The sequence below is a fragment of the Chloroflexota bacterium genome (genome assembly GCA_020850535.1).
Lineage (GTDB): Bacteria > Chloroflexota > UBA6077 > UBA6077 > JACCZL01 > JADZEM01.
Map to the genome: position 1 here is coordinate 1 of JADZEM010000136.1, position 57,671 is coordinate 57,671.

The window sequence follows — 57,671 nt, forward strand, 5'->3', positions numbered from 1 at the left end:
AGGTCGCTGCCTGGGAGGCCGCCCGCAACGAACAGCGCGCCACCATCCGCTGGCAGTTCACCGTCGATGACGCGCGGCGCAAGCTGCATCGGCTCTACCCCTCGTAATCAGCGTGGCGAAGTACTAGGTGGCGTGCAATTGGGGATCTCGGAGTCCGATGTACGTGAACTGTTAGGGGAACCGGACCACAAGTTCGACAGTCCTGTTGACCCGGCTTCGGACTGGATCTATGGCTCAGCTGAAGTGGCGTTCCAAGATGGGTCGGTCATCGCCATCCGGCTTCGTCTGGGCGACTTGCAGGATTTGCCAGAGAAGCTATGCCTGACAGGATATCTGCCAAAGTTGGGAACACGAATAGAAGAATTCCTTGCGTATGTGCGTGCAGAGAAGCTCTCCGTAGCTGAGGATACCCTGTATTCCAACCTGGAGGCATTCGATGACGACGACAAGGAAGTTGTCCTCGTCGTCGGGGGTGGGGTCGACGTGTGGTTCGTCGGAACGCCTCCCAGATTGAACCGATTTCTCGTCGCCACTGGCCGAGTACCGTTGGAGCGGCTGCGCCCCCTGCCCTAGCCACCCGAGTACGACGGTTCACAGGATTGAACCCTGCCATAGCTGTCACGGGAAGCTGACCCCTTCTCAGTTTCCACCTACGATCAAGGGGAAGCCTGGTGGTCCTTGGGACAGATTGCGAGACTCGATCCGGTGAATGGGTAGCGCCCCACGGAACCGTGGTCACGCGGCAGTCTTGAGAGGCGGGTGTTTCGGCGGTCGGCCGCGTCGTTTGGGTGGGATCCAGCGAGGTAAGGGGATCTGGAGCCGGAGCAGTTCGCGGATGGTCCAGGGGTGATCGGCAAGGCCGGCGGCATGGCCGGTGTACGCTGGTGCCACTTGCGGGGGGCGCCGGGCGGGGCGAGCGGGCGGCGGCTGTCATGCGGCCAGCAGAAGTTGTAGGCGGTACCGACCAGCCACACGCCGGCGGTGAGGGTCGCCTCGGTGTGAGCGATGGCACGTCCGCGACGAGTGAGCGGCGCGAGGTGGGCGCGGACGGTGGCGTTGAGGCGCTCGATGTCGGCGGTGTTGATCACGGTGCCGACTGATCACGCCGCCCAGCCACAGCCGCGAGGGCGCCGCCAGCGCGAGCGCCATCCAGACCTTGCCGCCGACCTGCTTCACCCACAGCTCGTCCGCCTGCACGTGCTGGAGATCGACCTGCCCCCGCTCCACCAAGTGCTCATGCACCCGCTGGCAGTGCTGCCCGGCACCCGCGAGCCAGCGCGCCACCGTGCGCTCGTCGGGCCCAAACGCCGCCACAATCGCTTGCGTTGGGCAGCCATGACTCAGCAGCGTCAGCACCAGCACCGCCAGCTCAGCCGGCGTCTGCAGCCGATAGAACGGCGTCCCGACCGTCTCAGCGAAAGGTCCGCTTGCACCGCCGACACTGGTACCGCCGGTCCGCCTGACTGTGGATCCGGATGTTGCTTCCACCGACAATGCCACGCTCAGGGCAGTCCGAGTTGTGGCAGAATTGCCGCTGTGGGTCCATCGGTGCCTCCAGATGATGGGATGTAGGAGTTGCATCACCTGCAATGCCTGATGGACCCGCTTTTTGTCAGGCCCGCCCCTCGTTCCGCTTACTCTGCACAGTTGAGTGGGGTGCTACCAAGCTGCCACCTTCGTGACTGATTTCGGTGAGCAGTTGCCTGACAGGCAATATCCCGATAGAGGGTGAATCGTCGATGCTGTGAGGTTGGCGTCGACGCGTCTTACGTGATAGCGTGTCGCAGGTCAGGATGCCTGTCGGACGTTAGGGACTGTCAAGTAAAAACTGTCTCAAAGGGACGTGAGCGTGGACGGGGCTGGGGCTCGCGATCGAGTTGCTGGCCGGCGCGCTCGTCGGGTCGGCGACCGGGCGGGACGTGCGCGGTACCCTCGACTCGCAGCACCCGGCCTCCAAGGGCGACCTGTTCATCGCCATCGACCCCGGCTCGCTCGCCGGCTCCGGTGACCTGGCGGAGCGGGCCGGAGCGTACCTGGACGAGGTCCGCTCGTCCAGGCCCATTGGCCCGGCCGCACCACCCCGCATCCCCGGCGACCGGGCACGAGCCTGCCGGGCCGGACGGCTGACCGACGGCATCGTGCTCTCCCGCGAAGCCTGGGAAGCGGCGATCGCGCTCCGAGAGCCGCGCGTCGCGGTCGGCGCGACCGGCTGAGACCACGGCGCCCCGCCGCTCGCGCCCCGCGTTCCAGCGCGGGGGCCAGACCGGCGAGGCGCGATCTCTCGCGGTCGCTTACCGGCGGACCGGGCGACGGTCGGCCGGCCAGGCCATCCGGAAGGCCGGGCCCCCGATCAGCGCCAGATCCAATCGCCCCGCCTCGGCGATGGACTCCAGCTGCTCGCGCGTCAGCGTCGAGCCGAACGCCGCCACGTTCTGTCGAATCTCCTGGGGCGAGATCATGCCCGGCACCGTCTGGTCCACCAGCGGCTCGGTGTACGAGTAGGCCAGCGCCGCCTCGCGAATCGAGACGCCGAGCTCGGCGCAGCGACGCTCCATCATACTCACCGCGTCCGCCACCTCGGGCAGGGCCGGGAAGTACGTGTAGAGGCCCCCTTCGGCACCGGTGGCCAGGATGCTGCCCCCAAACGGTGCCGCTGCGATGGTCGCCACGCCCTTCGCTCGGGCCGCTTCCAGCAGGCCACTCGTCCTGGCGGTCGGGTTGAGTAGGGTGTAGAGACGCGGGAACTGGATCGCGTCGAACTCGCCGCACTCCACCGCGAGCTGCAACGGCTTGAGCGTCCCCGTCGCCACGCCAACGGTGCCCAACAGTCCCTCGGACTGGAGCTTGCGCATCGCCTCCAACGCGCCGCCCGGCCCGAGGATCGTCTGCATGTCGTGCTCGTCGCGCGGGTCGTGCACGAACATCAGCGGGATCTTTTCGATCCGCAGCTCCTTCAGGCTGCGCTCGGCGCTGGCCCGGACCTGATCCGCGCTGAACCCCTTGCCGTGCCCGAACTTCGTGAAGATCAGCAGGTCGTCCGGTGCCCCCGCCGCCGGCAGCAGTCGCCCGAGGAGCGCCTCATTCTCGTACGCCTCGGCGGTGTGGATGCAGCGGATGCCCGCCGCGAAGGCGGCCCGCAGGGTGGCGACGATCGCCTCGTCACCTTCCAGGCGAGTCTGCTCCGGCCCCTGGCCGCCCCACCCGTAGGCACCGATGGCGAGCCCAGTGGTACGGAGGCCGGTCCGGCCCAGGGTGACCCATGGGACCGCGGGCAGCGATGTTGGTGCACTCATACTCTGTATATCCTCTGAGGCTCTGGAATTGGTCCTGCAGGCCGGCCCCTCCCGACTGCGTTGGAGAGAGGACGGCGAGAGGTTTGTCTACTGGCGGCGCCGGTCCCACACCGTCGGGTTGATGAGGCCATCTGGGCGCTCGCCGCGCAGCACTCGGACGACGTTCTCGGCGGCCGCATGCATCGAGGCCATCGCCGCGGTTTCGGTGCTGCCGGCCGCGTGCGGCGCCAACACCACGTTGTCGAGGTTACGGAACAGGCTGTCGTGGTTCGGCTCGACGACCCGCACGTCGAGCGCGGCGCCGGCGATCCGCTGCTCCGAGAGCGCCCGGTACAGCGCCTGCTCGTCCACCAGCGGGCCGCGCGCGGCGTTGACGAGATACGCCGTCGGCTTCATCAGCCCGAGGGTACGGTCGTTGACCGTGTTCTCGGTCTCGGCCGACGACGGCAGGTGCAGTGTCACGAAGTCGCTCTCGGCGAAGACGCGCTCCAGCGGCGCCAGCTCGATGCCGTGCTCCCGAGCGAAGTCCTGCTGGGGATAGGGCTCGTAGGCCAGAATCTTCATGTCGAAGCCGCGCGCCCGCCGCGCCACGCCCCGCCCGATATTGCCCAGCCCGACGATCCCAAGCGTCTTCTGCCAGACGTCCCCGCCGATCCGCGTCTGCCAGATGCCGCCCTTGACCTCGCGGTCGAACAGCGGGATCCAACGGGCCACGCCGAGCAACAGCCCCATCGTGAAGTCCGCCACGGCGTTGGCGTTGGCACCGGGCGTGTTGCTGACGACGACGCCCCGTTCCGTCGCCGCTGGGATGTCCACCGCGTCGTAGCCGATGCCGATTCGCGAGACGTGGCGCAGGGTGGGCGCGCCATCGAACACCTCGGCGGTGTACGGCTCGATGATCGCGACGACCGCGTCGCAGCCGTCGAGCGCTCGGATCAACTCGGCGGCCGGCGTCTGCGGGTTGGCCGGAACGTAGCGCACCTCGTGGCCGGCCGCGTACAGCGGCGCCAGCGGGCCGTCCGGACTCAAGTTTGCGTAGCGGCGCGTCACCAGGACCGTCGCCATCGAGCTATCTCCTTCTGGTGGCGCCCGACGACGGCCCACGCCCGGCGCACGTCAGAGAAGGGCCCCTTCCCTGCACGTCGGGCATCGGCCGGCCTGGGCGCGTCCTCGTCAGGCGGGCCGGATCAGCTTCCGAACCGCGTCGATGCCGCGAGTCAGGCCCTCCGCGAACAGGCGGTGGTCCGCACCGTAGGCGATGGCGCGATACCCCGTCGCCATCCACTCTTTGGCCATCTCCAGGCTGCCGGCGGCCACCCCGCACGGCTTGCCGTTCCGGTCCGCCACATCGGCCACCCGCTTCATGGCGTCCTGGAACGCCGCCGACTTGAACTGGCCGGGGATGCCCATCTGGATCGAGAGGTCGTTGTGGCCGATCCAGAGACAGTCGATCCCATCCGTGGCGCCGATCGCCTCCAGATTCTCCAGCCCGGACGGCGACTCGATCTGGGCGATGATGAACGTCCGCTCGTCAATCGCCGCGATCTTGTCAGTCAGGCTTGCCTGCTCATAGTCGTCCTGGGCCATCCCGAAGCCGGCCCCTCGCCGACCACGCGGCGGGTAGCGGGTGGCGTCCACGATCCGCCGCGCCTGCTCTCCAGACTCGACCATCGGAATCATCAGCCCCAGCATCCCAACGTCCAGGGCGCGAGCCATGAAGCTGTATTCGGTGGCCGGCACGCGGCACATCGGCACCGGCGAAGGGCCCCGCGAGGACGCCGCCAGCATGCGCAGCGTCTCGAAGGACATACCGGTGTGCTCCATGTCGTAGATGGCGAACTCCGCGCCGGTGTGGCCCATCAAGCGCGGGATGCCGGGCACGAAGAGCTCGAACAGCATCGTGCCGATGGCGGTTCCGCCACGCTGGAGCTTCGATTTCACCGGGTTGTCGCGCACGGGGAGCCTCCCTCACATTGCTCCGTCGGTAGACGGGACGGTCCCGATCGTGGCCTGACAGTCGCGCGGCCGGGCGGCGTGCCGGCACATGCCGGACCTGCCGCGCCCCGCGGTGTCCGTCCTGCATCCATCAGATCAGGGCCGGACTGCGAAGACGCTGGCCCTTGAGCGCCGCGATCTCCGCCGCGACACGCTCCTCGATCGGGATGCGCTCGATGGCCGATTCCCCGAAGAAGCCGTGGACGTCCGTGTGGGCGTACAGCGCCTCGGTGTCGTCCGGCCGGGCAAACGGGCCACCGTGGGCCAGGCAGAAGACGCTCGGGTTGACGCGCTGCGCCGCCGTGACGATGGCCTGGACGTGCGCCAGCGACTCCTTCAGCGGAAGCCGCGGCTCCTTCGGGCCGACCATCCCGCCCACGGTCAGGCCGCAGCGCGCGACGATCACGTCCGCGCCGGCCTGCGTGAGCCCGCGCGCGTGCTCTTCCGAGAAGGCGAACCCGATCGTGAACAGGTCGCGGGCGTGCGCCAGCGACAGCAGCTCGTACTCGCGCTCGATGCCCTGGCCGACGTCCGAGCGCGCCAGCCCCCAACTCGGGATCGCCCCGACGGACGGGAAGTTGCCGACGCCGTCAAACCGAAGCTGCTGGAGCTCGTCCAGCACGCGCGGCAGGCGGCGGCGGGTGGGGTCGGTCGCCTCGACGCCGGCAATGATCGAGGTCCGCTCGACCACGTTGTCGATCTGCGGGTACAGCGACAGCATCATCGCGGTGGCGTTGCCGAGCGTGACGGTGGTGGGAAGCCCCTGCATCCGCGACACGCCGGTGCAGAGGACGACGATCAGGTCCGCACCGGCGACCTCGGCGCACTTGGCGACGATGCCGGAGCCGGCCCCGACCGCGATGATCGGCTCGCCGCGCGCGAGGGTCTGCTTGAGCCGTTCGAGTATGGTGGCACGGGTGAAGGCGCGCTCTGGGGTGACCATGCTGCTACCTCGTTCCGGGCGTGCCGGCCGCCGCGAGAACGCGCGGGTGCTTCGACTTGAAGGCCTTGATCGCGTCGATGACCGCCGCCTCGACGGGGATCCGCTCGACGCTGGACGCCCCGAGGAAACCCTGGGCGTCGGTGTGGTCGTACAGGTACCGGGTATCCGTCGGGCCGGAGATCGGGCCGCCGTGGGAGAGGCAGATGATCTCCGGGTTCTCGCGGCGGGCCAGGTCGATCAGCTTCTGGACGTGCTCGGCGGCCGCCTCCAACGACATCGCCGAGGCACCGGCACCGGCCAGGCCACCGGTGGTCCAGCCGGCGTGCGGCACGATCACGTCAGCGCCGGCCGCCGCCAGTCCCTGCGTCTGCTCCTCGGTGTAGCCGTAGCAGCAGGTGAAGTACTCCAGCCTGCGGGCGATCCGGACCATCTCGAAGTCCCGCTCGACGCCCAGTCCGACGCTGCGGCGGTCGCGGTTGCGGGCGGTGCTCGGGCCGGTGGTCGGGAAGTTGATCAGGCCATCGAAGCCGGTCGCGCGGAAGTCGTCGACGAGGCGCTCCAGGTCGAAGTAGGTCGGGTCCTGGGCCTCGGCCCCGCCGATGATCGGCGTCTGGGTCACCACATTGGCGATCTCGGGATACATTGCCAGCGTGGACGGGTTGGCGTGGTTCATCGTGTGGGTGGTGGGCAGTCCCATCAGGCGAGAGGTGCCGGTGTTGTAGACGATGATGAGATCGGCGCCGCCGGCCTCGGCCGACTTCGCGATCAGCCCGGAGCTGCTGCCCGCGCCGATGATCGGCTTGCGCTCGGCGATACTCTGCCGGAGGCGGGCCAGAATCTTGGCGCGGGTGAACGGTCGTCGATCCGCCACGAGGTGCTCCTTGGTACGGAGAGCGCATCCGGCTCGCGCCGCGCACGGCGTCGCCGGATGCCCGTCGAACGGCACCGGTGTCGCCGGCGCGCGTTCAGGTCGCGATCAGATCGGCGACTCCATCGCCCAGTCCGGCACCTCGCGGTTCTTGACCGGGTCGCCGTGCAGCTCCCGCAGCAGGTGCCCGTCCCGGCCCTTGCCTTCGATCTGGGTCGCGAAGCCGACCCCCTCGAAGTGCTGCTCCGGGTTGAGCGCCCCGTGCTCGTAGCCCATGCCGGCCGCGAGCATCATGCCGGGGCGCATTGGGAATTCGCGGTCGTCGTAGTTCAAGGTGAAGTTGCCCCGGAACACAAACCAGTACTCGTCGCCGTCGTGGAAGTGGTAATCGCACGGCTTGTCGGGGCGGAACTGGAAAATCTCGGTTCGGATCGCCTCCTTCCAGGTGCCGGAGATCCGTACCAGTTCGACGGTCGAGCTGGAGATGTTGCGGATCGTCGCCCCGGTCGGCGGGATGTCCAGCCAGTCGCGGCGGCGCAGGGTCACGCGGCCGTACGCCGTCTCGACGTGTGCCTCCCCGACCAGCACCACGATCCGCTCCTTCAGGGACGTCGGCGTGATGGTGATCTCGGTCGGGTCGGCCTGCGCCTGGGGCGCCGCCCAGACGGCCTGGTGACCGGCCGCCAGGGCCTCGGCAGTTGAATGGACCTGCGGCGTCCTGTTCCGGCCGAGGTAGATAAACTCGTAGTCGTCGATGTCCACCCAGGGCAGCTTCTGCTCTTTGAGGGTCTCGCGCGTGTACACCGGCATGGTCGTCCACTCCTCGTGATCTGGGGCGGAGCGGGCGGGGCAGCCCGCCCCCCGGTCGCCTTAGCTGGTCTTGCGGGCCGACGCGCGCAGCGTCTGGGTCTTGAAGCCGCGCGCCGCGTTCATGATCCCCTGCTCGATCGGGATGCGCTCTAGGCTGGATGCCCCGACGAAACCCTGGGCGTCCGTCCGCTCGTAGAGGACCTTGGTGTCCTCGGGGGTGGCGAGCGGGCCGCCGTGGGCGAGGCAGATGACCTCGCGGTTCTCCTTCCAGGTGGCGTCGATCATCGTCTGGACTTCCTCGCAGCCCCGATCCAGCGACATCGCGGCGTCGCCGGCCCCCGAGAGCCCGCCAACGGTCCACCCGACGTGCGGCACGTTGATGTCCACGCCGGCCGCTGCCATCTCGCGGGCCTGGTCCGGGTTCCAGACGTACGCCAGCGTCAGGTAGTCCTGCTTGCGGGCCAGGCTGACCATCTCCAGCTCGCGGTCGAACCCCTGCCCGACGTGCGCGCGGCTGGTCGAGAAGTCCGGGCGGTTGCCGACCGTCGGGAAGTTGATCAGGCCGTCGAAGCCGGTGTCGCGGAACGCCTTGACGAGGCGCGGCAGCCGCCGGTAGGTCGGATCGACCGCCTCGGCGCCGCCGATGATCGGGGTGTCATCCACGACATTGGCGATCTCGTCGAACATGCCGAGCGTCAGGGGGTTGGAGTGGCCGATCATCGTGGTGGGCAGGCCCCAGATCCGCGAGCGCCCGGTGCTGTACACGATGATCAGGTCGGCCCCGCCGGCCTCGGCCGACTTGGCGACGATGCCGACGCTCGACCCGGCCCCGAGGATCGGGCGGCCCTCGGCGATGTTCTTGCGCAGGCGGGTCAGGATGCTCTCGCGGGTGAAGACCGTTCGTTCGGGGATCACTCCTCGCTCCTCTCGTGCTGCTCTGCCGGGGCCGTCGGGCATGCCGAGGGCGCGCCCGGGCAGGTGACGGGCGCGGGCCACCGCGCCCCTACGGGTCGTGCCGATGACGGATCATGCCGCTGTCGCTGTCGCTGTCGCTGTGCGACGCATCGCACTCCGCCGGGGGCTCATCGCGCCCCCGCGAGCGCCGACGACGGCCTGCCGACCAGCGCCAGCATCGCCTCGGCGGCGGCCCGGGCGAACGCCTCGGAGTTGATGTGGTCGGGCAGTACCTCGACGGGGATTTCGGGCCGCAGGTCCGCCCGCAGCGCCGCCACGAACGCCGCGTTCGCCTTGCGGTCCTCGAACGGGCCGCCGGTGACGTCCAGCGTCGAGTAGCCGCCTTCCGGGATCAGGACCCGGACCGGGCCGCGCGCGGCGTTCAGCTTGCGGGCGATGAATGCGCCGATCTCACGGCTCTCGCGCACGGAGGTCCGGATCAGCGGCACGTTCGGCAGGTGCATGTGGGAGGTCCGCCTTGCGAAGCGGCGCGGGATAGCGCCGTGAATGTTGATGACGTCCACGGCGCCGGGCACCACCACCTGCGGGACGCCGTGCGCAGCGGCCGCCTCCAGCCGGTCCGGGCCGGCCGTGCAGATGCCGCCGGCGATCTCGTCCGTGACCTCGCTGGTGGTCCAGTCCAGCACCCCCGCGAACGCCCCCCGCGCCACCAGGTCCTCCATCGTCCGGCCGCCGGTGCCGTTGGCGTGGAACACCACCACCTCGCAGCCGGCCGCCTCCAGGAACTGGCGGACCAGCGTGCCGCCGCGCGTGGTGACGCCGAACATCGTCAGGGCGATGGTCGGGCGGGAGGTGTCGAGCTCGACGTCGGTGCCCTCAGCCATGCCGCAGGCGGCGCAGGCGGCGTTGGCGAGGATCGGCCCGAGCAGTCGGTTCACCCCTGAGACGTCGGCCACGCTCGGCATCACCATGATGTCGGTGGTGCCGTCGCGGCTTCCCAGGGTAGACACCATCAGCTTCGGGAACCCGAGCGGCAGCGCACGCATCACCGTCGTCCCCAGCCAGGTCCCGGTCCCGCCGCCGATCCCGAGGACGGTCTGGACCTCGCCCCGCCCAACCATCGCCTGCACCAGCCGGGCGGCGCCGACCGCTGCCGCCTCCATCGCCTCGGCGCGCTGGAGCGCACCGATCGCGGCGACCGTCGTGCCGGCCGCCTCGGCGACCGCCTCGCGCGGGGTGTCCCCTGCGAAGGCCGGCTCCCCGGCGATGCCCAGGTCCACCAGCCACGGCTCGTGCCCGCGCCGACGGATGCAGTCTGCGACGAACCGCGCCTCCTGGGCCTTCGTGTCGAGAGTGGCCAGGACCGCGATGCGCCGGATCGTCCTCTGGCTCATCCCTTGATCCCCGACATCACGATGCCCTGCACGAAGTACTTCTGGGCGCAGAAGTAGATCGTCAGGATCGGCATGGTCGCCATGATCGCGGCAGCCAGCAGCAGGTGCTCCTTCGGGCGGCCGAGGTCGGCCGGGGTGGACTGGAGCCAGCGCAGCCCGAGCGGCAGGGTGAAGTTCTCCGGGCTGTTCAGGAAGATCAGCGGTCCCCAGAAGTCGTTCCAGTGGGCCAGGAAGGCGAAGATGATCGCCGTCGCCAGGGCAGGCTTCGCCAGCGGCAGGATGATGCGCCAGAAGATCCACCAGCTCGACGCGCCGTCCAACTGGGCGGCCTGGTCGTACTCGTACGGGATCGTCATGAAGAACTGGCGCATCAGGAAGATCGTGAAGGCGCCGGCCCCGGCCGCGAACCAGTACGGCACCCAGAGCGGATAGAGGGTGTCGATCCAGCCAATCTCGCGGAACATCAGGTAGAGCGGGATGATGGTGACCTCGCGGGGCAGCATCAGGGTGGCAAGTGCCAGCCCGAAGAGCAGGCCCCGTCCCGGGAAGCGGAACCGCGCAAACCCGTACGCCACCGCCGTGGACGACAGCACCTGCCCAACCATCGACAGGACCGTCACCAGGACGCTGTTCCAGAGGAAACGCCCGAACGGGACGACCTGCCAGACCTCGACGTAGTTGAAGAAGCGGGGCTCGTCCGGGATCCACCTGGGCGGCCGGATGTAGATCTCGCCGGCGTCCTTCAGCGAGCTGGAGACGGCCCAGAAGAACGGCCAGGTCAGCGCCACGACGAGCGCGATGGCGATGACATACAGCACCAGCCGATCGACCCGGACGCGGCTCGTCGCCGTGCCGCGCACGCCGGCCGCGGGCCCGGCCGCGCGATCGGTGACCACGACCATCACTCGTTCTCCGCTGCGTAGTAGACCCAGCGCTTCGCGAGTGCGAACTGCGCCCAGGTCAGGAGGGCCACGATCACGAACATCACCCAGGCCAGCGCGGTGCCGTATCCCATGTCGTAGTACCGGAAGGCGTTGGACCAGATGTGGAGGGCGAAGAACCAGCTCGCGAAGTTCGGCCCGCCCTCCGTGGCGATGTACGCGAACTCGAAGGAGGCGAAGCTGCCAATGATCGCCAGGATCAGGTTGAGGAAGATCGTCGGCGAGAGCATCGGGATGGTGACGTTCCAGAAGCGGCTCCAACGGCCGGCGCCGTCGATGGCGGCCGCCTCGTACAGCTCGGTCGGGACGTTCTGGAGTCCGGCCAGGAAGATGATCATCCGGCTGCCGCCAATCCCCGCCCACAGCGCCACCAGCGCCAGCGACGGGATCACCATCGCCTCGCTGTAGATCCACTGCGGCCCCTCGATCCGGAACAGCCGCCAGAGCAGGTCGTTGATCGGCCCCCAGTCCGGCTGGAACATCCAGCGCCACAGCAGCGCCGAGGCGATGACCGGCGTCAGGAATGGGAGGAACATCAGCGTCCGCAGGACGGACGTCATCTTCAGTTGCTGATTCATCAGCATCGCGACGGCGAGGGCCCCGACGATCACCAGCGGCACCGTCAACCCGGCGTAGTAGAAGGTGCGCGTCAGGGAGGGCCAGAACAGCGGGTCTTCGGTGAACGCCCGCACGTAGTTGGCGAACCCGACAAACTCTGTCGCCCGGCTCGGCCGGAAGCGCGTGAACGACATCGCGAGCGACGCCACCATCGGGATGACGGTGAAGGCCGCGAATCCGACCAGCCAGGGCGAGACCCACAGAAGCCCGGTCAGCGCCTCGCGGCGTTGCAGGTTCAGCAGGCGCCCGGCGCGTGGCCGGACGGGCTGGTGCGAGACAGCAGTCATGGTGCGGCCCAGGTGGCCCGTTCCTTTCCAGCGGCGACGACGGACGCGCCGCGTGGCTGCGCAGGGGCGGCCCCTGATGGAGCCGCCCTTGCAACCGTGAAGCGAGAGCTACAGTCGTGGTCGGTCCAGTACCTGCTGGATCTTGGCGTTGGCATCATTCGCGAACGCATCGTCGGCCTTCGCGTTCCCAGTCCAGAGGGCGGACGTCACCTGATGAGTCACGTCGTTGACCTCGACCTGGCGCAGGTTGGCCGGGCCGCGGAACGGCAGCGCCTCCGCCACCAGCCGGTTGAACAGCGCCTGCCGCTCGTTCGACTTGACGCGCGGATCGTCGTAGACGTCCTGGCGGGCGCCACAGAGGCCGATCCCGCACATCGAGACGCCAGACTCCTTGTTGGTCATCCACTTCAGGAGGTTCCAGCCGGCTTCCTTCTGCTTCGAGAGCGACGGGATCAGGTAGGCATCGCCCATGTACATGCTGCCGCGCTTGCCGCTCGGGCCCTTGGGCATCGGGGTGACGCCGTAGTTCAGGTCCTTCTTCTGGTCGAACGTGTACGCCACATTGCCAGCGCTGGTCGTCATGGCGACACGCCCGCTCATGAATACCTCGACGGCCTGGCCGGCCGAGAGCGGTGGCATCACCTCGTGGGTGTACTGGAGGTCCCAGAAGTACTTCCAGGTCGCCTTCGCTTCCGGCGAGTTGAACAGTGCCTTCTTCCCGTCCTCGGAGATCAGTTCACCGCCGAACGCCCGCACCATGCAGACGAACTGGAGATAGCCCCGTGAGCCCGTGCCATCCGAAACCGGAATGAGGCCGTACTGCTCGACCCGGCCGTCAGACGACTTCTTGACCAGCCCCTTGGCGATCTGGGTCAGATCTTCCAAGCTCATCGTGTCGCCATCTGGGTACTTCACACCAGCCTGATCGAACATCGCCTTGTTGTAGAACAGCACCGTGTCGCGAGCGTGCACCAGCAGCGGCAGACCATAGAGCGGGCCTGAGCCGATGCCCTTGTCACTGACCCGCAGCGCGTCCACCATGTTCGGAAGGTACTGCTTCAGGTCGAAGTTCTCACCCTTCACGAAGTCGTCGAGCGGATAGACCATCTCGTTGGCGGCGACGTACTGGAACGAGCCCGACCCGACCGCGCCGTACACCACGTCGCCGATCGTGCCGCCCATGTGCAGTGACAGCAGCTTCGGCCCGTACTCGGCCGTTCCCGGCGGCAGCGGCTCGACCACGACCTCGACGTTCGGGTTCGCCTCCTTGAACTTGTCGAGGTGACCGCCGGGCTTGAACAGCTCGTACTGGGCACCCCCCTGGACGACGTTGTTCGCACGCTCGTGGAGGCGAACCGTTACCTTGCTCTGGGTGGGCGCCGCCGGCTTAGCAGCAGCGGCCGTCTGCTGAGCAGGGGCGGCCGGAGCGGCTGGCTTGGCAGCGTCGGCCGGCTTCGACTCGGCCGGCTTGGCCGGCGCTGCCGGCGGCTGGCTGCACGCCGCGAGCACCACCGCTCCGCTGATGCCGGCGAGTCCGGCCATGAAGCTACGCCGTGAGAAAGCTTGTCGCGCCATGCTGGTATCCCCTCCATGGGCGGGTCGCTTGCCGATTTCCGAACGACGTTGCTCCCCAGGCTGCTGGCGGCTCACCGCGACCGTGGACGCGCCGTGCAGTACGGGTCAATGACCGTCGATGGGCAGGCCCGCCGCCGCTTGCTCGCGACGACTGGCCTCCCTGGCTCGCCGAAGCCAGGCCGGCCACGCTCCATCCACCCCTCTATCCCATCCGGCAGGGCGCTGCCATACCGGAGTCGAACACTCGCGCCACCGACGCTGGACAACGGACCAGAGACGCCGCACATTCGGCGCGTGCGCGGTACGACGCCGTACCTGTTCACCCTCCACCCTCGGGTTCGCGCGAGATTGAACACTACAATACGCGAACGCCCAACGGTTGTCAATATAGACATTTCCGTACAATGCCAGACAGGTGGGCGCGCGACGGGCTGGCTGAGGCGGCGAGATGCGCTCAATTGGCCGCCGTGGCGGGGTCTCCGATGGGACGGATGAGGGGAGCACGGCATGGGAAAAACCTGCGAGCCACAGACGAGCGGCAGCGATCACGTCGCTCATGCAGGAAACGTCCGGTACCCTGACGGGTGCCGGACGATACGCTTGGCCTTGCTGGTCATGGCTGCTCCGAGCGCTGCCAGGCAGGCAGCGTGCGCTAGCGGGGCGCGCAACGACAGGCGATGGTCGCGACTCCCATCGCGGCATCAAGAACCCGAAACGCCAGGATACCCGGATGTCTCCAGGCCGCAATTGATCTGCTATGATGCCGTGAACACAAACATAGGCTGGACATGGTCTGGACATTCGAGCCGAAGCATCTGCTGACCTCGCCCGACGGGACGCCACGCTACGAGCAGATCGCCGCCGCGATAGAGGCCGCCATCGATCGGGGCGACTTTGGTGTGGGTGACCGGCTGCCGACGGTTCGAGCGCTCGCCCGGCAACTTGACGTCAGCGGCGCTTCGGTGGCCGTGGCATACAGCCTGCTGGCGCGTCGCGGCCGGGTCAGCGCCCAGGTCGGGCGCGGCACGTTCGTCACCGAGCCGGCTGACACGGCGGTTGCTCCATCTCCGGCCACGATCGGCGATGCCCGGACCATCAGGGACATGCCACGGCGGGCGTCCGAGAACAGCCGCTCGCTGCTGGCGGCCTCCTGGCGCCGGCGGGCGCTACGCTTCAGCGACCGACTACGGGCGCTGAGCCCCGAAGCGCTGGTCTGCACCGCGAGCTGGCCGGATCCGGTGCTGCTGCCGGTCGAAGTGCTGAAGCGGGCCTATGTCCGCGTGGCCGAGCAGCTTCGAGCAGAGGACTTGCAGTACACCGGCCCGGAGCCGCACCCGGATCTGGTGCAGGCCGTCCTGCCGCACCTGGAGCGGGATGGCGTGCCGGTGCTTGCCGACGATCTGGTCGTCATGAGTTCGATCCGCCAGGTTTTGACGCTGACCTTGCGGGTAGCCCCAGGTGTGCTGGGTACCAGCGAGCTGATCGTGGGTGTCGAGGAGCCGGGCCACTACACCATGTACGACACGGTGGAGAGCCTGGGACATCGGCTGGTGGGCGTGGGGGTTGACGCGGAGGGCGCCATCCCCGAGTCGCTGGATGCGGTGTTGAAGCAGGGCGCCAACGTCGTCGTGCTCACGCCGCGCGCGCACAATCCAACCGGCGCGTCCTGGACGTCAGCTAGGCGGGCGGCGTTGGCCGACGTGCTCGCGAGCCACCCGGCCGCCCTGATCCTCGAGGACGACCACTTCGCCGGCATCTCGAACCATGTACCTGGTTCGCTGCTGGCCGATCCGCGCCTGGACGAGCGGGTGATCTATGCGCGCTCGTTCTCCAAGGCGATGGGGCCAGACTTGCGGATGACGCTGGTGGCGGCCCGTGCCCGGCTGCGGGCGCAGCTCCGGGACGCCAAACTGGTCACGGACGGCTGGAGCCCGCACATGACTCAGCGGGCTCTGGCAGCCGCCCTGAACGACCCGGAGCTCGAGGTCGTGTTCTCACGCGCGCGTGACTCATACGCCGAGCGCCGCGCCGCCGTCTCAGATGCCCTGGCCGCCCGCTTGCCGGCCGGCAGCGTGGCTCCGTCGGCAGACGGCGTGAACGTGTGGCTCCGGCTCCCGGAAGGCTCCAATCTGCTGGACTTCATCCATGACGCCGCCGAGCTTGGGGTGCTCGTGTCCAGCGGCGAGCCGTTCTACATCCGGCCCGGCCACGCCAACGCGGTCCGGCTCAGTATCAGCTGGGTCACGCTTGAAGAGGCACGCCAGGCCGGGGAGATTCTGGCGTCGGCCGCACTGACCGTGGACCTGGTGCCGGTCCCAATCGGCGTCTGAATCGGCGGGCGGGTTCCTTCTCCGGGCACGTCGGCGGGTGCGGTCGCCAGGCGGAGAGCAGGGGCAGGAGCGCAGCCACCTAGACCCCCGCCCCTGCTCTCCGGCGACGTCGTCAGCGCACGACCGGGCGGTCGGCCGGTCGCGAGCCCACGAAATCCGGGCCGCCCAGCAAATCCGAGTCGATGGCACCGGCGTCGGCGATCGAGTCAAGCTGTTCACGGGTCAGGTTGGCCCCGAACGGCGCGACGTTCCAGGCGACCTCGTGCGGGCGCGCCATCCCGATGATCGTCATGTCCAGCAGTGGCTCGGTATAGGCGAACGCACAGGCCGCCACCGGCAGGCGGGTGCCGAGCTCGGCGCAACGAGCCTCCATCTTTCGAACCGCATCGATCACTTCCGGGATGGCCGGCTGGTAGGAGTACACCGCGTTCTCCACGGCGCCCGTCGCCAGGATGTTGCCGGCGAACGGCGCCGCCAGGACCGTGCCCAGGTTCTTGGCCTTCGCCTTCGCCAGCAGCCCTGACGTCTTCGCCACGCGCAGCAGCAGCGTGTAGAGGCGCGGGAACTGGATCACGTCGAACTCGCCGGACTCCACCGCGATCTGCAGCGGCACGATCGTCTGGGTGGCGATGCCGATGTGCCCGACCAGGCCCTCCGACTGGAGCTTGCGCAGCCCTTCGAGCGCACCGCCCGGCCCGAGAACCTGCCGCATGTGCTCCTCGCCGCGTGGGTCGTGCACGAAGAACAGCGGCAGTTTCTCCAGGCGCAGCGCCTTGAGGCTCCGCTCGGCGTGGGCGCGGAACGCGTCCGCCGTGAACTCACCGCGCCCGAACTTGGTGGCGATCGTCAGGTCGGCGGGCGGGTTCGCTTCCGGCATCAGGCGACCGAGATCGTCCTCATTCTGGTACTGGTCGGCGGTGTCCACGTAGCGGATGCCGGCCTCGAACGCCGTGCGGAGCACCTCGACGAGCGCTCGCTCGTTCTCGACACGCGCGATGGCCGGCCCGACCTTGCCCCACCCGAACGTCCCGAGCGCGAGCTTGGTTGTCCGGATGCCGGTGCGCCCCAGTGTGGTCCACGGAATCGACTGCAGGCTCGTCGCTTCACTCGTCATGACGGTCCCCATCTCCGGTGATTGGCCTGGAGCGGCGCCACCCTCGGCACACGCTTCGGCGCCCGGAACGGCAGACGGCATCGCACACCGTCGTGCTCCGGATTGCGGCCCTTGCCGACGCCACAGGCTCGGCGGCTGGCCACGAGAGGGTATTGTATAGCACGCTTCCAACGTTGTACAGTGGGGGACACCAGACATTGTGTGACTATTGTCTGGTACAAGCTCGGCGACGGTGGCCGTGACAGCGGGCGTTGCGCAGGGGTCTGGGATGGACCGGCCATGGCGCGAGGCCTTCGCATGGCGTGGGACGGGCCAACCGGCGGTTGGGGAAGGGAGGGGGATGGTGCAGGGTGGCAAGACCGTGGTCCTCCTGGCCACGCTCGACACGAAGGGTGAGGAGACGCGTTTCGTCAAAGACACGATTGAGGGGCGCGGGCTGCGGACGCTGGTGGTGGACACCGGCGTCCGGGGAGCCCCGGCCTTCGCCGCCGACGTGTCCCGCGCCGAGGTAGCGGAGGCGGCCGGCGAGGATGTGATCGCGCTGGCCGAAGCCCGTGACCGTGGGCGGGCGGCCGGCGTGATGGGGCAGGGCGCGGCTGTTGTCGTCACGCGGCTGCACGCCGAGGGTAGGCTCGACGGCCTGCTCACCATCGGCGGCGGCACCGGTAGCTCGATCGCCAATCCAGCGCTGGTGGCGCTCCCGCTGGGCATCCCGAAGATGATGGTCACCGTGCGCTCGGCGATTGACTATCGAACGGTGTTCGCGCGGAAGGATGTGACGGTCGTGTACGCCGTCACGGACATTCTCGGGCTCAACCCGGTGCTGCGACGCATCCTGAGCAACGCGGCCGGCGCGATCAGCGGCATGGTCGAGCAGGAGTACGTCGAGCCGCTGGCCCGGCCGGTGGTGGCGGTGACCTCGTTCGGGGTGACGACGCCGGCGGCGATGCGCTGCCGCGAGATCTTGCTGGAGCACGGCTTCGAGGTGGTGGTCTTCCCGGCCACGGGGACGGGGGGGATGAGCCTGGAGGAGCTGATCGACCAGGGGACGGTCCAGGCGGTGCTGGATCTCACCACCTCCGAGCTGGCGGACGAGCTTTGCGGGGGATCGGCCACGGCCGGGCCGCACCGGCTGGAGGCGGCGGCGCGCATGGGCATCCCACAGGTCGTCATCCCCGGTGCGATGGACTTCGTGAACTTCCGGTCGGTCGAGCAGATCCCGTCCCAGTACAAGGATCGCCTGTTCTACTTCCACACGCCGACCACCGCGCTCATGCGGACGACCGCCGAGGAGAACATCATCCTGGGTGGGCAGGTTGGCGAGCGAGTCGGTCGCTCGGCCGGGCCGGCCGTGGTGCTGATCCCGATGCGCGGCTATTCGGACTACGACCATGAGGGCCGGGTGTTCTGGGATCCGGCCGCCGACCGCGCGTTCGTCGAGGGCGTGCGCAGCTCGATCGGCGACCGGATACCGGTGATCGAGGTGGACCTGCACGTCAACGATCCGGATTTCGCGGCGACAGCGGTCGAGCGCCTGGTGCATCTGATGGCCTCGGCCCGGGCGGCGGGGGTGGCAATGGCCTGATTGTCGCCCGCTCTCTCGTGATCGGCATTCAGCTCGCGATGCTGGCTTGGTGGCCAGGATCGCCGTTCCGCTCGCCGCGTCTGAGGCGCAGCGAGCACTGAAGGGGCAGCAGCGATGACGCTTGATCACTCGTTCACCAGGACCGAGATCCTCGATCGGCTGCACGCCAGCGTCGCGGCCGGCAAGCCGATCGTCGGGGCGGGGTGCAGCGCCGGCATCGTGGCGAAGGCGGCCGAGTTGGGTGGCGCCGACTTCATCGTGGTGTACAGCACCGGCCGCTCGCGGATCATGGGCCTGCCGACGACGCAGATCGGCCACTCGAACACGGTCACCCTGGAGATGTTCGACGAGATCGAGAACGTGGTAAACAACACCCCGATCGTCGTCGGCATCGAGGCGCAGGACCCGACGTGCATGAGCCTGCAGCGCCTGCTGGACAAGTTCCGCACCAAGGGCTTCAATGGGCTGATCAACTTCCCGGGCCTCGGGCAGGTGCTGGACACGCGTGGCACGATGCGCGAGGACGTCGGCCTCGGGTTCTCACGCGAGGTGGAGCTGATCAAGCTGGCGCGCAGCCAGGACTTCTTCACCACGGCGTACGCCTACAACGTCGAGGCGGCGCGGCGGCTGGCCGCGGCCGGCGTGGACGTGCAGATCGCGCATGCCGGCTGGACGACGGGCGGGCTGTCCGGCCGCTCGACCTCCGGGGCGCCGTCGCTGCAGCAGGCCGCCGACCATTGCCAGGCGATCTTCGAGGTGACCAGGCAAGAGAACCCGGACGCCATCCTGCTGGCGCACGGCGGCCCGTATGACGTTCCGGAGAACGTGACGAAGCTGTACGAGATGACGGACGCCGTCGGCTTCGTCGGGGCGTCGAGCATCGAGCGCATCCCGATCGAGCGGGCAGTCATGGACGCGGTGTCGTCGTTCAAGTCGGCGGTGCTGCCCCGCCTGCAGAAGGTCGGTGCCGCCGTCTGAGGCACCAATCCCGCTGTTGGCCCCGCCCCGTCACGCTGGGGCGGGGCCAACAGCGTGAGCCTCGCGCACGAGGAGGAAGAGATCGGCAAGGCGAGTGGTCGGCGCTGTACGAACGCGTGAGCCTCGCGCACGAGGAGGAAGAGGGGATGCACCTCGTCCTGTGGGATGTCGACGGGACGCTGATGAATTCGCGCGGCGCCATTCGCCATGCACGCTCCACGGCGCTGCGCTCGGTGTACGGGATCGAGGGCGAGATCCGACGCGTCGCCGGCGGGGGCATGACCGATCCGCAGTTGACGCTGGAGACGGTGGCGCTGCACGGCTGGACCGAGGAGTCAGCCCTGGCCCACCTGGACGCCTTCCGGGATGCGTACCTCGCCGGGTTGGAGGAGGCGCGGGCGTCGCTGGCGGCGGACCTGGAGGTCCTGGACGGCGTCCGCGAGACGATCGAGCGGCTGCACGCGCGTGGGGTGGCGCAGTCGCTGCTGACGGGCAACTATGAGCCGGCGGCCCGGCTCAAGGTGAGCGCGGCCGGCCTGGACACGCGCCTGGACTTCGCACTCGGGGCGTTCGGCAGCGACAACCGCGACCGCCTCTGCCTGGTGCCGGTGGCGCTGGAGAAGGCGCAGCGCCTGCTCGATCCGGCGATGATCGCCGCAGACATCGTCGTCATCGGAGACTCGCCGCGTGACATCGCGTGTGCCCGAGCGGGCGGCGCCCGGGCCGTCGCCGTTGCGACGGGGCCACATCCGGCTGAGGAGCTTGCCACCTTTCATCCGGATGCGTTGCTGGAGCGTCTACACGATAACGACGAGACGATCAAGGCGCTGCTCGGCCGCTAAGAGCGCTCGGCAATAGGTAGACAGAAGGAGCATACAGGCACGGACTCCGGCGACAGTAGAGGTGCAAGCCATCTCCGGTCGAGGAGGAGTCCGTGCCTGTCCTTCCAGCATGCCTGTTGGAGCCGCTCTGGGTCCAGTTCTCAGCGCTGCTGCCAGCGCACCCGAAAGTGTCGCCGACCCACCCACTCGGCTGTCATCGGCCACGGATCTCGGATCGGGTGGTCTTTGCGCACGTGATCGCCGCGCTGGTGCACGGCTCGGGCTACGAGCGGATCGCGAGTCCCGGCTGCTCGGACCGAACCATTCGGCGGCGTGTCCAGGAGTGGGCAACTGCTGGACTGGCCGAACAGGTCCAGACGCTGGCGCTTCAGGCGTACGATCGCATGATCGGCGTGGACCTGGACGAACTGGCGGTGGATGGCTGTCTCACGAAGTCACCAGGAGGCGAGGCGGCCCGACGCTCCCCGGTGGACCGTGGCAAGCAAGGAGTGAAGCGCTCGGTGGTGACCGATGGGACCGGCATCCCGCTGCACATCGTGTCGGCCGGAGCCAACCGTCACGATAGCCCGCTGCTTGGTCCGACCCTCGCCGGCCTGGACAGGCTAAAGGACGGACTGCCAGGGCGATTGCATCACTCGATCAGGCGCTCAAACCGTTGAGGACTGAGCGGAGACAGGCCTCGTCGAGGGCGGCGCAAAGGCGTTTGGTGGCGATGCTGGAGCAGCGAGAGGTCTCCTGACGGAGCAGGTTGAGGGCGAAGTGGCGGATGATGGCGAGGTTCTTGGGGCCGTGTCCGAGGCGGACGGTGCTGGCATCCTCGCGGAAGGCGACATCCAAGACCCAGTGCAGGCGGTGTAGAGTGAGGACGGGAACGCCATACAGCGGTTAGCCGCCGCGGTCTTCCCCATCCTCCTCTCCAAACCGGGCGTGCGACGTTAACCGCACCCGGCTCTCCCTTGGGTTCGCATCGTGGCGACCGTAGTGCTCAGCCTGGTGGCAGGCGACGCAGAGCGATTCCAGGTCATCGATGTGGTGAGAGACGGTGCCGTGGCGATGGTGAACCTGGAGCGAACCCCGGGCGCCACACCGCACGCAGCGGAACCGATCCCGGATCTTCACCCTGAGTTCACGCGTGGCCATGTTCTGTGGCTCCCGACGTGTCGCGCTCGCGCTCGGGAGGCCCATGGTCAGCGTGAAGAGCCGCTCGTCAGGACCGGTTTCCCCCAGGGGGTAGTCCGGCACTGGGGCGGTACCCGTGTCTAGGTACGGATGAGCGAAGCCCAACCGGCCTTTCTGCCGGTACCGTCCGCGTCGTAGCTCCTGCGAGGTGCCAAGCCATTGATACGTCTCGAGCGTCGTGCCGCTCTGACGGATCTGGGCGGTCCAGCGTCGTTGCCCATGGATGCGGCGGGTCTTGCGCTGGATGAGAGTCCGGGGGCCGCTCGTCGGGTGCTTCTTGCGAAGCCACCGAAGATAGCGATGCCAGGTGTAGTCGGTGACGGCCTTGATGTCGTGCTGGAGGCTGGTGTGCCGATAGTACTCGGCCCACCCACGGACCAGCGCGTTCAACGTCGTCAACCGCGTGTACTCTTTCATCCAGGCCCACGCTCTGGTCGTCAGGGTTTTGATCTTCGCTTTGACTCGCACTGTTCCCGCTGCCGTCGGTCGAAGATGGACCACCCAGCGTCCTTCCGGTCGGCCTCGCTGGATGTGGAAGCCCAGGAAGTCGAAGCCGTCGTTGACGTGCGTGATGGTCGTCTTTTCGTCCGAAAGCTCCAGGTACAGCTCGTCGGCCAGGAAGCGCGTGATCGCCGCCTTGGCAGCCCGAACACCGGCAATCCCGTCGTTGCTCACGACGCAGAAATCATCGGCGTACCGAATCAGTCTGTAATTGCCGCCGCCCGCTGCGCGTCTCCGTTCCCGTTCGTATGGTGTGAGGTCCCGCTGCCGCTCGGCCCAGACGTCAAACTCGTGGAGGTAGACGTTGGCGAGGAGCGGTGAGACGCCAGCGCCCTGGGGGACACCGGCCTCAGAGCGGGCGAAGAGCCCGTTCTCCATCACCCCGGCTTTGAGAAACCGCCAGATGAGCGCGATGAGGTCCTTGTCCGCGATCCGTCGCTTCAGGAGACTCACAAGCTTCCGATGCTGAACCGTATCGAACGACCCGGCGTCACACTACCCACCTCGAGGGTTTCCCGGCCACCGTCACCGTCGTCCGACCGCACCACCCGCTTGAAGGTCAGGCCCTCTCAGTACTCGGCTGGACGCGGCGGCAGGGGACGCTCGATCTCCTCCTCCTGCTCCCGGATGGCTCCCGCTCGCTGATCCCGTCCGGCTGGACTGACCTGGCACCTGGTCCGTCCACGGAGGCGCCAGCCCCGGCGACGCTCGGCACGCTCGCCGATCTCCTGCAGGCCGGCCGTATCGTCGCCGGGCTGCTTCGCTGCCTCCCGCCGCAAGCGGATGATGGGCGCATCGCTGCCCAGGAGGATGCCGATGCGCAGCCGGCAGTTGCCGCTGGACCTCGGGGAGATCCCGACGTCCCCAGCGTCGCTCTGGGACGTGTTCCCAGCCGAGGACCAGCTCGCCGCCGTCGCAGCCCTGGCCCGGCTGATGGCCCAGGCCACCGTGCATGCCGTTCATGAGGAGGAGTGCCCCGATGCCGCGACCGACGACGAGCCCGTCGCGTGACGATGGCGTGACGACCACGTGCCCGGTCTGTACCCGCCCCTTCGTGCCAGTCGGACGCCAGCGCGTCTGTTCGGCCGCGTGCCGCCAGGCCGCGTATCGCCGCCGCCAGCAGGCGCATGTCCCAGCGGTGGTGCTGCCGCCCCAGCGATCACGCCGCGAGGGGACGATCTATCAGTGCCCCACGTGTGAGACGCGCTACCTCGGGACCCAGCGCTGTCCCGAGTGCGGCGTGTTCTGCCAGCGGGTCGGGCCCGGCGGGCTCTGTCCCTCATGCGATGAGCCGGTCGCCGTCGCCGACCTCGTCGCCGACCTCGTCGCCGACCTGGGAGGTCGTCCCTGATGGAGCACGCCAGGATCAGCGCGGCCCAGCGCCAGCGCACGGCCGTGGTCTACGTCCGCCAATCGAGCCCGACCCAGCTCGAGCGCAATCCAGAGTCCACGACCCGCCAGTACCAGCTCGTGGCCCGGGCCCAGGCGCTTGGCTGGCCCCCGCCTCAAGTGCAGGTGATCGACGAGGATCTCGGACGCTCCGCCAACGGCACCGCCGAGCGCCTGGGCTTCGCCCACCTGACCGCCGAGGTCGCCCTCGGTCACGTCGGCATCGTCCTGGGGCTTGAGGTCTCGCGCCTGGCACGCAACAATGCTGATTGGTACCGGCTGCTCGACCTGTGCGGTCTGACCGGTACGTTGCTGGCCGACGAGGATGGCGTCTATGACCCGAGCGTGTTCAACGATCGGCTGGTGCTGGGATTGAAGGGCACCATGAGCGAGGCCGAACTCCACGTCCTGCGCGCTCGTCTGGACGGCGGCATCCGCCACAAGGCCGCGCGCGGCGAGCTGCGCCGTGGCTTGCCGGTCGGGCTGCTTTGGGGCGACGAGGACGGCGAGATCCGTTTCCATCCGGACGAGGCGATCACCCACGCCATTCGGACCGTCTTCGAGCGCTTCGCCGAGCTGGGCTCGGTTCGGCGGGTCTGGCTCTGGCTCCGCTCGGAGGGCCTGCAGTTCCCGTTCCAGCGGCTCGCGACCGAGCCGATCCAGTGGCTGCCGCCCAGCTACCTCGCGGTCCACCACGTCCTCACCAACCCCGGCTACGCCGGCGCCTACGCCTACGGCAAGACGCGCCAGGAACGGTACGTCGACGAGACCGGCCGAGTCCGCCAGCGGACCCGCCGGTTGCCGCGCGCCGAGTGGGCGGTCCTGATCCCACACCACCATCCCGGCTTCATCACCTGGGAGACCTACCTGGCCAACCAGGAGCGGATCGGCGCCAACACGCGACCACGGCCAGCCCCTGGAGCAGGGCGGCGCCGTCCGCGAAGGCGCCGCCCTGCTCCAGGGGCTGGCCGTCTGTGGACGGTGCGGTCGTCGCTTGCGCGTCTCCTACCACGGGCGGAACGCGACGCCCGCCTACTACTGCGCGGCGGGTGCGCTGGTCAACGGGCGAGGCACCGCCTGCCTGCGTGTTGGCGGCCAGCAGATCGACGCTGCCGTCGCCACGACGTTCCTCGCCACCTGCACGCCGGCCGGGCTCCAGGCCGCCCTGGCAGCGGCCGAGCGCCTGGAGGCCGACCATGACGCGGCGCTGACCCAACGACGCCAGGCCATCGAGCGGGCACGGTACGAGGCAGTCCGTGCCGAACGACGCTACCGCGCCGTCGATCCTGAGCACCGATTGGTCGCTCGCGGGCTCGAACGGGAGTGGGAGCAACGCCTGCAAGCGCTGGCGGCAGCCGAGGCGGAGCTCGCCGCGGACGAACAGCGCCGACCGCGCGGGGTAAGCTCCGAGGAGCGCGTGCTCATCGAGCGCCTGGGGAACGATCTGGAGCGCGTCTGGACCGCACCCTCCACCAATGACCGCGACCGCAAGGAGCTGCTGCGCACCCTGCTCGACGAGGTGATCGTGCAGGTCGATCGTCCAGCGGAGCAGGCGCGGTTGACGCTGCGCTGGCGCGGCGGCGCGCTGACGGAGCTGGCGGTTCCTCTGCCACGCTCTGCCTACCAGCCGCTCCGCACCGACGAGGAGACCCTGGCGCTGCTCCGTCGGCTCGCCGCCCACTACCCGGATGCCGTGATCGCCGGCATCCTCAACCGGCAGGGTCGGCGCAGCGCCCGTGGCGAGCGCTTCACCGCCTCGATCGTCAGCAGCCTGCGCACCCACTGGGGCATCCCGCGTTACCAGCCGCCGGCCACACCACCAGCGGGCGAGCTGGTGACGATCACCGAGGCCGCCCGTCAGTTAGAGGTGGCGCCCTCCACCCTCCACCGCTGGCTACAGGATGGCTTCCTGGCTGGCGAGCAGCTCACGCCGGGCGCGCCCTGGCAGATCCGCCTGACCGACGAGCTCCGCGCCCGCTTCATCGAGGATGCCCCGCCCGGCTGGCTGCCGATGCGCGCGGCCATGAAGGCGTTGGGCGTCTCCCGCCAGACCGTCTTGCAGCGTGTCAAGCGCGGCCAGTTGCGCGCCGTCCACGTCCATCGAGGGCGCCAACCGGGCCTCCGGATCGAGGTGCCCCAGGAGATGCAGGCCATGGCTGATCTGTTCGCCCCGCTCGCCGGCAGCATGGGGGCAGTGTGACGATGGCTCCAAGTAGCCTTTGATGTCGCCCTCAATGACGTAGTAGTGCTTACGACTCGTGTTGAACAAGGGCATCATGACCGCGATGGCGCCCATGGTACAGCGACCCTTGCGAAACCCGTACGAGTGCGGCCGGAAGTCCGATTCGAAGATCGGGTCCAGGATCGCCCGCAGGGCCTCTTGCACGATGCGGTCGCGGAGCGTCGCGATGCCCAGCGGCCGCCGTTTGCCGTTCGGCTTCGGGATGTACACCCGCCGGACGGGCGCTGGCTGATACGTCCGACGCTTCAGGTCCGCGACGAGGGAGGCACTGTGCTCCTCGAAGTGGTCCCGGAAGGCCTGACGGGTCTGGCCATCGACTCCCGCCGTCGAGCTTCCCGGCCGGGTCGGAACCGCCTCGGACGCGCAACGCATCCACGAGTCCCGGTGCAGCAGACTGTACAGGTTGGTAAACCTGTGGATGGGTGCGTCGCGTGATCGCCAGGGTCTGCTGCTTTTGGGCCATCACCGTCCGGCTCATACATCCGTCCTCCGGCTTCGTTCGCCGCTGACCCGCACCGTCACCCAACTGCGCCCCTTCGCCCTGTGCTGGGCTTTCCCCAGCGCCGACTACTACGGGGGCTCCGCCCCAGCGGCGGGGCTAGTCGCAGGCTGACCCGCTCCCCAGGGGGAGAGCCGCCGCTGGTTCCCAAGTTCGCAGAAGGAGCGTCTTCACGTGGTGGTAGGTCGTGCCTATACGCCTGGCGCGGCTCGCTGCCGTGCTTGGACCGGGGATCGCAGGGTGTTCGGAGTGCTGCGCTCCTGCCTCGGGGAGAGGCTCTCCACGTGCCTCGAAAAGACACGCGTTCCGGTTCCTCCATCCTCGCCCTCTCGTTCGCGGATGGTCCTGGGTACGACGCTTCAAACGGCACTTCCTTGCGTGACCATGACCACGCTCTGGCTAGCAGCGCCCGAGAGCAGAGGGGCTCCCGCCGCCACGTTGTGGAGGGAGCTTCAGACCCGGGGCTGCCTCGGCTCCCCACGCCTCTCCCTCTAGCCACACTGCCCACTCCTGGCAGGATTCCTTCGTGGAATGTCCTCCTTCTGCGCTTCTTGGCGCACTCTCGATCCCCCAATGGCTGCGGATGGTCGCGGCGAGGCGGGCCGCAGCAGGCGGGAGGCTGGAGAGGTAGTGGCGCTCCTCGGTCGTGGTGGTCCCGCCGGCGCATCGGGTGGAGGTGATGCAGACGACGCTGGCGAGGTTGGCCCAGCGGCGGTCCGGATCGATGTAGGCGAGGTAGGCCGGGTCGCCGATGACCCGGCAGCGCCGTCGCTCGAGCCGGTCGTGCCGGGCCTCGGTCACGTCGTGGGGGACCACATCGGCGTCCCCGTCGCGGCGTCGGCGTCGGCGAATGCCGCGCGCACCCGCTCGTGCAGCGTCGGCTGGTTGTCCTTGAGGGCCAGGACGTAGTCGGCGCCCTGCTCGATGATCTGGGCGGCGATCGCGGTCTGGCAGCCCATCGCATCGATGGTGACGGTGGCGTCCTTGAGGTCGAGGAGCCGCAGCAGGGCCGGGATCGCCGTGATCTCGTTCGACTTCGCGTCCACGGCCACCTGGGCCAGCACCGGCTCGTTGGCCGTCGCCCAGGCACTGACCAGATGCAACGCGCTCGTCCCGCGGTGCCGGTCGTGGGACCGCCGCAGCGTCTTGCCGTCGATGGCAACCACTTGCTTACCCGGCACGCCGACGACTGCGGCGACCCAGTCCAGGAAGCACCGCCGGAACTCGTCCGGGTCCAGCCGCGCGAACACGCGGCCGAACGTGTCGTGCGACGGAATCCCGCCCGGCAGTGCCAGGAACGTCCGCAGCCACGCTTCCTTCGCCCGGCCGAACGTCGCCACATGCACCCCATCGTCCGCGCCGCAGATCACCGCGCACAACGTGATCGTCACGATGTCGAGCAGCCGGTGCTCCTTCAGATGCTCACGGCGCGGGTCCGTGAGCCCGCCGAAGTGCTCACTGATGCTCGTCCGGGGCAGGTCGGCCATCGGTACCCTCCCGCTCCCTTCCCTGCGGAGCAGGACCCAGTATCGACGCCACCGCCCATACTTGACAAAAGGTTATGCAATCCCCCTGCGTCCAGCCCGATGATGATGGCGCGCAGGAGGTCAGCACCGCTACAACCATTCGCCTCGGCCACGACCAGCGCGGCCGGGACGACCACGGCGGCGGCATGGGTGATGCTCGGTCCGTGGATGCTCTCGATGTCGAGCGCATAGGCGAGCGTGCCGTTCACCAGCGCTGCGAGGGCCGGCCCGGTCTTTCGGGGAGAGCCGAAGATCGAGGCGCGGGGATCGCCGCCTTCGATCGCGGCGTAGCGCAGGAGCGGCGCGGAGATCGTCAGCCAGGGCGCCCGCGCCCCGATGGTGGCGGCGAGGGTGTCCAACAGGATGTTCAGACCAGCCCGCGTGAGCTCTGGCGGCAGGGTGGCGGGCGTGTTGCCGATGGCGTACTCGACGAGCGACGCGGTGGCTGGATGGATCGAGGTCACGGCGGGCTCCCGGCCCACGACCGGACCCCGAGCGTCGCGACGGGCAACGTCAGCCAGGAGCAACACGCTCGCATCTGCATACCCTATCTCGCGCACGATTTTGCATGCAAAGTAGTATGCGGGCCATGGTAGCCCGGACGGTGACGGCCTGTAAAGTCGCCGTCATGGCCCGGGTGTGACTCACTTCTGTAAATCTGGTGGAAGGGGTACCGTGTCGGGAGCAGAGGAAAGGCCGCCGATGGTCGTAACATCGGCGGCCGAGAGGACGGCCCGAGGATGACGCGAGCGATCCCCGAGCAAATCGTAGCAGCCGTGACGACGTTGGCGGAGAGTCTGGCTGGGTGGTGTGAGGAAGGCCGCGATGGTCGGCTGGAGCAGCACGAAGCGGCGGTGCTGGAGCGTGTGCAGCAGGTGCTGCCGCAGGTGTTGGAAGCGGTGGTGGAGGTGGCGACGAGCGGGCTGGCGCCGCGCGTGCGAGAGGCCAGCGCCGCCTGTCCAAGCTGTGGGCGGCGGGTGAAGCCGCATCAGGAGCGCCCCCGACAGGTGCTGACCCAGTGTGGGGCGATCGTGATCGAGCGGCCGTGGTACACGTGTGAGCGCTGCCATCATGGGTGGAGCGTGGTGGAGACGACGCTGGGGGTCGCGAGTCGGCGCCGATCGAGCAACGGTCTGGTCGAGTGGCTGGTGCGGCTGGGGGCGACGACCGACTACCGGGAGTCGGCCGAGCTGCTGGCCGAGCTGACGGGGCTGGTGGTCGGTTCGGAGACGATCCGGCGGGAGTGCATCCGTGTCGGGACCGCGATCCGGACGGCCGAGGCGGCGGCGACCCGGCAGACCCAGCGGACGCGCGAGGCGGCCGGGCGACTCGATCCGGCGCCCGGCCTGCTGGTGCTGGAGGCCGATGGGGCCATGATCCAGTTCACGGATGGCTGGCATGAGGTCAAAGTCGGCATGGTCGCCGGCTGGGATGGTGACCGGCTGGTTGCGCCGAGCGACGTCGCGGCCCGCGAGACGGCTGCCGAGTTCGGCCCCCGTCTCGCGACGGAGGCCGCCCGACGTGGCGCGCTGGAGGTCGAGCGCTGGGAGGGCAGCGTCACTCGCCGCAGCCTCGCGGTCCTCCGCCCGGCCCTCATCCTGGCCGATGGTGCTGCCTGGATCTGGAACCTCGCCGACGAGTACGTCGATCAACGGATCGAGGTCTCCGATTTCTACCATGCGGCCGAGCATCTTGCCGCCGTGGCCACCGCCTGCTGCCCCGACCCGGCCGCCGCGACCGTCTGGCTCGACGCCAGGAAGGGCGAACTGCTGACCCAGGGACCGCTGCCCGTGCTCGACGCCTTCGACCGGCTCAAGCCCGCCACCCCCCAGGCGGCCGAGGTCCGTCGTGTCGAACGTGCCTCTTTCGCCAGCCGCGTCGACCGCATGGCCTACCCAGCACTCCGCCTTGACGGCCTCCCGATCGGCTCCGGAGCCATCGAGTCCGCCGCCAATCACGTCGTCCAGCGACGCATGAAGCGCTCAGGTATGCGCTGGTCCAAGGTCGGCGGCGACGCCATCCTCGCCCTTCGCGCTCGTCACCGCTCGCGCAGGCCCCTCGCCGCCTGACCTGGACTACAGAAGTGAGTCACACCCTCATGGCCCTACCGTATCCCTCGTTGACATGCGCTGCCGCTTCCGCAAAACTGACCGAACGGAGATCACTCCCTTCACCCGAAAAGTCACGCTGGCAAGGCAGTAGCAAGCGCCTCTGCGGTTCTGTGTGGCTGGAGGCAACGTCGGTACTCCGCGGTGTTTCATGCAGGAGGCTGGCGCTCAAGTGCGTATGCGACAGCCACTTCAACTGTCATCCTGCGCCCTTCGGACCAGTGCTCAGTATAGGCTTCGTCTCCAAACTCCGCTCGGGACGGCAGTATCGACAGATTCCCTCGGGACACGTTCCCAACATCATGCATCCGCACGTGATCGCAGAGGTCCTCGTGCAGATCATCGAAGGACCGCCTCCCGGTATCACCAGTTGCCGATGATGTGCAGATGTGCACATGGGGCGGAGCATGTCTGCTGGATTGGTGTCTGACGCTCCTCAGCGAGCGCTAGTATGACACCCCGACGGTCACCATCAACTACGCGGTTGGCCCCAGTAGCGGGCCGCCCTTCGTGCTGCTGCATGGCGGCTCCGGACGATGGCAGGGTCGTGACGCATCGCTCCAACTCCTGGCCAAACGGTGGCATGTGTACGCGCCCGACTTGCGCGGGCACGGCCGATCTGGGCGTATTCCTGACTGCTACACTCTGCACGACTTCTCTACTGACATTTGCACGTTCATCAGGGAGGTGGTTCGAGCGCCGGCGGTTATCTACGGACACTCGTTGGGCGGCGAAATCGCCGTCATGGCGGCTGCCACTGTGCCGGATCTTGTGCGAGCGCTCGTCGTAGGCGATGCACCACTCGCCGTGGAGGACCATCCCACCGAGGAGCCCGCCCACCACGAGATGAACCAGTTGTGGCGAACACTCGGGGGCCGATCTATGGAGGTGGTCCAGGCGGGGCGGCGCCAAGGATGCCCCGGGCCGGCCACAACGTGGGACGCGACAACGCGCGGCCGAGGAGGCGCACGCCGAGCACGCGCGTTGGTCGCCTTGGTGGCCGGCTGGGCCGACGGTCGAACCGTCTACGCCGTCGTCGATAGCGCCTATGCGGCCCGCCCCCTCCTGGAAGGCCGCCCCGCCAACGTCAACAGCCTGAGCCACCTGCGTCCAGACGCGGCGCTGTGGGCCCGACCGGGCCGCCGCCGACCGGGGCAGCGCGGCCGGCCACGGCGTAAGGGCCATCGCCTGCCCATGCCCACAGCGATGGCGGCGACCCGCCAACGCTGGGATCCGCTGCCCGTGTCATCCTCTACGGGCGGCCGGTCACCTCACTCGTCTTCGGCTGCACCGCCTCTGGTACGCCGCTCGCGTCCAGCAGGGGCGCTCCTCCGACTGGCCCGACCCGCCCCTGGTATCGTTCTAAGGCCACCCCATCCTTCCTCGACATGCTCATTGCCGTCCACCGGGACTCATGGCGTGCCCACTTTTCGGACCGGCCTTTGCCCACCCCGGTCTCTCAGAATTCGCCGCTACTTGGGGAGCGCGCTCCCCAAGTAGCGGCATAAGGGTGGAAGTCGAGGCTAGCGCCCGAGATTGATCTGGCGTGGATCCAGCGCGTCGCGAACGGCCTCGGAGAGGAAGTTCAAGCCGATCAGGAGTAGCGTCAACGCCACACCGGGAAACACACCGTACCACCAGGCCGTACGGAGGAACTGGCGACTGCTGCTCAGCATCGAGCCCCACGACGGATCGGGTGCCTGCGTCCCCAATCCCAGGAACGAGAGCGTGGACTCCAGCAGGATGCCGAACGCCATCGCTACCATGACCTGCACGAGCAATGGGGACATCACGTTCGGCAGGATGTGACTGAAGATGATGCGCGGTATGCTGGCACCCAGCGCGCGCTCGGCCAGCACGTAGTCGCGTTCCTTCTCTGTCAGCGCGCAGGCCCGAGCCAACCGCGCAAAGATCGGGATGTTGAACACCCCGACGGCGATCGAGGCGTTGACTGCACCCGGTCCGATGACCAGCACGATGGCGATGCCGAGCAAGATCGCGGGAAACGCCAGCAGGCAGTCCCACACCCGATTGATGACCCCATCTACCCAGCCGCCGAGATACCCACCGAGCAGTCCGGTCGTAGCCCCGACGGAGAGTCCGATCGCGACGCTGATAATTCCGACAGTCAGCGAGATCCGCGAGCCGTAGAGCAGCCGGCTGAGCACGTCACGCCCGAGGTCATCCGTGCCGAGCAGGTACGGGACGCCCGGCGGCTTCAACTGGGCACCGGGGAACTGCTCCACTGGGTCGAACGGCGCCACGTACGGTGCGACGAGAGCCACCAGGCAGAACGCCCCGAGCACCGAGATGCCAATCATGCCGCTCGGGTTGCGCAGGATGCGCCGGCCCGCTCGAATCATCGGCGACTGGACCGATTGCGCGACATCGTCGCGATTCGCCGTGAGGACGGCCCCTTGCGTGGACACTCCCATCATCCCCGTCCTCGGCTCAGCCGGATGCGCGGGTCGATCAACCCGTACATCAGGTCCATCACCAGGTTGATCAGCACGAACACCATGACCATGATCAGCAGCACCGCTTGCACCAGCGGATAGTCACGCTGGCCCACCGCGTCGATCATCAGGCGTCCCAGACCCGGCCAGGCGAAGATCGACTCGACCACCACCGTCCCGCCGAGGAGGCGCCCGAACTGGAGCCCCACCACCGTGACAACGGGGATCAGCGCGGCCCGAAGTGCGTGGCCGATGACCACGACCCTCTCCGCGAGCCCCTTCGCGCGGGCCGTCCTCACGTAGTCCTCGTGGAGCACGTCGAGCATCGCCGTCGCGATGAACCGCGAGAAGACGGCGGACATGTGGAAGCTCAGCGTCAGCGCCGGCAGGATCAGGGAGCGCATGCCCAGCATTGGGTTCTGGAACGGGTCCACCCGCCCGCCCGGTGGCAGCCAGCCGAGCGCGAGCGTGAACAGCAGGATCAGGAGGATGCCGAGCCAGAAGTTGGGCACGCCGAGCGCAAGGCCCGTGTATGCGGTCACCAGCAACTGAATCCGAGATCCTTGTTTCAGCGCGGTGATCAGCCCCAGCGGCAGCGCTACGACCAGCGCCAGCAGCAGCGAGACGAGCGCCAGTTGCGCCGTGGCGGGGGCAGCGTCCCAGATGAGCTCGGCGACCGGGATCTTGCTCAGATAGGAGAAGCCGAGGTCGCCACGCACGACGTGGCTGACCCAGGCGAGGTACTGCACCGGCAGCGGCTGATCCAGTCCTAACCGCGCGCGGACTTCCGCGATGGACTGGGAGGAGGCCTCCGGGCCGGCCACCATCTGGGCCGGGTCGCCCGGCACCAGCCGCATCAGGACGAACACCGTGGCCGATGCGAGCACCACCACCGGGACAAGCTGCCAGAGTCGTCGGAGTGTGTACGAGATCATCGCCGGCCTCTCAATTCGCAGCCATGCAGATGGGAATGTCAGCGAGGTGCCGGGCGCCGCGCAGAGACGGGAGCCACCTCTGGGTCACCGCCGGTACCGGCGCCCGGCCGCCGCTCACTTGTCCAGCCACATGTCCGAGACGTACGGCGTGTTGTCCATGTTGTAGGTCAGCCCCTTGACGTACGGGGCCAGCACCCAGGAGCGCGGCTGGTACGCGACCGGGTTGTTGAAGCACTCGTCCAGCATGATCTCCTGGATCCTCCGGCAGATCTTCTGGCGTGCGTCACGGTCCAGGGTCGACTGGAGGTCGGCCCTGAGCTTGTCGTACTCGTCGTTCTCGATGTTGGTCCAGCCGCCTTCCTTCGCGGAGTAGAGCGACTTGGTGCCGGCGAAGACGGAGCCAGGATCGCGGTTGCCACGCCCGAACGTGTGGACCGTGGACATCATGTCGGCCTTCTCAAGCCGGTCGCTGACCTGGGCCGGGTCCATCTCGTTGATGCGGGCGTTGATCCCGATCTTCTTCAGGTCGGACTGGATCACCTGCAACAGTGCGCCGTGGCCGGGGCCGATCGCCGAGGAGCCGAGGATCTCCAGGTCGAACCCGTTGGCGAAGCCGGCCTCGGCCAGCAGCGCCTTCGACCTCTCCAGATCGAAGCCGATCCTCGATTCGAGATCCTTGAAGTAGGCCCACGAATGCTCCGGCCAGAGCAGCGGGGTCGGCTCCACCAGGCTGTAGAGGCCGGTCTCGGTGAACCGCTTGCGGTCCACGGCCCAGGCCAGCGCCTGCCGCACCTTCTTATTCTGCAGCGGCTCGCGCTTCAGGTTGAGCTCGAAGGCGAACTTGAACGCGCCCGGCGCCCCGAGGTCCGCCACAAACTTGCCGCTGTCGCGCAGGCGCACGAGGTCCGGGAAGTTGACCTGCCAGACTGCGTCAACCTCACCGGATTCGAGATTAATCGCCATCGCGCTCAGGTCCGGGATCTGCCGCACGACGAACTTGTCCACGTACGGCTTGCCGGGCTCCCAGTACTCTTTGAAGGCGCTCATCTCGACACGGTCGTTCGGGACGTATCGGTCGAGCTTGAACGGCCCCGTCCCGATGGCCGTCTTCCCGATCTGGTCGATGGTGTCCCTATCCATGATGTAGAGCGTGTCGAGGATATCGAAGACGCCGGGGTTGATCTTGTCAAAGCGGAGGATCGCCGTGTGTGGGTCCGGCGTCTTCACTTCTTTGATCGTCTGATAGGCCGAGCGCAACGATGCCTTGTCGTTGCTCGCCGCGAAATTGACGGTGAACTTCACGTCCTCGGAGACAAACTCGCGGCCGGAGTGGAACTTCACGCCCTTGCGCAGCCGCAGCGTCATCTCCAGGTTGTCCGGGCTGAACTGCCAGGACTCGGCGAGTTCGGGTTGTGGGGTGAGCGCGGCGTCGTAATGGACCGGCGAGTTCCAGATCGCCCGCATCCAGGTGTAGTGGCCCGGGCTGACCTGGAACGGGTCGAACTCCCGCATCGGCGACGGCTTCGCGACGGTCAGAGTGCCGCCACGCCTTACGTTCGCAGGGGCCGGGGCGGCCGTGGGCTTCGCCGGCGCGGCAGCGGCAGCCTGGGTGGCCACCGGGGCAGCTTGCCCCGCCGGAGCAGCGGTCGCCTGCTGGAGCGCGGACTTCGGGACCTGCGGCGGGGTCGTTGGCGCAACCTGGACCGCCGGTGCGGCGGTGGGCTTGGCGGCCGGCGCCGATGGCTGCGAGCAGGCCTGGCTCAATACGACGGCGACCGTTGCCCCGCCGAGCATCAGGAACTCACGACGCGTTCGATAACTCCGAGTGTTGGAGCTGGTCATTGCCCCCTCCCCTTCCCTGGGCCCTGGCCGTGGCGCGACGCCCGCCTCCCGGGCCCGCCCACGGCAGCGATGCCCAGTTTCCTGGCCGGCATCCGGCCGCTTCCGGGTCAGCAGCGGACCACACGCTGGACCATCACTCACTCACGCCCCCGTTGCGCTGTGCATCGGCACGATCCGGCGGCGGATTGGCGTCGTCATCCGCCGTTGCCGTGGCTCGATCGAGGAACGATTGCTTCGCCAGTCCAAGGTGGGTTCGCACCGCATCGAGCGTGCGCCCCAGGTCTCGTGCTGCGAAGGCGGCGTAGATGGCCCGGTGCTCCACAAGCATTCCCGCTCGTGCACGCATCCGATTGCTGATCTGGTATGAGCGGATGTGGGTGTTCAACTGGGCGTACCACGTCCTGGCCCGCCCGTTGGGCCAGAGCTCCATGTACCACCCGTGGAAGTCGCGGTCCGCTTCCAAGACCCGTCGCTGCGACTCGAAGCTGGTATCACGCGCGTCGCAGGCCGCTTCGTGTCGCTCAAGCCGGCGTTCAAGCTCCGCCAGGAACGGGGCATCCACCCGGGCGAAGCCCTCGCGGACCGCGTGGAGCTCGCACATCAGCCGGCATTCGTACAGGTCCAGGATCTCCTCGATGGTGGGCTGGGCCACGATCGGCCCGAGCCCGGCGCGATGATCCACCAGCCCCTCGCCGGCCAGACGCGCCAGGGCGTGCTTGACCGGCGTGGGGCTCAGTCCCAACTGGGCCGCGAGATCCTCAGGCCGAAGACGCATGCCTGGGCGAAGCTCGTGTGATAGGATTGCACGGAGCAGGTGCTCGTATGCGAGATCTCCCAGGGTGTTTCTGGCACTGCGAAGGTCCACGGCCTGCATCGTCACCTCATGCGGTCGGACGGGATGGTCAATGGATCTGTCTGGCCGAGCTGGCCGTCCAACCCGGTTGGCGCGGGTGCTGCGCGGCTCGTGGCCGCCCTCGAAACGGCTAAGCACTCGCGCAGAAGTTCGGCCCGTTTTCCCCGGGAGCTTTACCAGGAGGCCGGAGTCCCAGAAAGCCGTGCCAGACCTTAGTTCAGGTGCTTAGGTGGCGCCGCGGTCGGCGAGGTCTTCCCCGACCAGCCCGAGGGCCGGCTTGACTGCCACCGAGATGTCCGTGCCGCCACGGTAGGCGAACTTCTCGCGGATCTCATCCGTGAGCTCGACGCCCAGTCCCGGCCTGTTCGGGAGCGGCAGATAGCCGTCCTGCGCTTCGAGGAGCGCACCGCCAAGCTCGCTACGGAGTGGGTTGTGGGTGATGTCGTGCTCGATGATGAACGCTTCCGGTGTGGACGCGATCACATGGAGCGCCGCAAGCTCCAGCGCGGCGTCCCCGAACGAGTGCGGCACGAACAGGAGGTCGTTGGCCGTCGCCATTGCGCCGATCTTGCGGATCTCGCTGATGCCGCCGCAACGGGCCGTGTCCGGCTGGATCACGTCCACGGCCTTTCGGCCAATCACGTCACGGAAGCCGTAGCGAGTGTAGTTGTTCTCGCCGGCCGCGATCCGGACCGAGGTCGCGTCGGAGAGCTGCTTCATGCCGTCGAGGTCGTCGAACGGGATTGGCTCCTCGAACCAGAAGACGTTGAGGCGCTCAAGCTCCCGGACCACCTTGAGGGCAAGCTTGGTGGTGTAGCTGACGTTGGCATCCACGAACAGGTCCACCTTCGGGCCGATCGCCTCGCGGACCGCCACCATCATCGCCAGGTCACGATCAAGGTCGCCGCCGATCTTCACCTTGACGGCGGTGTACCCCTGGGCGATGTATCGCTTCGCCTCCTCGTAGGCTGATTCGGGTGCCTGCCAGTACACAGAGCTCGCATACGCGCGCACCTTCGGGTGGGCAGCACCGCCGAGGAGCTCATAGATCGGCACGCCGAGCGCCTTGCCCTTGATGTCCCAGAGGGCGATGTCGATGCCACTGAGGGCGCCGACGCCAATCCCGCGCGGCCCTGATGACCGTTCGAGGCGGCCGATGTAGAGGTCGCGCCAGATCGCCTCGATCTCGAACGGGTCGCGACCATGCAGGGCCGGCGCGAACACATCTTCGACGACCGCCTTGATCGCCGATGGCGGGTTGCCAAGGCAGCTACCCAGCCCGGTCACGCCTTCGTCGGTCAGCACCTCGACAAATGTGCTGGTCCGCGCGTACTTGAGCCCGACCCCCGAGCGGACGCGCGATCCGGCCGGGATTGGCGCCGAGAGGATCGTGGCGCGGACGTCGGAGATGCGCATGTGGTCTCTCCTGTTGCCTGGTGAGTAGGTGGTGACGGCGGCTTTGCCGAGACGAGCCCGGGGCACGCCGATGCGCCTGCCGTTCGTCCGCGCTACAGGATGTCAGAGGCCACCCGCTCGGCCGCCTTCAAATCGATGTCGAAGCCGAGGCCGGGGCCGGTTGGGGCGTGGACGTACCCCTCGCGATCGACGCGGATTGGCTCCAGGTAGACACCGGGGTAGATCTCGCTGTCGAAGCAGCCCTCGGGCGTGGCCTGCTCGTAGTAGTCGCAGTTGCTGATTGCCAGGCCGACGTGCAGGCTGGCGGTGCCACCGCCGAAATCGTGCGGCTCCATCTTCATGTTGTTCGCTTCGGCCAGCGCAGCGAGCTTCATCAGGTCCGTGATCCCGAACGAGGCAGGGCCGGCCATGATGTCCATGCAGTTGTTCTTGATCATCGCCGCGTACTCGGAGATGTGCTCCACGCGGTCGGCCGAGCGGATCTGAACCACCTTGCACTCGCGGGTGAGCTGGGCCAGACCTTCCAGGTCCGTCTTCGGCAGCGGGTCCTCGAACCACCAGTAGCTGAGCTCGTCCAGCGCGCGGCCCATCCGGAGTGCCTCGTCGCGCGTGTACGGCGCGGGGTAGACCAGGGTGTCGATCATCAGCGTGAAATCGTCTCCTACGGCCTTCCGAACCTTGTACACGAGACGCAGGTCATCCTCGAAATTGCAGTACGGGTGGAGCTTGACGGCCTTGAACCCCTGCTCCTTGCACCTGAGCGCGGTCTCGATGAACCGCTCGTCGGTGCTGTGGTGGATGGTGGAGCCGTACGCCAGGATCTTCTCGCGGGTGGCCCCGAGCAGCTTGTAGATCGGCTTGTTGAACGTCTTGCCCGCGATGTCCCAGAGGCCGTAGTCGAGCACACCCAGGGTGCCCTGGGGCCAGTTGAAGCGGCGCCGCAGCACGCGGGTGATCTTGCCCCGGTCGAACGGGTTCTGCCCCTCGATATGCTCCCGTGCCTGGGCCCACAACTGCGCGAAGCGGCGAATGCGGCTGCCCTCCGAGGAGACGACGCCCAGGATGCCCTCGTCAGTCTCGATGACGGCGACGCCGTTCTGGCGGGTCTTCGAGACGACATACTCTTCGACTTCCTGGTGGTGGTTCTCGCGCGGGCTCAGGATGATGGCGCGCAGTCCGGTGATCTTCATGCGACGACTCCCGTCACGAGGTCTTGCTGGACCAGTGCCATCGCGTGGTCAAGCTCGCGGAGGTCGTACTCGTCGAGGTCGGTGTCTGGTCGGCGGCTGACCGTGGCCCGGAAGACGCCGCGTCGGCGCAGGATCTCCTTGGCGACGCGGATACCGAGCAGCCCCCAGATGGTCTGGGCCGGTAGCTGCCGTACGAACGCCTCGCGGGCGCCCGCCTCGTCGCCCTTCTCCAGGAGCTCGAAGACCTTGACCTGGGCGTCCACCAGGTGGCAGCCGGACATCAGGCCGCAGGCGCCGCGCTGGAGCTCATCCACCAGGCAGCGCCCGCCCGAGCCCCCAAAGACGCCGCTCAGGTGGTCTCCGCCGAGCCGGAGCACTTCCGAGATGCGGTGGGTACTCGGGAGCGTCTCCTCCTTGACGTACAGAACCTGGGGGATCGCCTCGGCGATCTTTGCAATGGCCTCCGGGCGGAGCGGCGCACCGACCTGCCCGCCAACGTTCTGGACAACGACTGGCAGCCCGTCGGCGGCATCCGCGATCTGGCGGTAGTAGTCCAACACGCCATCCGGACCGAGCGGGATCACGTACGGCGGCATGGCGATGACCCCGGTCGCGCCGTGCTCGCGGGCATGCCGGGTCAGGCGCACGGCCGTGCCGACGGCCGCGGCAGCCGTGCCGATCACGACCGGTACGCGCCCGCGCGCCTGCTCGATGACGATCTCGGTCAGCCGGCGCCGCTCATCGTCGTCCAGGAGCGAGAACTCGCTAGTGTTGACCGGCGTGACGATGCCGTGGGCGCCCGCCGCGATGACGAAATCGACCTCGTCGCGCAGGCTGGCCTCGTCCAACGAACGGTCGTTGTGAAACGGCGTCAGGAGAATCGTGTAGATGCCGTGCCAAGGTTGAGCCATCGTCGCCCCTTCCTGCACCTGGAGTAGCCCACCAGCGGGCCAGCGAGGACCGTCACACTCGAGCCAGATCGTGAAACATCAGATTTCGAAACCTCAAAATTTCGAAATTCTGACCGTGATCGCCAGTGTAGCGAGTCATGTACGGGGTGTCAACCCGCCAATCGGGCGTCAGGCAGGCGGCGGGCGAGGACACACGACACTGCCAATCGAGACAGCACCGGTTACCGTATGGTGAGATGACCGGCCAGACGGGTCAACAGCTCAACGCAATAGCTCGGGGTACACCACAGGTGGCGGCGGCGATCTGGGCAGCCCTCTGGTGTCGGGCTACCCCTCTGGAGTGGACGAGCGCTCCACAAATGAGTCTCGTGATGCCTCGACATGGCGACGGGCCGCCGTGAGGGCCCGCTCAAGGTCGCGAGCCAGCAGCGCATCAAAGATCTCGCGGTGCTCGACCAGCGTGCCCGGCCGCCCACCGACGCGGTTGGCCACGAGATCCGATCTGATGTGGACGTTGAGCTGGGTGTACCAGGTGATCGCCTTGGCGTTGGGCCAGAGCCGCAAGTACGAGAGATGAAAGTCGCGGTCGGCCTCAGCCAGTTGCCGCTGGCGCTCGTAGGACCCATCTCGAGCCGCCATCGCCGCATCGTGCGCGTCCAGGCGCGCACGCACGTCCGCAATGAACGGCTTGTCGATCCGTGAGAACCCTTCCCGCAATGCGTGGAGTTCACACATCAGGCGGCAGCCATACAGGTCCACGATCTCCGCGACGGTCGGCGCAGCGACGAATGGCCCCAGGCCGGGACGATACTCGACGAGGCCTTCCCCGGCCAGCCGAGCCAGCGCATCCTTGACCGGCGTCGGGCTCAACCCCATGCGCTGAGCGAGGTCCGGTGGCCGCAACGGCGCGCCTGGCGTGAGCTCATGCGCCACGATCGCGTTCAGCAAGTGGCGATATGCAAGCTCACTCAGGCTCGTCTTTGCCTTGCGGAGGTCGGTGGCCTGGATCATCTCGTTGCCTCGCCCATGCGTGACGTGTCGCGTTCATTGTCGCCTACCGCGCCCGCTGGATGTGCGTGAGACTCGCTGGCGCACTGCGACAGCAGGCCAGGATGCGCATACATTGCTGACCCACGCTCGGACGAACAGTGCTGTCTGCACGCCGGTCCCGTGCTCAGGGTGCCCCGTGTCTCTACCGAACCCAGGGCACCGGGTGCGACTCACTTCTACGCATGGTGTGAAATTCATCCTCGGCCCCTATCAGCTGGGGTCACGTGGCCTGCTGCCACCAGGCTCGGCGCTCCCGAGTCTATTTGCGCGACCAAGAAGCGTCGTCTGTCGCACCGACAGGGCTCCGCAGCGGCGAGCGGCTCCCTTTGGGCCGTTCGTGACTCGATATTTCGCTGCTCGGCCGAATTTCACACCAAGCGTTTCTGTCCGCTCTCCTGGCGGACGCTGCGCCGGTGTGCGCGACGCTGGCCGGAGCCACCGGTCAGCTCCACGGTTGCCGCAAGACCACCGTCTCGGCCGTCAGACCACTGCTTTCGGCCGCGCGGCGACCGTCGCGATGATCTGCTCGTCCGCTACGGCCCATCCAGCCCGAGGAATGTCGCGCGGAGCCACGCGCCGCCAAGCTTCCACACCCTGAAGGTCTGAATCCACGCCTGCACGGCGCCGGGCGGCGCCGAGTTCGGACCTGACGTCTGCGCTGGGCAGGAGCACGTCTGGTAATCTCGGCTGTGCCAGGCGCGCGCGTGGTTGATGCAATCGACTCGATCGCCGAACGACTGCCGACAGTAGTCGCATCGCCACATTGCGCCCTCCGCAAGCATTCTCTCGGAGAACCATGGAGAGCGTGAGACTGTACGTCGCCTTGTGATGCATCTCAAACCATTGCCGTCAAGAGAGCGTCAAGTTGTGGGACGTGCGGTGCTGCATCGTCGTCACGGTGGCGTCATTCCGATGAGTCGGACTCATCCATGCGTGGGAGTGCGCTCATGGCGTCATTACTGCATGTGAGCGTCGAGTTTTCTTGAGTCTCTTGCTATGCTGGTGGCGCTTGGCAACCACCCTCCCTGGCTGGTTTGTCGCAGCGTTGCGCGCGTGCGGACTCTTCGCCTCGGGGGATCGGCGATGGCGGCCCAGGACAGATGGCGTCGGCAGGCGTACTCGAGCCTTCTGGCGCACAGGACGCTCGTCGCTCCCTGGCCCGCCTACGCTCTGTTCGATGCCCGGGTCCGACATCCCGTCCTTGCGACGGTAGCCGTCCTCATGCTGGTGGCGGCCTTCGCCCTCACGACGCTGCCCGCTGCCGCGGCCACCATCACCGTCGACGCGATCCCTGAGTCGTGGGATCATCCGGCTGGCCCCGGCACCTGCACGCTCTTCAACGCGGTCAAGGCCGCGAACACGGACACTGCAGTCGCGGGATGCGCCACCGGAAGCGGCACCGACACCATCGTGTTCAACATCGCCATCGCGGGCACCGACCCCCTGGATGCGACGGGCACCGACGGTGCAATCGTCGTCACGACGCCGATGATCATCGATGGGTTCACGCAGCCCGGCGCGCGTGCCAACTCCCTGCCGTCTGGCAACAACGCCGTCTGGCGCATCGTCATCAGCGAGCTGCAGGTCTCAGGCACGGGGAGCACGGTGCAAGGGTTGTGGATCGGCGGCCGGTTCGTCGAGGGGCGCGGTGTCTCCGTCTCTGGGACCGGTCATTCCCTGCGGGGCAACCTCATCTTCGGGAACAGCGGGCGAGTGACCCTTGGTGGGTCGAACAACCTCTACGGCGGCTCGACCCCGGCTGACCGCAACATCATCACCGAGAATGATCCCATCGGCGCTGACATCGACGTCTCCGTGATCCTCGACGGCACAGCAAACAGGGTACAGGGTAACTACTTCGGAACCGATGCCGCCGCCACACGGGCACTTGGGAGTGGCGAGAACACGGGGACGCTGCTGGTCGTGGGGGAGCGGCATCTCATCGGCGGGACGGATCCCGGCGCCGGAAACCTGTTCGTCGGCTCCACCATCTTTCATCTCAGCCTGGGATGGTGGTGGTGGATGGCCCAGGAGAATCCCACCATCAAGGAGAACCAGATAGAGGGCAACACCTTCGGTGTGATGCCGAACGGCACTGTGACCGGTGGCTACCTCCAGGTCCAGGGTGCTCCTGACAACGTGATCGGTGGGACGGCCCCGGGTGCTGGCAACGTTATCGCAGGCACAGTTGGCGTGTTCGGCAGCGCGGCCGCGGGCACGAAGGTTCAAGGCAACGCCATCGGATTGCCGGGCGCCCCAGGGAGCGTGTGGCTGGACGGAGCCACTGGCGTGACCGTGGGCGGCGCTGAAGCAGGCGCACGCAATGTCATCACCGGCGGCGTGACCATCGGCCGGTCGCAGAGCGTGGCCACGTCCACGGGCAACATCATCGCCGGGAACACCATCGGGCCGCCCTCCGGCAGCGTCCCGAACGTGGGCGGCATCCGCATCGAGGAGGGCAGCAACAACACCATCGGCGGCGTCGAGCCGGGGGCCGGCAACACCATCCAGTTCGCCGGAGGACCGGGCGTCGTTGTCGTCGCCGGCACCGGGAACGCCATCCTCGGGAACTCCATCCAGAACAGCGACGGGCTCGGCATCGATCTCGCCGCCGATGGCGTCACCCAGAACGATGCCGGTGACGGCGACAGTGGGCCGAATCGGCGGCAGAACACGGCGGCCCTGGCATCGGCGACGGTCGCCGGACAAACGGCGCGCGTCGTCGGCACGCTCAGCAGCGCGCCGGGGCTGGCCTACCGCGTCGAGCTGTTCGCCAGCCCGGCCTGCGATCCCTCCGGATTCGGCGAGGGCCAGACGTTCCTGCGGGCGGCCACCGTCTCGACGGATGGCAGCGGGCATGCACCGATCGCCATCGACGTGCCCGGCCTCGCCGTCGGGCAGCAGATCACTGCCACGGTGACGAGCATCGCCACGAACGACACCTCGGAGTTCTCGAACTGTGCCCCGGCCCGGCAGGCTGGCATCGTCGTCTCGCCGCCGTCCGGCGCGCCCTCGGAGGTCGGCGGCGCGGCCACGTTCACCGTGGCGCTGGCGGCGGCCCCGACGGCCGACGTGCAGCTCGCGCTCGCCGTCTCCGACCAGACCGAGGCCGCCGTCTCGCCCACCTCGCTCACGTTCTCCCCGGCGAGCTGGAATGCGCCTCAGACCGTCACGGTCACCGGCCTGGACGACACGCTTGACGACGGCAACGTGGCGTTCACGGTGACAATCGGCCCGTCCACCAGCGCCGATCCCGCCTACAGTGGTCTGACCGCGCCGGCGGTTGCCCTGACCAACCTGGACGACGACGCCGGTGGTACGCTTGCCTTCACCTCCGGGGCGCTCACGGTCTCCGAGCGCGACGGTTCAGCCACCCTGACCGTCGTGCGGACCGGTGGGGCGGCCAGCGGCGTCACGGTACGCGTGCAGACCGTCGACGGGACAGCCACCAACGGCTCGGATTACATGCCGATCTCGACCATGCTGACGTTTGGCCCTGGCGAAAGCTCCAAAGCCGTCACCCTCACGGTGGTCAACGACAATGCCGTCGAGCCGGACGAACAGTTGACCGTCACCCTCAACGAGCCGACCGGTGGGGCCGTGCTGGGCACGCCTGGCGCCGTACTCGTCACGGTGGTGAGCGACGATGTCGAGGTCTCGCAGCCGACGGCCTGTAGCCCGCGACCGCCCGTCCGTGTGCGTACCCAGGCGGTCAACGGTCAGCTGCTGGTCCGTGTCGAGGTGCAGAAGTCGTCGCTCCTGTCCGCCAACAGCGTGTCCCAGATCACCTTCACCCGCCTGGAGAACGCGACTCCCGTGACGGCGAACGGCGCATCGATCTCGACGGTCTCGCCGATGGTGCTCCCGTCCGGCACCGAGACGGTCGAGTTCACGGTGCGGCGCGAACGGCCGCGCGAGGCCGCCACGGTGCACTTCACGGTGCGCGATGCCTGCGGCGAGTGGAAGACGTTCGTGGGCGGCGGTCCAGATGCCTTCTAGCGAGACGCGGGACAGTGGCCGTTGCCGTCAGCAGGCGACGGGGTGAGGTACACCCGCGACGGGGTGAGGTACGCCCGCGACGGGGTGAGGTACGCCCGCGACGGCCTCCGTGAGGCCGGCTCGGCCGCCGTCAGGCCGGCCTGGCCGCCGGCAGCGCTCGCTCCGGCTGCTGGCTCACGCCGAGCAGCCCTTCGTGCTGGAGACGCTCCAGCAGCTGCTCGAGCTGGCGGCCTCGGAACGGCTTCGCCAGCACGGCGTGGACGCCGCGCTGACGGGCATCCGCCTCATCGATCTCCGCGCCCCAGCCGGTCGCCAGCACAAACACAAGCTCAGGCTGGAGCGACGAGAGCGCCTCGGCCAGCTCCCAGCCGTTGATGCCGTCGCCCATGCCAAGATCGGAGATCACGAGATCGAACTGGCGGTTCCGTGCGACCTCCAGCGCTGCCTCTCCAGACCGCGCCGTGACCACCTGATGCCCGTGTGGCCTCAGGAGCGCTGCAACCAGCTGCACCAGCGGCTGCTCGTCGTCCACGGCCAGGACGCGCAGCGCCGCGAGCGGTCGGCGCGCCAGCACCGGGAGGGCGGGACGCTCAGGGTCGTCGTCGGCGGGCAGGTGGATGGTGAACACCGTGCCCTCGCCCACTGCCGAGGCGACAGAAAGACGCCCGCTGTGATGCTCGACGATGCTCTGCACCATCGCCAGCCCGAGGCCGGTCCCGCGCTCGCCCTTGGTGGTGAAGAACGGCTCGAAGATGCGGGTTTGCAGGTCGGCCGGCATCCCGATGCCACTGTCAGCCACCCGAATCTCAACCGTATCGGTGACCCGCGCAGCGCCAAGCGAGATCGTGCCGCCTGTTGGCAGCGCGTCCAGGGCGTTCAGCACAAGGTTGAGCACGGCTTCCCGCAACGACGACGATGCACCCCGCACGTGGACGTCGCCCGCGGCCTCGACGGTCAACGTGACCGGCCGACCTTCACACTGCGTCAGATCTCGCCAGCGCGGCGCGGTCAGCTTGGCGACGTCCGAGAGCAGTTGCGCCACGTCGATCCGCTCCGGCTCGCCGGCTGCTCCGCCCCGGGCGAACGTCAGCAGCCGGCGGACGGTCGCGCCGCCGTCCTGAGCCGCCCGTGACACGAGATGGAGGTGGTCGACCACCGCGACCAGGTCCGGAACCTCGCGGTCGATCTCGCGGGTTGCCAGCTCGCAGTAGCCGCTGATGATGCCGAGCGACTGGTTCAGATCGTGCGCCACGCCGCCGGCCAGCTGGCCCAGGACGCGCAGCTTCTCGGCCTGGGTCTCGTCAAGCTGCCGCTTGCGGTCCTCCGAGACCTTCGCCGAGCTGCAGAGCGCGACCACCTTCGGGACGAGCGTGGGCAACGCAACCGCCGTTGCGAGGGAGGCTGCCAGCGTGATCCCCTGGATCATCACCGCCAGCCCGTGAACCGGCAGCTGCAGCGCCAGCAGCATGTGCATGACATGGGTGCCGCCGCACGCCACGATGAAGAGCCCGAACGCCGGCACGATCCAGGTGTGAGGAAGCTGTGGCCGCAGCCGCGCGTACAGCACCGCGAGGGTCACCGAGATCGCGAAGTACGCGAGCGCGATCACCCCGTCCGCGGCCAGATGCAGCCAGAAGAGGCCCGCCTCCGAGTCAAACGTGGCGTCTGAGAGTACCAATCCCTGGTCCGTTTCCTGTGTCGACCTGCCGTCTGCGTCCCGGCCCGGCGGCTGTGGGTCACGGTGGCTGGCGCGACGTCACCGGCCTGTCACCGGCCTGCACCTGCCCGTCACCGTCGTGCGCGAGCTTTGCGCGGGTGCGTCCGCTCCGTGCGGCGCTCGATGGGACAGCACTGGCTGAAACGGGACAGGCCAGCAGCAGGGGACGTCATGCCACAATTCGGCGAGGCGGCCCGTGGTGTGCGCAGTCGTTGGCGCCGGCAGTCGCCATCGCCGCCACACCGGGCAGCAGAACGGCCCTACGCGGACGGCATCCGAGACTGGCGGCGGATCGGCGCCGGTCGGCCGATGGGCGCGTGCCTCAGGGCAGCCGGTTCGCGGCCTCCAGCAACAACTGCTGGAGCTCGGGCCGGTTCAGCAGCGGCAGCAACCCGCGCGCGCAGGCCCGCACCGAGCCTTCGCGCCCCTCGTTGCGGCGCATGTGCCCCTCCAGGCACGCGCCCATCGTGGTGCGGACGGCTGCAAGCTCGTCTGGCTCCAGCAGGGCGGACAGCTCCTCGGTCCAGCCGGTGGTCCGACTCATGATCCAGGCGCGGTCTTCCGGCGTCAGCGTGTAGAGGACGGTGCCGGGCTGAACGGTGAACGCGTCCAGCACCTCGCCGCAGACGGCGTCTGCCTGCTGGCGCGTCAGGTCATGCATGTAGGCGGCCCCCAGGCAGACGCCCACGGCGTTGACGGCCAGCTTCGCTTCCTGCGGAGCCTTGCCGCCCTGGAGCAAGATGCCGTAGAGGGTCGCCATCTCCTGGCGAATCGACGCCTCTTCGGCCGACGTCAGTGGACGCTCTTCGGCGGTGACCTGCGCGGACGCGACGCCGAGCGTCGCCATCATCGTCAGCATGAGCGTCAGCATGACACGGAACCAGACAGTGGTGCGGGTGGGCCGACACATGGCTCTGCCCTCACTTTGCGCTGAGCCGAAGACCGCGTGCTGCTGCCTTCTCCCTACACTCTACCGCACCTGAGGTAGTCTGGATGCGGTCCGGCGGACACGTTGCCTGTTGTGGCGCCAACGACCTTCGACTGCCCCAGCCGGAGCCGCGCGGGAGTACAGTCCTGTCCTGATGCAGACCATCGCCACGTTCCGCTCGTTTGACCGCCCGCTGCAGGTCGCGCTGTTCAACATGCTGGTGAACAACGTCGGCTTCTACATGCTCATCCCATTCCTGGCCGGCTACATGGCGAACAGCCTGGGCATGACCCTGACGGTCGTCGGCCTGATCGTGGGGATCCGCAGCCTGAGCCAGCAGGGCGCGTCTATCGTCGGCGGGGCCCTGGCCGACCGGATCGGCTACAAGCAGGCCATCGTGATCGGCAGCGTGCTCCGCACCATCGCCTTCGCCCTGTTCGGCTTCGCGACCGAGCCAGTCGGGATGGCCATCGGCGCGATCCTGACCGGGATCGGCGGGGCCTTGCTCAGCCCGTCCGTGCGCGCGTACATCACCCACGAGGCCGGCCCGCGCCGGGTGGAGGCGTTCGCGCTGCTCGACGTGACGATGCACGGCGGCACGCTGCTCGGCCCGCTGGTCGGCTCGTTCCTGATCGGGATCGATTTTCAGATCGTGTGTTTCGGCTCGGCGGCCATCTTCGCCCTGGTGACGTTTCTCCAACTGCGCTACCTGCCCAGGCTGGACACGGCAGCGGCAGCCGGCAGTCCGTCGATGCTCGGCTCGTGGGGCATCGTGCTGCGGAATCGGCCGTTCATGCTGTTCGCCGCAAGCGTCCTGGGCTACTTCTTCCTGTACAACCAGATCTACCTGGCGCTGCCACTCGAGGTGGAGAGACTCACCGGCAGCGGCGCGGGCGTTGGCGTCCTGTTCACCGTCCTGGCCGTCGTCGGCATCTTCGGGCAGGTGCCGCTGACGACGTTCGCCCGCCGCCGGCTGCGCCCGAATGCGGCCATCGCGCTCGGGCTGCTGGTGATGGGGCTGGCGTTCCTGCCCTTGCTGGTGGCCGCGCCGCTGTTGCCCCTGGGGCCGACGACGGTCGGGCGCTGGCTGGCCGTCGCTGGCCTGTCCAGCGGCGACACGGCCATGGCAGGGCTGACATCGGGCCTGACCTTCGTCATCAACATGCTCCCGCTGACGCTCTGCGCCCTGCTGCTGGTCGGCGGGCAGTCGCTGGTGTCGCCGTTCGTCGCCAGCGCCATCGCCACGCTCAGCGGTGGGCGGCTGGTGGGGACGTACTTCGGGATGCATGCCGTGCTGCAGGGGATCGGCGGGATGTTCGGCAACCTGGCCGGCGGGGCAGCCTTCGAGGTGACACGCTCATCGGCGCACCCCGGGCTGCCCTGGCTGCTGATGATCGCCGTCGGGGCGGCCTGCGCCGGCAGTATGGTGGCGCTGGAACGGGCCGGCCTGCTCTCGGAGCCGCGCCCCGCGGACGCGCGGGCCGGCGCGCGGGCCAGCGCCGGCTAGTCGGATCGACCACGTTGCCGCCGCCGACCACCGCCACATCGACATCATAGTACTGATATTGTATCTCAACAAACGCTCGCGGTCAGGATGGCACGGTTTCGACAGAATGGCACTGCTGTTTGCCGATCTGACAACATTCGGTGGGTGAGCGACGCGGGAGATTTCGACGATGTCCTGACCGGGGTTGGTCCGCGCCTCCGGCATCTCCGTCAGTCTCGCAACGCCACCCTGGCGGGCCTGTCCCGGCAGACCGGCATCTCGGTCAGCACCCTCTCGCGCCTGGAGTCAGGGCAGCGTCGCCCGACCCTCGAGCTGCTGCTCCCGATTGCCCGGGCGCACGGCGTCCCGCTGGACGATCTGGTGGGTGCGCCGCCGGTGGGCGATCCGCGCGTACGCCTGGAGACGCGCCGCATAGGGGACCGGCTGGTAACGCCGCTGACGGCCCAGTCCGACGGCCTGCAGGCGTTCAAGATCACGATCCCCAGCCCTGTTGGTCCGGCCGATCTGCGCGTCCACGAGGGCTACGAGTGGCTGTACGTGCTCAGCGGCCGACTGCGGCTGCTCCTGGCCCACCATGACCTGACGCTCGGGCCGGGGCAGGCGGCAGAGTTCGACACGCGGGTGCCGCATGCGTTCGGCGCGGCCGGCGCCGAGCCAGCCGAGGTCTTGAGCCTCTTCGGGAGTCAGGGTGAGCGGATGCATCTGCGCGTCAGGCCCGGACCGCCAGCGCGCAAGGCGACCTGACCTCTGCGCCGCAGCGGCTACGAAGGAAAACGTTGAGGGCGTCCTGGCATCAACTCTGTCCTGACGCAAATATCTGCGAGACCCGCCCCATTCTTTCCGTAGCCGGCGTTCTAGTAAGTGCATGTGGCTGGCACGTCTCCCAAATGACTCGACGTCGACCCAGAACGGTGCAAGCTGTCTCGCCAGCCCATATGCGCTCGATCTGCTCAGGCAGCTTGTACTCTCATGGGTCATGATGGCAATCTGCGGATGGTATGGGCATCATGCGAATGGGTATCCGAGCACAGCTTTTTGCGGCATTCGGGGCGCTGCTGGCCCTGATGGGAGTCTTAGGCGCGGTCAGCATCGTCAAGCTCGCATCGATCAACGATCTCACCGACGCACTCTACGAGAAGCACACTCTGGGCCTCTCCTACATCATGCAGGCCAACGTGGACCTGATCGCCAGTGGCCGCGCGGAGAAGAACGCGATCCTGGCCTCTGACCGCGCTGAGGGGGAGACGCATGCTGCGTCTGCTCGCAAGTCGCTGGCAGCCGTTTCCGACGATCTCAACAAGTTCAAGACGGTGGTCGTGCTGGAGGAGACGAGACGGCAGATTGCGAAGGTCGAGCAGGATCTGCGGGAGCTGAGCGCGGGCCGCGAGCAGGTGCTGAAGCTGGCCCTTGAGGGCAAGGACCAGGAGGCCAAGGCTGAGGCCGCGAAGGTTCGCCAGGTCGCCGACCGCGTCGACACCGGCATGAACGAGTTGCAGTCCGGCAAGGAGAAGCTCGCGGACCAGGCCAGCGACGAGGCCACGAGCACCTACCAGGCCGCACGGCTCCAGGTGCTGGGCCTGATCGCGTTCTCGCTGCTGCTCGGCGTGGGCGTTGCCTACTACCTTGCGCGCCGCATCACCAGCTCGGTCGTCCAGATCGCGACGGCGGCGGACGGCCTCTCGCGCGGCGATCTCGAGCAGAAGGTGACGGTCGCCTCCCGGGACGAGCTTGGTGCGATGGCGGACAGCTTCCGCACCATGATGGGCTACCAGCGCGAGATCGCCGACGTGGCGAGCCTCGTGGCCCAGGGCGATCTGACCGTCTCCGTCACGCCGAAGTCTGAGCGCGACGTTCTGGGGAACGCTTTCTTCGAGATGATTGCCGGCCTCCGTGAGGTGGTGACCAACGTCAAGGCGTCGGCGGAAGGCGTCGCTGGCACCTCGTCGCAGCTCGGGCAGGCGGCCAACCAGACCAGCGGCGTCGTGCAGCAGGTGACCCAGGCGATCCAGAACGTCGCCGCCGGCTCTCAGGAGAGCAGCCGTGCAGCCCAGTCCTCGAACGAGGCCGTCTCGCAGCTTGGCCTGGCCATCGACAGCATCGCCAAGGGCGCGTCGGAGCAGGCGCGGCAGGTGCAGGCGGTCTCGGCCACGGCGACGCAGATGGCGGCCGGCGTCGAGCAGGTCGCCTCGAACGCCCAGAACGTCGCCAGCGCCTCGCAGCAGACGCGCGCCTCCGCCGAGCACGGTGCGAAGGCCGTCCGCGACACGGTCGACGGCATGGCCGAGATCAAGCTGGTCGTCTCGACGGCGGCGGGCAAGGTCGAAGAGCTTGGCAAGCTGGGCGAGAAGATCGGGGCGGTGGTCGAGACCATCGACGACATCGCCGAGCAGACCAACCTCCTCGCGCTGAACGCGGCCATCGAGGCGGCGCGGGCCGGCGAGCACGGTCGCGGCTTCGCGGTGGTCGCCGACGAGGTCCGCAAGCTGGCCGAGCGCAGCCAGCGCGAGACCAAGGCGATTGCCGACTTGATCCGCGAGGTCCAGGCCGGAACCAAGGACGCGGTCGCGGCGATGGAGCAGGGCTCGGTGAAGGTCGAGCAGGGCTCCGAGCGGGCGGACGAGGCCGGCCGTGCGCTGAGCGAGATCCTTCAGGCGGTGGAGTCCACCGTCGCCCAGGTGACGCAGATCGCGGCAGCGGCGCGCGAGATGGCGGCCGGCGCGCGGGGCGTCGTGGACGCGATGGGCAGCATCAGCGCGGTGGTCGAGGAGAACTCGGCGGCCACGGAAGAGATGGCGGCCCAGGCCGGCGCCGTGACCGGCTCCATCGAGAGCATCGCGGCCGTCTCTGAGGAGAACACGGCGGCGACGGAGGAAGTGTCGGCGTCGGCCGAGGAGATGTCGGCGCAGGTCGAAGAGATGAACGCCCAGGCCGAGGAGCTGGCGGCCACCGCCGAGCAGCTGAACCTGCTGGTGGCGCGCTTCCGCCTCGACGGCGGCGCGAATGCGTCCGTCGCTGCCCGCCGGCGCACCGCCAGCCCGCTCCGCCGCGCGAGCTAGATTGGAGAGGCCCTCACCCCCGACCCCTCTCCCTGTGCGCGGGAGAGGGGGGCGGATCATGACATCGTGCTCAACCTGCCGCCACCATCGCGAGTCAGAAGTCGTGATGCCAGCGACTCTCGTATCTCCCCTCTCCCGCGCACAGGGAGAGGGGTCGGGGGTGAGGGCCTTTCGTCCCCGTGCTCAGCTGCTCAGGTGCCGGGCCACCGCCGCGTCGTCAAGCACCAGGCCCAGACCAGGGCCGGTCGGCGGGGTGATGAACCCGTTCTTGACGACGATTGGCTCCACGAAGATCTCGCGGTGCAGCGGGCCGTCGTTGAACTCCTGAAGCATGAAGTTCGGCGAGCAGGTGTCCAACTGGATCGCTGCCGCCGCCGCGATCGGGCCGACGTACATGTGCGGCGCGATCAGGGCATGATGCGACTCGGCAATCGCCGCGATCTTCTTCGCTTCGAGGATGCCGCCGCACTGGCCGACGTCCACCTGGATGATGCCGGCCGCCTGCTTCTCCAGCAGGTTGGCGAAATCGTACTTGGTCGCGAGCCGCTCGCCGGCCGCGATGGGGATGCTGGTCTGGGCCGCCACGCGGGCCATCTCCTCGACCATCTCCGGCGGCACCGGCTCCTCAAACCAGATCGGCAGGTACTCCTCGAAGACCTTTGCCGCCCGGATGGCGCCGGCCGTGCTGAACTGGCTGTGCGTCCCGATGCCGATCTCCAGCTCGTCGCCCACCGCCTCACGGACCTGGCGGAAGATGCCGGCGGCATGCTTCAGTTCTTTGAGCGGGATATCTCGCGGGTACGGAAAGAGCGGCTGGAACGGATCGATCTTGCAGGCGGACCAGCCCTCTGACACCAGCTCGCGCGCGATGTCGGCGGCCTTCTCGGGCTGCTCCCAGACGCCTTCGGACGGCATGTAGGCGTACGCCCGCAACTGCTGATGGTACTGGCCGCCGAGCAGGTTATAGATCGGCTGGTTGGTGACCTTGCCGATGATGTCCCAGAGGGCGATCTCGATGGCCGACATCGCCGGCGTCCGGCTCATGCTCGGGTGGCGGTAGTCGTGTGGGGTCGAGAACATCCGCTGCCAGATCAGCTCGACGTTGAACGGGTTCTCGCCGATCACGAACTGGTCGCACAGCTCGTTGAGGAGCGCGATCTGCGAGCCGAGATCGGTGACGCCGCCGGTGACCCGCTCGCCCAGCCCGACGATGCCTTCGTCGGTGTGCAGCTTGATGAACAGCCACTTCCGGCCGCCACGGTACGGCGGCACGTTGTCCAACAGGAGTGTTTCGAGACGGGTAACGGTGACCATCGTTGTCCCTCCGCTGGTCGTGCCCGCGCTCCGTGGCGCTCGGTTTTGCTCTGACGCGGGCACGCTGCCGTCGCCAGCCCCGCGTGGGCGCGGGTCTACGGCAGGCTGCCGTCTCGCCTCAGCCGGTGTGGAACGACCGCGCCAGCGGGACGGCGGCGACATGGTAGCAGGGGGCCGGGCCTGGACGGCGGGATGGTCCCGTCGGACGTGCCGGGCGGCTCCGTCAGCTCGTGCGGGGCAGGTCGCCGATGAACAGCTCCAGCGCCAGCTCTGGCTCGGCCTCGCCGGTCTTGATGGCGTGGTCGGTCTTGAGCAGACGTCGCAGCGCCGTCTCCAACTGCTCGATGCGGTAGCCGCGCGCCTGTTGCTCCGTCTTCTGGGCCACGTACGGATGCACGCCCAGTTTGCTGGCCAGGGCCGGACCGCGCAGCCCCTGGTCGAGCATCTCCCGCGCCTGGATCAGCCGCCGGAGGCTGCCGGCGATCTGCGGGATGATGCCCTCGGACCGTTCGCCGCGCTGGAACAGCTGACGCAGGTGGGCCAGCGCCGTCCCTCGCTGTCCCTGCCCCACGGCGTCCAGCAGCCCAAAGATCGTCACGTCGGGGCTGGCTGAGAGCAGGGTCACGTCGTCCAGGGTGACCGGCTTCCCGTCGGCATAGGTCACCAGTTTGAGGATCTCGGTATCCAGCATGCCGAGATCCTCAGGGGCCAGCAGGGCGAGCTGGCGAATCGCTGCCGCCTCGATCCGGCCGTTGTGGTGTTTGGCCCGCTTCTCGATCCACTTGCCAAGCTCGCCGGGCTTGGGACGCTCGTAGCCGCGCACATGCGAGCGGCCGGCCGGCAGCATGCTCTCGACCTGGGCCTCGTCCACCTGATCCTCGACCAGCACCAGGGCCGTGCTCGGCGGCAGCTCCTGGAGCAGCCGCGCCAGCTCGGCGGCCGGCCCGTCGTCGCCCGTCGGCTCCGCGGCTTTCGCAGGCGTCTTGCGCGTGGTGCTGGCGCGGCTGGCACGCGGCTTCCGGACGGTGGCCTTGCCCTTGCCGCCGACGCGGCCGAGCAGCCCTTCGACCACCACCAGCCGCCGGTCCCCCATGAACGGCAGGGCGTCAGCTACGGCTCGTACGTCGCGCACGCGCACGTCGTCCCCGCTCAAGATCGAGAGGTTGTACTCGCCAAACGGCTCGGCAAGCATCCGACGCTTCAGGCCGCGCACCTGCTCGTCGCGGGTGAAGCGGTCATTGCCCCAGAGGACGTAGATCAGCTGCGGTCTGGCTGCGGTGGACATGCTCACTCAGGGGATGGCGCGCCGACGACGCGGTGTGCGTGCGTGTAGACGTTCATGCTGCTGGAGCGAATATAGCCGATCACGGTCAGCCCGAGGTGCTCGCCGAGGGTGATGGCCATGCCGGTCGGCGACGTCCGTGAGCCGACCAGCGGCACGCCCATCAGCGCCGCTTTGAGGAGCATCTCGGACGAGATCCGCCCGCTCGACACGATCATCGTGCCGCGTGTGGGAAGATCGCGCAGCAGGGCCTCGCCGCGCAGCTTGTCGAGCGTGTTGTGCCGCCCGATGTCCTCGCCCACGGCCAGGATGCCGGCTTCTGGGTGGACTGGCGAGGCCGGGTCGATCAGCACCGAGGTGTGGACGCCGCCGGACTGGTTGTAGAGGGTGGCATGGTCGTACAGCTGTCGGAGCGCGACGTAGACACGGGCCGGCTCGACGCGCACGCGGTCGGGCGGCAGGCGCAGGGAGTCGATCTCCTCCAGGTAGGCGCCAAAGCTGACGCCGCCGGTGCAGCCCGACGTGACGATGCGGCGGGTCGGCAGGGGTGGCGCCGGCCGGGCCAGCCGAACCTCGGCCAGCCCGTCGGGCAGGCAGACGCGCAGGGCGGCCACGTCGTCCGATGAGTCGATGATGCCCTCGTGGTAGAGGAAGCCGAGCACCAGCGCATTGACCCGGTGCGGCGAGCACATCAGCTCGACCAGCTCGACGCCGTCAACCTCGATCCGCAACCGCATCTCCGCGATGACCGGCTCCTGGACGTGCTGGCCAGCGTCGGATCGGAAGCGGACGTAGCGGCGGGCGACGACGGGCCGCAGCCGGGCGATGGTCTCACCCGCCACCTCGTCCCGGACAGCCTCATCTCCCGACCCGCTGCGCGGCGCGACGACCGGCTTCGCCGGCATCGTCTCCGCGCCGGCGCGGGAGATGTCGTCGTCGTGGCCCTCGGGCAGGCTGGCGCGTGGCCCGGGCGACGTGCTGGGCGGGCGCTGGTCAATCATCGTCGTGATCCTCGCCGGCGAGGTCGGCGTGCTCCAGGCGTCGAGGCGGGGCGGCAGATCGCTGGAAGCCGGCCGCGAGCGCGTCGCGGTCCAGCGTCCAGGTCGCAAGGTCGTCCGCGAGCAATCTGGCCAGCGCAGCGGGACGCGGAGCGGCTGCCACCTTCAGGTACGCGCGACACGCCGAACACCCGAGCACACTCCACGCGCCTGCTCCGTCGAACTCCTGCGCGGCGATCACTGACAGCTCGCCGCCAGAACAGGCTGGACAGACTGGCAAGGAGCATGCCCAGGCGGCGGCGCAGCGGCCACAGCGTAGGTGGGCATGCTCGTCGTCGGTGTCGGGGTGAACGGCGTCAGCTTCGGCGTCGGGGTGAACGGCGCCAGCTTCGGCGTCGGGGTGAACGGCGCCAGCTTCGGCGTCGGCGTGAGCGGCATCAGCTTCGGCGAACAGCGGCCGGGCGCCGCAGATCGGACACCAGCCGTGCCGCCACGGTCCGAGACGCAGCGCCGGCCGCAGGCGCTCGGCCACGGCCGCGAGCAGCGGGCGTGCCGCGAGATCCGCCAGGGTGCTGACCAGCGGCTCGAACAGTCCGGCCGCCTGGGCCAGCGCCGCGAGGTGATCCCCGTGGTGCACGATCGCTTCGCCGATCACCTGTTCGGCGTGGATCCGATGGGTGCGGGCGGCGGTCAGGATCGCTTCGGCGGCTGGCTGGGCGGCCTCGTCGGCCAGCATGGCGACGGTCAGCCGCTCGAACAGGCTGAGCGTGGTGGGCGAGATCGGCAGGTTCAGCCCGTCGAGGAGCGGCGTGCCGTTCGCCAGCCGCGCACGCACGAGGACGGCCGGCAGCCGCGGCTCGGGAACGACGACCTCGCCACGGTCCAGCAGCTGGATCAGCGTGCCGCGCAGACGGATCTCGTCGCGCAGTGACGGATCGGCCTGCTCCGTCAGGGCGGCAATACGGGCGCGCAGGCTGCTCTCCAACTCGCTCGTCTCCCCGGTGCGGCTCCGATGCGACCACACCTGTCGCGCAGGCCAGCCGGCGCGTCGCGGCCGGACGCTGGTATGGCGCATGGTACCAGCAGTTGCGTGCTGAGCACGCTCGCACGCACGGGATGTGCCCAGACTGCCGTCCCACAGTGCAACAATCGTGACGTGTGCGGCGTCTCACCTGTAGGAGCGGACACGATCTCGGATGGCCGAGCCCTTACCAGAGACGATTCGACGCGCCCAGGCGGGTGACCAGCAGGCGATTGCCCAACTGGTGGCCGAGCAGCAGCGTTACGTGTACAGCATCGCCATGACGATTACGAAAGACCCAACCGACGCCGCCGATCTGACCCAGGACGCCCTGATCCGCCTGATCCGGGCCATCGGGTCATACCGTGGTGAGACGAAGCTGTCAACCTGGCTGTACCGGCTGGTCGTCAACCTCGGCATCGACCGGCTGCGGCGGCGCGGCGCACCACCGATCCGCCTGGATGGCGAGGAGTCGGATTTCGACGTGGCGAGCGACCTTCCGGGCGACGACGTGGCCGGGGCGGCCGAGCGGATGGAGACGGCGCAGGCCGTGCGGATGGCCCTGGCGCAGCTGCCCGACGCTCAGCGGCTGGCGCTGACGTTACACTACTTCGAGGATCTCCGCTACGAGGACATCGCGGACGTGATGGGTGTGCCGGTCAACACGGTGAAAAGCCACATTCGGCGTGGCAAGGAGCGGCTGGCGTTGCTGCTGCGGGCATCGCTCGGTCCGGCCGGGCTGGAGCCGTCGCGGGGAGGGCTGGGATGATCGACCCGGGCCGCGTTCAGGAGCGCGAGCCGTGGGAGCGCGAGCCGTGGGTTCGTGAGCTCGACGCGCTGGTTCGACCGGCGCTGCTGGCCGAGCCGCCGCCGGCGGTGCAGCAGTCGATCCTCGCCGCCGTCCTGCTGGCCGCCGCCGCCCAGCCGACGCCGGTCCCCGTCGCTGCGCCGCAGCCGGCCGACGTTCCTGGCCGGCCGCTGCCGCTGCTGGCGTATCTCCTGCTGGCCGCCGTGCTGGTGGCCTACGTCGCCGGCGTGTCCTGGCTTCAGGGGCTGTTCGGCAACGTCACCTGGCTCTCGATCCTGGCCGGGCAACTGCTGACCATCTCGGATCTGGTGTTCGGCCGGCCGGACACGGGAGAGCCGTTGACGCTGGCCTGGCAGCTTTTCGTGCGCGCGCCGTGGCTGGCGCTGCTGCCGGTCGCGTGGCTGCTCTGGGACCGCGACCGCGCCACCGCGCCGACGGCCTGACCGGATGCTCGGG

44 protein-coding genes and 3 pseudogenes (1 of these 47 running past the window's edge) are annotated in these 57,671 nt (G+C 68.4%); 18 read left to right on the forward strand and 29 right to left on the reverse strand.

Annotated features, from left to right (window positions below):
* Positions 1–66 precede the first annotated feature (66 nt).
* Both IT306_20380 and IT306_20385 read left to right on the forward strand, forming a co-directional pair.
* Positions 67–573 (forward strand): hypothetical protein, encoded by a 507-nt coding sequence (locus tag IT306_20380; protein MCC7370790.1) that lies wholly within the window; start codon positions 67–69, stop codon positions 571–573.
* Positions 574–1,859: 1,286 nt separating this feature from the next.
* Positions 1,860–2,213, forward strand: coding sequence for an Ldh family oxidoreductase (locus IT306_20385; protein MCC7370791.1), 354 nt, complete (start codon positions 1,860–1,862; stop codon positions 2,211–2,213).
* A 78-nt stretch (positions 2,214–2,291) separates the two neighbouring features.
* Here the strand turns inward: IT306_20385 and IT306_20390 are convergent, their stop codons facing one another.
* From IT306_20390 to IT306_20440, 11 genes are all read right to left on the reverse strand, one after another.
* Entirely contained in the window at positions 2,292–3,293 is a 1,002-nt protein-coding gene (locus IT306_20390; GenBank protein MCC7370792.1) for an aldo/keto reductase, read from the reverse strand.
* Between the two features lie 87 nt (positions 3,294–3,380).
* Positions 3,381–4,358, reverse strand: coding sequence for a phosphoglycerate dehydrogenase (locus tag IT306_20395; GenBank protein MCC7370793.1), 978 nt, complete (start codon positions 4,356–4,358; stop codon positions 3,381–3,383).
* A 108-nt stretch (positions 4,359–4,466) separates the two neighbouring features.
* On the reverse strand, positions 4,467–5,249 hold the full coding sequence (locus IT306_20400; GenBank protein ID MCC7370794.1) for an aldolase: 783 nt from the start codon (positions 5,247–5,249) through the stop codon (positions 4,467–4,469).
* A gap of 130 nt (positions 5,250–5,379) precedes the next feature.
* Positions 5,380–6,231: a phosphoenolpyruvate hydrolase family protein gene (locus tag IT306_20405; protein ID MCC7370795.1), complete on the reverse strand. Its 852-nt coding sequence runs from the start codon at positions 6,229–6,231 to the stop codon at positions 5,380–5,382.
* Between the two features lie 4 nt (positions 6,232–6,235).
* Positions 6,236–7,102 (reverse strand): phosphoenolpyruvate hydrolase family protein, encoded by an 867-nt coding sequence (locus tag IT306_20410; protein ID MCC7370796.1) that lies wholly within the window; start codon positions 7,100–7,102, stop codon positions 6,236–6,238.
* Positions 7,103–7,207: 105 nt separating this feature from the next.
* Positions 7,208–7,909: a cupin domain-containing protein gene (locus IT306_20415; protein MCC7370797.1), complete on the reverse strand. Its 702-nt coding sequence runs from the start codon at positions 7,907–7,909 to the stop codon at positions 7,208–7,210.
* Between the two features lie 60 nt (positions 7,910–7,969).
* Positions 7,970–8,866, reverse strand: a complete 897-nt coding sequence (locus IT306_20420) for a phosphoenolpyruvate hydrolase family protein (GenBank protein ID MCC7370798.1) — start codon at positions 8,864–8,866, stop codon at positions 7,970–7,972.
* 125 nt (positions 8,867–8,991) lie between these two features.
* Complete coding sequence (locus IT306_20425) at positions 8,992–10,218, reverse strand: Tm-1-like ATP-binding domain-containing protein (GenBank protein MCC7370799.1); 1,227 nt, start codon at positions 10,216–10,218, stop codon at positions 8,992–8,994.
* Entirely contained in the window at positions 10,215–11,120 is a 906-nt protein-coding gene (locus IT306_20430) for a carbohydrate ABC transporter permease (GenBank protein MCC7370800.1), read from the reverse strand. Before IT306_20430 ends, IT306_20425 begins: the two co-directional genes overlap by 4 nt.
* Positions 11,120–12,064: a sugar ABC transporter permease gene (locus IT306_20435; protein ID MCC7370801.1), complete on the reverse strand. Its 945-nt coding sequence runs from the start codon at positions 12,062–12,064 to the stop codon at positions 11,120–11,122. Before IT306_20435 ends, IT306_20430 begins: the two co-directional genes overlap by 1 nt.
* A gap of 108 nt (positions 12,065–12,172) precedes the next feature.
* On the reverse strand, positions 12,173–13,639 hold the full coding sequence (locus tag IT306_20440; protein ID MCC7370802.1) for an extracellular solute-binding protein: 1,467 nt from the start codon (positions 13,637–13,639) through the stop codon (positions 12,173–12,175).
* A 788-nt stretch (positions 13,640–14,427) separates the two neighbouring features.
* Between IT306_20440 and IT306_20445 the strand changes: the two genes are divergently transcribed.
* Positions 14,428–15,969, forward strand: coding sequence for a PLP-dependent aminotransferase family protein (locus tag IT306_20445; GenBank protein ID MCC7370803.1), 1,542 nt, complete (start codon positions 14,428–14,430; stop codon positions 15,967–15,969).
* Positions 15,970–16,081: 112 nt separating this feature from the next.
* Here IT306_20445 and IT306_20450 read toward each other — a convergent pair whose 3' ends face one another.
* On the reverse strand, positions 16,082–17,083 hold the full coding sequence (locus IT306_20450; GenBank protein ID MCC7370804.1) for an aldo/keto reductase: 1,002 nt from the start codon (positions 17,081–17,083) through the stop codon (positions 16,082–16,084).
* A 340-nt stretch (positions 17,084–17,423) separates the two neighbouring features.
* Between IT306_20450 and IT306_20455 the strand changes: the two genes are divergently transcribed.
* The 4 genes and pseudogenes from IT306_20455 (at position 17,424) to IT306_20470 (ending at position 21,075) form a co-directional block, all read left to right on the forward strand.
* On the forward strand, positions 17,424–18,668 hold the full coding sequence (locus IT306_20455; GenBank protein MCC7370805.1) for a Tm-1-like ATP-binding domain-containing protein: 1,245 nt from the start codon (positions 17,424–17,426) through the stop codon (positions 18,666–18,668).
* A gap of 114 nt (positions 18,669–18,782) precedes the next feature.
* Entirely contained in the window at positions 18,783–19,646 is an 864-nt protein-coding gene (locus tag IT306_20460; protein MCC7370806.1) for a phosphoenolpyruvate hydrolase family protein, read from the forward strand.
* A 146-nt stretch (positions 19,647–19,792) separates the two neighbouring features.
* Entirely contained in the window at positions 19,793–20,488 is a 696-nt protein-coding gene (locus tag IT306_20465) for a haloacid dehalogenase-like hydrolase (GenBank protein ID MCC7370807.1), read from the forward strand.
* Between the two features lie 92 nt (positions 20,489–20,580).
* A pseudogene (locus IT306_20470) lies at positions 20,581–21,075 on the forward strand (IS5/IS1182 family transposase).
* A gap of 298 nt (positions 21,076–21,373) precedes the next feature.
* Here the strand turns inward: IT306_20470 and IT306_20475 are convergent.
* A complete protein-coding gene (locus tag IT306_20475) occupies positions 21,374–22,621 on the reverse strand; it encodes a hypothetical protein (GenBank protein MCC7370808.1) in 1,248 nt (415 codons plus the stop codon).
* A gap of 77 nt (positions 22,622–22,698) precedes the next feature.
* Here IT306_20475 and IT306_20480 point away from each other — a divergent pair.
* Both IT306_20480 and IT306_20485 read left to right on the forward strand, forming a co-directional pair.
* Positions 22,699–23,133, forward strand: a pseudogene (locus tag IT306_20480) (hypothetical protein).
* Positions 23,134–23,518: 385 nt separating this feature from the next.
* A pseudogene (locus IT306_20485) lies at positions 23,519–25,757 on the forward strand (recombinase family protein).
* 1,338 nt (positions 25,758–27,095) lie between these two features.
* Here the strand turns inward: IT306_20485 and IT306_20490 are convergent.
* Positions 27,096–27,785, reverse strand: coding sequence for an ISAs1 family transposase (locus tag IT306_20490; protein ID MCC7370809.1), 690 nt, complete (start codon positions 27,783–27,785; stop codon positions 27,096–27,098).
* Positions 27,713–28,288, reverse strand: coding sequence for an MmgE/PrpD family protein (locus IT306_20495; protein ID MCC7370810.1), 576 nt, complete (start codon positions 28,286–28,288; stop codon positions 27,713–27,715). Before IT306_20495 ends, IT306_20490 begins: the two co-directional genes overlap by 73 nt.
* A 276-nt stretch (positions 28,289–28,564) precedes the next feature.
* On the opposite strand from IT306_20495, the gene IT306_20500 reads away from it, so the two are divergent.
* Together IT306_20500 and IT306_20505 are read left to right on the forward strand one after the other, a co-directional pair.
* The gene (locus IT306_20500) at positions 28,565–29,893 is read left to right on the forward strand and encodes an ISKra4 family transposase (protein MCC7370811.1); all 1,329 of its coding nucleotides are present in this window, start codon (positions 28,565–28,567) and stop codon (positions 29,891–29,893) included.
* A gap of 549 nt (positions 29,894–30,442) precedes the next feature.
* Positions 30,443–31,432 carry an alpha/beta hydrolase gene (locus IT306_20505; GenBank protein MCC7370812.1) on the forward strand — a complete coding sequence of 330 codons (990 nt, stop codon included), beginning with the start codon at positions 30,443–30,445 and terminating at the stop codon, positions 31,430–31,432.
* Between the two features lie 23 nt (positions 31,433–31,455).
* Here the strand turns inward: IT306_20505 and IT306_20510 are convergent, their stop codons facing one another.
* From IT306_20510 to IT306_20545, 8 genes are all read right to left on the reverse strand, one after another.
* Complete coding sequence (locus tag IT306_20510) at positions 31,456–32,361, reverse strand: ABC transporter permease (protein ID MCC7370813.1); 906 nt, start codon at positions 32,359–32,361, stop codon at positions 31,456–31,458.
* A 5-nt stretch (positions 32,362–32,366) separates the two neighbouring features.
* Positions 32,367–33,323 carry an ABC transporter permease gene (locus IT306_20515; protein ID MCC7370814.1) on the reverse strand — a complete coding sequence of 319 codons (957 nt, stop codon included), beginning with the start codon at positions 33,321–33,323 and terminating at the stop codon, positions 32,367–32,369.
* 114 nt (positions 33,324–33,437) lie between these two features.
* Positions 33,438–35,165, reverse strand: a complete 1,728-nt coding sequence (locus IT306_20520) for an ABC transporter substrate-binding protein (GenBank protein ID MCC7370815.1) — start codon at positions 35,163–35,165, stop codon at positions 33,438–33,440.
* A gap of 133 nt (positions 35,166–35,298) precedes the next feature.
* Positions 35,299–35,940: a GntR family transcriptional regulator gene (locus IT306_20525; protein ID MCC7370816.1), complete on the reverse strand. Its 642-nt coding sequence runs from the start codon at positions 35,938–35,940 to the stop codon at positions 35,299–35,301.
* Between the two features lie 303 nt (positions 35,941–36,243).
* A complete protein-coding gene (locus IT306_20530) occupies positions 36,244–37,434 on the reverse strand; it encodes a mandelate racemase/muconate lactonizing enzyme family protein (GenBank protein ID MCC7370817.1) in 1,191 nt (396 codons plus the stop codon).
* A 92-nt stretch (positions 37,435–37,526) separates the two neighbouring features.
* Positions 37,527–38,624, reverse strand: a complete 1,098-nt coding sequence (locus IT306_20535; protein MCC7370818.1) for a hypothetical protein — start codon at positions 38,622–38,624, stop codon at positions 37,527–37,529.
* A complete protein-coding gene (locus tag IT306_20540; GenBank protein ID MCC7370819.1) occupies positions 38,621–39,535 on the reverse strand; it encodes a dihydrodipicolinate synthase family protein in 915 nt (304 codons plus the stop codon). The genes IT306_20535 and IT306_20540 overlap by 4 nt, the downstream gene beginning before the upstream one ends.
* Before the next feature lie 327 nt (positions 39,536–39,862).
* A complete protein-coding gene (locus IT306_20545) occupies positions 39,863–40,546 on the reverse strand; it encodes a GntR family transcriptional regulator (protein MCC7370820.1) in 684 nt (227 codons plus the stop codon).
* 1,260 nt (positions 40,547–41,806) lie between these two features.
* Between IT306_20545 and IT306_20550 the strand changes: the two genes are divergently transcribed.
* Positions 41,807–44,584, forward strand: coding sequence for a hypothetical protein (locus IT306_20550; GenBank protein MCC7370821.1), 2,778 nt, complete (start codon positions 41,807–41,809; stop codon positions 44,582–44,584).
* A gap of 130 nt (positions 44,585–44,714) precedes the next feature.
* Here the strand turns inward: IT306_20550 and IT306_20555 are convergent, their stop codons facing one another.
* Both IT306_20555 and IT306_20560 read right to left on the reverse strand, forming a co-directional pair.
* Positions 44,715–46,262 (reverse strand): response regulator, encoded by a 1,548-nt coding sequence (locus IT306_20555; GenBank protein MCC7370822.1) that lies wholly within the window; start codon positions 46,260–46,262, stop codon positions 44,715–44,717.
* Between the two features lie 361 nt (positions 46,263–46,623).
* Entirely contained in the window at positions 46,624–47,172 is a 549-nt protein-coding gene (locus tag IT306_20560) for a hypothetical protein (protein MCC7370823.1), read from the reverse strand.
* A gap of 211 nt (positions 47,173–47,383) precedes the next feature.
* On the opposite strand from IT306_20560, the gene IT306_20565 reads away from it, so the two are divergent.
* From IT306_20565 to IT306_20575, 3 genes are all read left to right on the forward strand, one after another.
* Entirely contained in the window at positions 47,384–48,736 is a 1,353-nt protein-coding gene (locus tag IT306_20565; GenBank protein MCC7370824.1) for an MFS transporter, read from the forward strand.
* A gap of 87 nt (positions 48,737–48,823) precedes the next feature.
* Positions 48,824–49,480 carry a helix-turn-helix domain-containing protein gene (locus tag IT306_20570; GenBank protein MCC7370825.1) on the forward strand — a complete coding sequence of 219 codons (657 nt, stop codon included), beginning with the start codon at positions 48,824–48,826 and terminating at the stop codon, positions 49,478–49,480.
* Between the two features lie 263 nt (positions 49,481–49,743).
* Complete coding sequence (locus IT306_20575; GenBank protein MCC7370826.1) at positions 49,744–51,792, forward strand: MCP four helix bundle domain-containing protein; 2,049 nt, start codon at positions 49,744–49,746, stop codon at positions 51,790–51,792.
* A 183-nt stretch (positions 51,793–51,975) separates the two neighbouring features.
* Here the strand turns inward: IT306_20575 and IT306_20580 are convergent, their stop codons facing one another.
* The 4 genes from IT306_20580 to fdhE all read right to left on the reverse strand — a co-directional run bounded on the left by IT306_20580 (position 51,976) and on the right by fdhE (position 56,371).
* Positions 51,976–53,106 (reverse strand): mandelate racemase/muconate lactonizing enzyme family protein, encoded by a 1,131-nt coding sequence (locus IT306_20580; protein ID MCC7370827.1) that lies wholly within the window; start codon positions 53,104–53,106, stop codon positions 51,976–51,978.
* A gap of 223 nt (positions 53,107–53,329) precedes the next feature.
* Positions 53,330–54,391, reverse strand: coding sequence for a DNA polymerase III subunit delta (gene holA / locus IT306_20585; GenBank protein ID MCC7370828.1), 1,062 nt, complete (start codon positions 54,389–54,391; stop codon positions 53,330–53,332).
* A 2-nt stretch (positions 54,392–54,393) separates the two neighbouring features.
* Positions 54,394–55,389 (reverse strand): formate dehydrogenase accessory sulfurtransferase FdhD, encoded by a 996-nt coding sequence (gene fdhD / locus IT306_20590; protein ID MCC7370829.1) that lies wholly within the window; start codon positions 55,387–55,389, stop codon positions 54,394–54,396.
* Positions 55,382–56,371 carry a formate dehydrogenase accessory protein FdhE gene (fdhE, locus tag IT306_20595; GenBank protein MCC7370830.1) on the reverse strand — a complete coding sequence of 330 codons (990 nt, stop codon included), beginning with the start codon at positions 56,369–56,371 and terminating at the stop codon, positions 55,382–55,384. The genes fdhD and fdhE overlap by 8 nt, the downstream gene beginning before the upstream one ends.
* 211 nt (positions 56,372–56,582) lie before the next feature.
* Between fdhE and IT306_20600 the strand changes: the two genes are divergently transcribed.
* The 3 genes in view from IT306_20600 to IT306_20610 are tightly spaced (at most 4 nt apart) and all read left to right on the forward strand, a layout consistent with a single transcriptional unit that may run on beyond the window.
* Positions 56,583–57,176, forward strand: coding sequence for a sigma-70 family RNA polymerase sigma factor (locus IT306_20600; protein MCC7370831.1), 594 nt, complete (start codon positions 56,583–56,585; stop codon positions 57,174–57,176).
* Positions 57,173–57,658: a hypothetical protein gene (locus tag IT306_20605; protein MCC7370832.1), complete on the forward strand. Its 486-nt coding sequence runs from the start codon at positions 57,173–57,175 to the stop codon at positions 57,656–57,658. Before IT306_20600 ends, IT306_20605 begins: the two co-directional genes overlap by 4 nt.
* Positions 57,659–57,662: 4 nt before the next feature.
* Positions 57,663–57,671, forward strand: partial view of a queuosine salvage family protein gene (locus IT306_20610; protein ID MCC7370833.1) — the 5' portion only. Its footprint extends 954 nt past the window's final position; 9 of the gene's 963 nt are visible here — the first part of the coding sequence; its start codon is at positions 57,663–57,665; its stop codon lies beyond the right edge, outside the window.

Excerpts from the sequence above, each read along its gene's own strand:
- IT306_20460 (MCC7370806.1), top strand. The coding sequence starts at position 18,783 with ATGACGCTTGATCACTCGTTCACCAGGACCGAGATCCTCGATCGGCTG.
- IT306_20395 (MCC7370793.1), bottom strand. The coding sequence starts at position 4,358 with ATGGCGACGGTCCTGGTGACGCGCCGCTACGCAAACTTGAGTCCGGAC.
- IT306_20380 (MCC7370790.1), top strand. The coding sequence starts at position 67 with ATGACGCGCGGCGCAAGCTGCATCGGCTCTACCCCTCGTAATCAGCGT.
- IT306_20415 (MCC7370797.1), bottom strand. The coding sequence starts at position 7,909 with ATGCCGGTGTACACGCGCGAGACCCTCAAAGAGCAGAAGCTGCCCTGG.
- IT306_20550 (MCC7370821.1), top strand. The coding sequence starts at position 41,807 with ATGCTGGTGGCGGCCTTCGCCCTCACGACGCTGCCCGCTGCCGCGGCC.
- IT306_20445 (MCC7370803.1), top strand. The coding sequence starts at position 14,428 with ATGGTCTGGACATTCGAGCCGAAGCATCTGCTGACCTCGCCCGACGGG.
- IT306_20425 (MCC7370799.1), bottom strand. The coding sequence starts at position 10,218 with ATGAGCCAGAGGACGATCCGGCGCATCGCGGTCCTGGCCACTCTCGAC.
- IT306_20450 (MCC7370804.1), bottom strand. The coding sequence starts at position 17,083 with ATGACGAGTGAAGCGACGAGCCTGCAGTCGATTCCGTGGACCACACTG.
- IT306_20515 (MCC7370814.1), bottom strand. The coding sequence starts at position 33,323 with ATGATCTCGTACACACTCCGACGACTCTGGCAGCTTGTCCCGGTGGTG.
- fdhD (MCC7370829.1), bottom strand. The coding sequence starts at position 55,389 with ATGATTGACCAGCGCCCGCCCAGCACGTCGCCCGGGCCACGCGCCAGC.
- IT306_20405 (MCC7370795.1), bottom strand. The coding sequence starts at position 6,231 with ATGGTCACCCCAGAGCGCGCCTTCACCCGTGCCACCATACTCGAACGG.
- IT306_20540 (MCC7370819.1), bottom strand. The coding sequence starts at position 39,535 with ATGGCTCAACCTTGGCACGGCATCTACACGATTCTCCTGACGCCGTTT.
- IT306_20465 (MCC7370807.1), top strand. The coding sequence starts at position 19,793 with ATGCACCTCGTCCTGTGGGATGTCGACGGGACGCTGATGAATTCGCGC.
- IT306_20530 (MCC7370817.1), bottom strand. The coding sequence starts at position 37,434 with ATGCGCATCTCCGACGTCCGCGCCACGATCCTCTCGGCGCCAATCCCG.
- holA (MCC7370828.1), bottom strand. The coding sequence starts at position 54,391 with ATGTCCACCGCAGCCAGACCGCAGCTGATCTACGTCCTCTGGGGCAAT.
- IT306_20420 (MCC7370798.1), bottom strand. The coding sequence starts at position 8,866 with ATGCCCGACGGCCCCGGCAGAGCAGCACGAGAGGAGCGAGGAGTGATC.
- IT306_20600 (MCC7370831.1), top strand. The coding sequence starts at position 56,583 with ATGGCCGAGCCCTTACCAGAGACGATTCGACGCGCCCAGGCGGGTGAC.
- IT306_20430 (MCC7370800.1), bottom strand. The coding sequence starts at position 11,120 with ATGGTCGTGGTCACCGATCGCGCGGCCGGGCCCGCGGCCGGCGTGCGC.
- IT306_20490 (MCC7370809.1), bottom strand. The coding sequence starts at position 27,785 with ATGGCCGACCTGCCCCGGACGAGCATCAGTGAGCACTTCGGCGGGCTC.
- IT306_20575 (MCC7370826.1), top strand. The coding sequence starts at position 49,744 with ATGCGAATGGGTATCCGAGCACAGCTTTTTGCGGCATTCGGGGCGCTG.
- IT306_20390 (MCC7370792.1), bottom strand. The coding sequence starts at position 3,293 with ATGAGTGCACCAACATCGCTGCCCGCGGTCCCATGGGTCACCCTGGGC.
- IT306_20500 (MCC7370811.1), top strand. The coding sequence starts at position 28,565 with ATGACGCGAGCGATCCCCGAGCAAATCGTAGCAGCCGTGACGACGTTG.
- IT306_20525 (MCC7370816.1), bottom strand. The coding sequence starts at position 35,940 with ATGCGTCTTCGGCCTGAGGATCTCGCGGCCCAGTTGGGACTGAGCCCC.
- IT306_20560 (MCC7370823.1), bottom strand. The coding sequence starts at position 47,172 with ATGCTGACGCTCATGCTGACGATGATGGCGACGCTCGGCGTCGCGTCC.
- IT306_20580 (MCC7370827.1), bottom strand. The coding sequence starts at position 53,106 with ATGGTCACCGTTACCCGTCTCGAAACACTCCTGTTGGACAACGTGCCG.
- IT306_20440 (MCC7370802.1), bottom strand. The coding sequence starts at position 13,639 with ATGGCGCGACAAGCTTTCTCACGGCGTAGCTTCATGGCCGGACTCGCC.
- IT306_20605 (MCC7370832.1), top strand. The coding sequence starts at position 57,173 with ATGATCGACCCGGGCCGCGTTCAGGAGCGCGAGCCGTGGGAGCGCGAG.
- IT306_20570 (MCC7370825.1), top strand. The coding sequence starts at position 48,824 with ATGGCACGGTTTCGACAGAATGGCACTGCTGTTTGCCGATCTGACAAC.
- IT306_20435 (MCC7370801.1), bottom strand. The coding sequence starts at position 12,064 with ATGACTGCTGTCTCGCACCAGCCCGTCCGGCCACGCGCCGGGCGCCTG.
- IT306_20520 (MCC7370815.1), bottom strand. The coding sequence starts at position 35,165 with ATGACCAGCTCCAACACTCGGAGTTATCGAACGCGTCGTGAGTTCCTG.
- IT306_20565 (MCC7370824.1), top strand. The coding sequence starts at position 47,384 with ATGCAGACCATCGCCACGTTCCGCTCGTTTGACCGCCCGCTGCAGGTC.
- IT306_20535 (MCC7370818.1), bottom strand. The coding sequence starts at position 38,624 with ATGAAGATCACCGGACTGCGCGCCATCATCCTGAGCCCGCGCGAGAAC.
- IT306_20545 (MCC7370820.1), bottom strand. The coding sequence starts at position 40,546 with ATGATCCAGGCCACCGACCTCCGCAAGGCAAAGACGAGCCTGAGTGAG.
- IT306_20455 (MCC7370805.1), top strand. The coding sequence starts at position 17,424 with ATGGTGCAGGGTGGCAAGACCGTGGTCCTCCTGGCCACGCTCGACACG.